The organism is Ralstonia sp. UBA689 (genome assembly GCF_002298975.1).
Classification (GTDB): domain Bacteria; phylum Pseudomonadota; class Gammaproteobacteria; order Burkholderiales; family Burkholderiaceae; genus Ralstonia.
The window spans coordinates 54,627-108,104 of the sequence record NZ_DBMV01000047.1; the positions used below are offsets into that span (position 1 = coordinate 54,627).

A 53,478-nucleotide genomic window follows, 5' to 3' on the forward strand; every position below is an offset into this window, starting at 1 on the left:
CATGTGAGTTTCGATTTCCCCGGGCTGCGCAAACTGCTGACCGAGCAGTTTGCCTCCAGCCCGGAAGATGTGATGTCCAAGACGCTGAACACCCTGCGTGTGTCGGGTTCGGCGGCAATCCAGGTGCTGGGGATCGCCTTCCTGGTGCCGATCGTGATGTTCTACCTGCTGATGGACTGGAACATGCTCATGCGCCGCCTGGAGAGCGCCGTGCCGCGCCGCTGGCTGCCCAAAACGCGCGAGCTGGCGCAAGAGACCGACGGGCTGCTCTCCCAGTACCTGCGCGGGCAGATCATCGTGATGCTGGTGCTGGCGATGTACTACTCCACAGGCTTGGCGCTGGCGGGCTTTGACGTCGCGCTGCCGATCGGCATCTTCACGGGCCTGGCGGTGTTCATTCCGTACATCGGCTTCGGCATCGGGCTGACGCTGGCGATCCTGTCGGCGCTGCTGCAGTTCGGCAACCTGTACGGCCTGCTGGCAGTGGCGGTGGTGTATGGCATCGGCCAGGTGATGGAAGGGTTCTATCTGACGCCGCGGCTGGTGGGTGAACGCATCGGCCTGCATCCGCTGGCCGTGATCCTCGCCTTGCTGGCTTTTGGCCAATTGTTCGGATTTTTCGGTATCCTGCTGGCCCTGCCGATCAGCGCAGTGCTGCTGGTCGGCCTGCGGCAGCTCCGGCAGCTCTACCTGAGCAGCAAGCTGTACCGCGACTGATCCACTTGCCGTCTTACGTTTCATGGCCCACCCAGAACAGCTACCGCTCGAACTCGGCGCAACACCTGCCCCGACCTTCGACAACTTCGTCGCCACCGGCAACGAAGAGGCGGTGCTGCGCCTGCGCGGCCTGATTCCGCAGGTGGTGGACGGCACCGCCACCGACCGCCTCGTCTACCTGTGGGGCGAATCCGGCAGCGGCCGCAGCCATCTGTTGCAGGCCATCTGCGCCCAGACCGAGGCCGGCGGCTACGAAGTCCGCACGCTGGAGCCCGACGCGCCGCCCGAAGCCCTCGAATTCGACCCGGCCGTGACCGTCTGGACCATCGACGACGCCGAGCGCCTGGACGAATGGGCGCAGATCGCCGTGTTCAACCTCGTCAACGAAGTGCGCGCGCATCCGCATGCCGCCATCATCATCGCCGGGGCGGCCGCGCCCATGTCGATGCCGCTGCGCGAAGACCTGCGCACCCGCCTGGGCTGGGGCCTGGTCTACTGGCTGCGCCCGTTGTCCGACGCCGACAAGGTCGAGGCCCTACGCCAGGCCGCCCGCGAACGCGGCATGCAGCTCTCGGCCGACGTTCCGCAGTGGCTTGTCACGCACTCCTACCGCGACATGCCGAGCCTGATGGCCCTGCTGGACGCGCTGGACACCTACTCGCTCGCCCGCAAGCGCGCCGTCACCCTGCCGCTCGTGCGCGACATGCTCGCGCTGATGAAGTGAGCGCCGGGGCCCGCCGCCCGGGCGGCCGCGATTGAATGCCACGCCTTCGGGTAAAATCGCCGCCCATGAATCTGGCCCTCTTTGACCTCGATCACACCCTGATCCCCACCGACAGCGACCACGAGTGGGGACGTTTCCTCATCCGTCGCGGCGTGGTGGATGAAACCGAATACCAGCGCAAGAACGATCAGTTCTATGCCGATTACAAGGCCGGCACGCTGGACATCCGCGCGTTCCTGCGCTTTGCCCTGGCGCCGCTGGCCGCGCACCCGCGCGACACGCTGGCCCGGTGGCACGCAGAATTCATGCACGACGTGATCGCACCCAACATCACGCCGCAAGCCCGCGCTCTGGTCGACAAACACCTGGACGCTGGTGATCTGTGCTGCGTGGTCACGGCCACCAACAGCTTCGTCACCCGCCCGATCGCGCAGGCCTTCGGCATCGAACACCTGATCGCCACCGAACCGGCCACCGCCGACGGCACAGCCGATGGCGCCTTCACCGGCGACGTGGCCGGCACGCCGAGCTTCCGTGAGGGCAAGGTCGCGCGCGTGCACGAGTGGCTCGCCAACATGGGCCGCTGCTGGAGCGACTTCGAGCACAGCACCTTCTACAGCGATTCGGCCAACGACGTGCCGCTGCTGGAAGAAGTGACCGACCCGGTTGCCACCAACCCGGACGACACGCTGCGCAATCTCGCGGCCAAGCGCAATTGGCGCATCATGGACCTTTTCTGAGCAGGGCGCGGCGTGATCAAGAAACTCATCAATCGCCTGCTGGGCAAAACCACCGCCGAGCCGGCATCGGCCACTTTGGCCGCTGAACCGGGAACACCCGCAGCCAAGAAGACCAGGACGCCCAGGACGCCGAAGCCGCGCACCAAGTCCAGCGGTGGCCTGCCACGCCAGGCGCGCGTCTGGACGGTCGAAGAGCATGGCATCGACCCGAAGCTGCTCTCGCGCAATGCGGTCAAAGTCACCTCTACGCTGCAGGAAGCCGGCTACGCCGCCTTCATCGTCGGCGGCGCGGTACGCGACCTGCTGCTGGGCATCAAGCCGAAAGACTTTGACGTTGCGACCAACGCCACGCCCGAGCAGGTGCAGGCGCTGTTCCGCCGCTCGCGCATCATCGGCCGACGCTTCCAGATCGTGCACGTGACCTTCTACGGCGGACGCGATCAGGAAATCATCGAAGTCTCGACTTTCCGCGCGCTGGTCGATGCGGTGGATGCCGAACAGGTCCCCGCCGGCAAGCGCGTCAAACGCACCGAGCTGGACCACCACACGCACGCGGTCGATGCCAGCGGCCGCGTGCTGCGTGACAACGTCTGGGGCACCCAGGCCGAAGACGCCACCCGCCGCGACTTCACCGTCAACGCGATGTACTACAACCCCGCCGACCAGACCGTGCATGACTACCATCACGGCATGGAAGACATGCGCGCACGCACGCTGCGCATGATCGGCGACCCGCTCACCCGCTACCGCGAAGACCCGGTGCGCATGCTGCGCGTGGTGCGCTTTGCAGCCAAGACCGGCTTCGACATCGACCCCGCCACGCGCGCGCCGATCGCCGACCTGGGCCCGCTGATCCACAACGTGCCGGCCGCCCGCCTGTTCGACGAGATGTTGAAGCTGCTGATGTCGGGCCACGCCTGGGCATCGCTGCAGGAACTGCGCAAGGCCGGGCTGCACAGCGGCCTGCTGCCGCTGCTGGACGTGGCGCTGGAGCAGCCGATGGGCCAGCGCTTCGTGCAGCTTGCGCTCGATAGCACGGACGATCGTGTGAAGGCCGGCAAACCGGTCTCGCCGGGCTTTCTGTTCGCTTCGCTGCTGTGGCACCACGTGGTGGAGCACTGGAACCGCCGCCGCTCTGCCGGCGAGCCGCTCATCCCCGCGCTGCACACCGCCATGGACGAAGTGCTCGACCGCCAGACCGAGCAACTCGCCATCCAGCGCCGCTTCACGGCCGACATGAAAGAAATCTGGAGCATGCAGCCGCGCTTTGAAAAGCGCTCCGGCCGCATGCCGTATCGCCTGCTGGAATCGCCGCGCTTCCGCGCCGGCTATGACTTCCTCGCCCTGCGCTGCGCCTCGGGCGAATTGCCGCAGGAACTGGCCGACTGGTGGACCGACTTCCAGAGCGGTGACGGCGAGACACGCGAAGCCCTGCTCGCCCAGGCCAAGCAGGCCCCGGCCACCGGCGGGGGGTCCACGGGGCCCGCCAAGCGCCGGCGCCGCCGACGCGGTCCCGCAAAATCGGATACAGTCGATCACGTTGGTCCGGAAGGCTCGGAGGGAACGTGAAGACAGTGGCGTACATCGGCATCGGCGCCAACCTGGGCGACGCACGCCAGGCTGTGAAGGATGCCGTCGTCTGCCTCGCGCAACAGGTCGGCATCACCATCACCGGCAAATCGAGCCTGTACCGCAGCGCGCCCGTGGAGGCCACCGGCGACGACTACATCAACGCCGTGGTACGCATCGAGACGCCGTTCACGGCCGGTCAACTGCTCCGCATTTGTCATCACATCGAAGACCAGTTCGGTCGCGAACGCCCGTTTCGCAACGCGCCGCGCACGCTGGACCTGGACCTGCTGCTCTACGGTGACCACGTCCTCACCTCGCCCGAACTGACCGTACCGCATCCGCGCGTGGGCCAGCGCGCCTTCACGCTGCTGCCGCTACATGAGCTGGCGCCGGATCTCGTGATTCCGGGCATCGGCACCGTGGCGGACCTGCTGCCCGGCGTGGCCGACCAGCGCATCGAGAAGACCACGATGTGCCAGTGCATGCGCGCCAAGCAGCCCGCCGCCTGAGAACCTATTCACGTATTACCGCCTGCCGATGGCACTTGATCACCTGCGCCGCATCGTTGTTGAAGGGCCCATTGGCGCGGGCAAGACTGCGCTGGCCCAGCGCCTGGCCGACCACCTGCGAGCGGCCACGCTGTTCGAGACGCCCGCCGAGAACCCTTTCCTCGCCCGTTTTTACGAAGAGCCCGCGCGCTATGCCCTGCCGGTGCAGCTGCGCTTCCTGCTGCAGCGTGCCGAGCGTCTGAAGGCTTGGCACAAGGCGACGCTCGCCGGCGAGCGCATCGTCGCCGACAGCTTCCTGCCGCGCGATCGCCTGTTCGCCCAGCTCACGCTGCCCGCCGACGAACTCGCGCTGTATGACGCCATGGCGAATGCACTGGCGCTCCCCCAGCAACGCATCGATCTCGTGATCTGCCTGCAGGCGCGCGCCGAAGACCTGCTGCCGCGCATTGCCAAGCGTGCCGTTCCTTACGAAACGGGCATCGACGCCGAGTATCTCGAACGCATCTGTGCCGCATACGGCGAGCTGTTTCTGTATTACGATGCCGCACCGACGCTGATCGTCGACACCGCTGCCTTCGACCCCGCAGGCAACGACGACGATTTCCGCACCTTGCTCGCCCGCATCGACGCGATGCGCGGGCCCAAGGAATTCATCAAGCTGGCAACGCGATAGCTGGTCCGCCACACGGGTAGTGTGGGCCGAGCCATTGCGGCGCCCAACTCCAGTCCAGTCCATGAGCTATCTCCAGGATTCGAACCGCAAGGCCGTCACGGTGACTGCGCTGCAGGCCATGCGCGTCGCCGGCGAGCGCATCGCCATGCTGACGGCCTACGACACCAGCTTTGCCGCCCTGATGGACCGCAACGGCGCCGACGTGCTGCTCGTCGGCGATTCGCTCGGCAACGTGGTGCAGGGCCAGAAGACCACCCTGCCGGTCACGCTCAACCACATCGTCTACCACACCGAGTGCGTATCGCGCGGCATCGATAAAGCGCTGCTGATCTCTGACCTCCCGTTCGGCACGTACGGCACGCCCGAGCAGGCATTCCACAGCGCCGTGCGCGTGATGCAGGCCGGCGCGCAGATGGTCAAGCTCGAAGGCGGTGTGTGGCTGGCGCCCACGATCAAGTTCCTGGTCGAGCGCAGCATTCCGGTATGTGCGCACATTGGCCTGACGCCGCAATCGGTGCATGCCTTTGGCGGCTTCAAGGTGCAAGGCCGTGGCGACGAAGCGGCCAAGCTGCTGAAGACCGACGCCCTGGCCGTGCAGGACGCGGGCGCGCAACTGGTTGTCATGGAAGCGATTCCCGCTGCGCTGGCCGGCGAGGTGACACGCCTGCTGGCGATCCCCACCATCGGCATCGGCGCGGGGCTGGAGTGCTCGGGCCAGGTGCTGGTCATGCACGACATGCTGGGCGTGTTCCCCGGCCACCGGCCCAAGTTCGTGCGCAACTTCATGGATGGCCAGACCACCATCGACGGCGCCGTTGCCGCGTACGTGGCTGCGGTCAAGGACGGCACCTTCCCAGGGCCGGAACACACTTTCGCTTAACGCGCGCGTGGAAATCTGGTCGGCCACCGTCGGCGCCTTCACCCTGCTTGCCAGTGGCGATGCGGCGCTCTGGCTGATCGTTTGGACTTCACTCAAGGTCGCCATCGCCGGGTTGCTGCTGGCCGCACCGCCCGGGCTGCTGACCGCCTACGCCATCGCCATGCACCGCTTTGCCGGACGCCGTGCACTGGTGGTGCTGGCGCAGGCCTCTCTGTCGTTTCCGACCGTGCTGATCGGGCTGGTGCTGTACCTGCTGCTCTCGCGCCAGGGGCCGCTAGGCGGGTTCGGGCTGCTGTTTACGCAAGGCGGGATGATCCTCGGGCAGGCGGCGCTCGGCTTGCCCGTCATCGTTGCCTTTGCGCTCACCACGCTTGAGCGCGCCGACCCACGCTTGGCCGAGACGGCGCGCGTGCTGGGCGCCGGACGTGTGCGGCTGCTGCTGACGATCTTCCGCGAATTACGCTTCGGTTTGATGGCGGCGGTGGTGGCGGGCTTCGGCCGCGTCATCGCCGAGGTTGGCTCCGCGCTGATGGTCGGCGGCAACATCGAAGGGCTCACGCGCACCATGACCACGGCGATTGCGCTGGAAACAAGCAAGGGCGAGTTTGCGCAGGGCATTGCGCTGGGCATCGTGCTGATCGTGCTGGCACTGCTCGTGAATCTGGTGCTGGCGTGGTTGCAAGGGGGCGGCAATTACCGGCGGGGGACGGTATGAGCAGTAAGCAAGGGCCCCGCGCAGCGGGGATGCGCACGACCGCGAATACCGCCAGCCATCGACACCACCCAGGCCGGATGATCGTCATATGTGTGGAAGTGGTCGCATGAGCACACCCTCGCAACCGATGATGGTGTTTGAAGGCCTGCGCTGCCGGCACGGCGCGCGCGTGCTGTTCGAGATTCCACGCCTGGTGTTGTCGGCGGGCAATGCAATCGTCATCACGGGCGCCAATGGCGTCGGCAAGACGACGCTGCTGCGCATGCTGGCCGGCCTCGCACCGGCCAACGGTGCGACTGTCGATCTTGGGCATGGGCCGCAACCGCTGTCGCCATATCCAGCCGAGCTGCGTGCCCGGCTCACGTACGTGCACCAGCATCCGTATCTGTTCCGCACGTCGGTGCGCGCCAATCTCGCCTACGGGCTGACGACCGGCGCACACCGCGTGCCGCGCGCCGAACTCGCCGACCGCATCGACAAGGCAATCCGCTGGGCCGGCCTGCAACAGGTGGTGGATGTGCCGCCAGAGCGCCTGTCCGGCGGCGAGACGCAACGCCTGGCGCTAGCGCGCGCCCGAGCGCTGCAGACCGACGTGCTGCTGCTCGATGAACCAACATCCAGCCTGGACGGCGCCGCGCGCGAGCAGGTCATCGCACTGGTGGGTGAACTGGCGGCGGAAGGCCGCGCCCTCCTGATGGTGTGCCACGACCGCGAGCTCATCAACCTGCCCGGCGTGGCGCGCTGGAAACTAGAGCAAGTGGGCGGCCAAGGGCGGCTCGAAATGCGCGGGCAGCACACCACGTAGGGCGTTGCATACTGCAACAGCCTCGGCGCGGGCGACATCGGCGCGCGTCAGCACGCGTTCATGCAATGGCGCGCCAAGCCAAGGCGTTGCGTCTTCCAGCAGCACCTCGCGCATCACGCCCGGCAGCACCCCCGCTGACAACGGCGGCGTCCACCATGCACCGTCGAGCTTGACCAGCACCGTGCTGCGGCCACCCTCTGCCAACGTGCCGTCCGCGTTGAAGAACACCGCATCGAAGGCACCTGCGCGCTCGGCGGCCTGCCAGGCAGCGTCGTAGCCCGCGCGCAGGGTCGTCTTATGGGTCGGCAGGCTGTGTGCGGTCTCGCGCGATTGCGGTGCAGTCAGCAGGCGTACCGGCGCATCCCACGTCGCATGCAAGGGTGGCAGCAGCGCCGCCGACACGCTGGCCTCGCCGCCGGGCGTGAGCGACAGGCGCATACGGTACACGCCATGCCCCTCCAGCAACGCGCAGGCACGCGTCACCTCACCCGCCACCGCACTCCGCTCGAACGGAAAGCCGAACGCGGTTGCGGATCGCTCCAACCGCGTCAGATGGCGATCCAGCAGCGGCACGCCATCGCGCGTAGCGCGCATCGTCTCGAACAGCGACAACCCCGGATCAAGTGCCGTGACGAAGCGCGCCTTCAACTGGCATTCGGCATATTCGTCATCGGCCACGCTGTCGTGCACGATGCCCGAGCCGATGCCGAGTTCACCGGTGCGCAGGCCATCGGCGCCGGGCACGCTTAGGACCAGCGTGCGGATCGCCACGGAGAGGCACGCGTCGCCCAGCGCGCGGCCACCGGAGGGTGCATCCATCCAGCCGATGGCACCGGTGTAGAGGCCGCGAGGCTCAGGCTCCAGCGCCTCGATGATCTCCATGGTCCGCCGCTTAGGCGCACCGGTAATGGAGCCGCACGGGAACAGCGCGCGCAGACAATCGGCGAAGCCGGTGGCGGGCGGAATCTCCGCCTCCACGGTGGACGTCATCTGCAGCACGCTACCGAACGGCGCTACCTCGAACAGCGCCGGCACGCGCACCGAGCCCGGGCGCGCCAGGCGGCCGAGGTCGTTGCGCAGCAGGTCGACGATCATCAGGTTCTCGGCGCGGTTCTTATCGTCGGCAGCCAGCGCGATGGCGCGGGTTTCGTCGACTTCCACGTCGCCGGTGGCGGGCGCGGTGCCCTTCATCGGCCGCGCGACAAGGCGCCCGGCGTGGTGCGAGAAGAACAGCTCCGGCGAGCACGACAGAATCGCTCCACCCTCCGGCAAGCCGATGAACGCGCCGTACGGCACCGGCTGGCGCGCACGCAGGCGCCGATACAGCGCTGCCGGCGTGCCGAATGCGGTCATGCGCAGGCGGTAGGTGTAGTTGACTTCGTAAGTGTCGCCCGCCGCGATCCAGTCGTGGATGCGCGCGATGGCGTCCGTATAGGTGGCGTGATCAACGCTGGCAGCACAGTCGAACAGGCCCGCTGCGCCCATTGCTTCGGGCCACGCGTCGAACAACGTATCGACTTCTGCCGGCGACAGCACCTGCATTGCGCGAAACAGCAGCACGCGCAGGCGGCCATCGTGACCAGGCAATGAGGAAGAGATTTCGGTGGAAGCCGGCAGGCCGACCAGCGGCCCACCAAACTCATACGGCGCAACGATCAGGGCATGCAAACCCTGGCGCCAGGCGGCACGAAGATCGTCGTCCAGCCCATCCAGGACGCCGGCCGGCCGGAAGAACTCGCCGGCGTAACCGGTGTACCAGCGCGAGCACGGCGCGCCGCCCGAGGTGGCATCGTCCAGCAGCGCAAACGGCGCGCCGACCTCCGGCAACTGCATAACGATGTCCCTGATTGAAAAGGTGGTGTTTAAGAAGCCTCGAAAAGCGTAGCGAGCGACCCGAGGTTGGCGCGAGAAGCGCAGCCGTCGTACATGGGTACGGCGAGCATCACAGTGCCAAGATCGGGCCGCGCAGTAGCTTTGCGAGGTTTCTTACGAGGAGAAGAAGTTCTTCACCTTGTCTAGCCACGACTGCTCCTGCGGGCTGTGCCGCGAGCCGCCTTCGTGCACGGACTTGTCGAACTGCTTGAGCAGGTCCTTCTGATGCTCGGTCAGCTTGACCGGCGTCTCGATGTTGACGTGCACATAGAGATCACCCGCGTAGCCCGAGCGCACGCCCTTGATGCCCTTGCCGCGCAGGCGGAACGTCTTGCCCGCCTGCGTGCCCTCGGGCACCGTGAACGAAGCACGGCCGCCCAGCGTCGGCACCTCGATGTCGCCACCGATGGCCGCCGTGGCAAACGAGATCGGCATCTGGCAGTGCAGATCGTCGCCGTCGCGCTCGAACACAGCGTGTTGCTTGATGTGGATTTCCACATACAGGTCACCCGGAGGCCCGCCGTTGATGCCCGGCTCGCCATTGCCCGATGAGCGGATGCGCATGCCTTCGTCGATGCCGGCCGGAATCTTCACTTCCAGCGTCTTCTGGCTCTTCAGCTTGCCCTGCCCGTGGCACTTGGTACACGGCTTGGGGATGTACTTGCCGCTGCCGTGGCACTTCGGGCACGTCTGCTGCATCGTGAAGAAGCCCTGCGACACGCGCACCTGACCCGCGCCGTGACAGGTCGGGCAGGTCTCGACGCTGGAGCCGGGCTCGGCACCTTTGCCGTGACAGTGGTCGCACTCGTCCCAGTGCGGCACGCGGATCTGCGTGTCGTAGCCGTGCGCGGCCTGCTCCAGCGTGACTTCCATGCTGTAGCGCAGGTCGGCGCCGCGATACATCTGCGGGCCCGAGCCGCGACGGCCGCCCTGGCCCTGCGCCTGACCGAAGATGTCGCCGAAGATATCGCCGAACGCCTCGGCAAAACCGCCGAAGCCCTGTGCGCCCGCACCGAAACCGCCGGCCATGTTGGGGTCAACACCCGCGTGGCCGTATTGGTCGTACGCGGCCTTCTTCTCGGCGTCGGAGAGCATCTCGTAGGCCTCTTTGACCTCCTTGAACTTCTCTTCCGCTTCCTTGCTGTCCGGATTGCGGTCCGGGTGGTACTTCATCGCGAGCTTGCGATAAGCCTTCTTGATCTCTTCATCGCTCGCGTTCTTGCCCACCCCGAGCACTTCGTAGTAATCACGTTTTGCCATGGTGGCTTGAATAGTCGCCTGTTTTTACTGCTTGGTCGAATAGCAAAAAAGCCGAGCGTGGCATCGGGTGCGTCCTGCACAACCCAATAGCCACCGCCCGGCGTACCCTCACGTCCGCTGGGCGGACGATCCGGCTTACTTCTTGTCGTTCACTTCCTTGAACTCGGCGTCGACGACGTTATCGTCGTGCGGTGCGCCTTGGCCTTGTCCAGCGGCCTGAGCACCTGCTGCGGCTTGTTCAGCACCACCGGCTTCGCCCTTGGCCTGCATGTCGGCGTACACCTTTTCGCCCAGCTTCTGCGAGGCCGTTGCCAGCGCTTCGACCTTGGCGTCGATCGCGGCCTTGTCGCTGCCCTTGAGGGCTTCTTCAAGTTCCTTGATCGCAGCTTCGATCTTGTCCTTCTCGCCGGCATCCAGCTTGTCGCCGTACTCACCCAGCGCCTTCCTGGTCGAGTGCACCAGCGCATCGCCCTGGTTGCGCGACTCAGCCAGCTCGCGCAGCTTGTGGTCTTCGGCAGCGTTGGCCTCGGCGTCCTTCACCATGCGCTGGATCTCGTCTTCCGACAGGCCCGAGTTCGCCTTGATGGTGATCTTGTTTTCCTTGCCGGTCGCCTTGTCCTTGGCGCCCACGTGCAGAATGCCGTTGGCATCGATGTCGAACGAGACTTCGATCTGCGGCGTGCCGCGCGGTGCCGGGGCAATGCCTTCGAGGTTGAACTCGCCCAGCATCTTGTTGCCGGAGGCCATCTCGCGCTCACCCTGGTAGACCTTGATCGTCACGGCCGGCTGGTTGTCGTCGGCCGTCGAGAAGGTCTGCGAGAACTTGGTCGGGATGGTCGTGTTCTTGCCGATCATCTTGGTCATCACGCCGCCCAGCGTCTCGATGCCCAGCGACAGCGGGGTCACGTCCAGCAGCAGCACGTCCGTGCGGTCGCCGCCCAGCACCTGACCCTGGATCGCGGCACCCACGGCAACGGCCTCGTCCGGGTTCACGTCCTTGCGCGCTTCCTTGCCGAAGAACTCCTTGACCTTCTCCTGCACCTTCGGCATGCGGGTCATACCGCCGACCAGGATCACATCATGGATGTCAGACACCTTCACGCCGGCGTCCTTGATGGCGGTGCGGCACGGCTCGATGGTGCGGGAAATCAGGTCTTCCACCAGCGCTTCGAGCTTGGCGCGCGTAATCTTCAGGTTCAAGTGCTTCGGACCGGAGGCATCGGCCGTAATGTACGGCAGGTTGATCTCGGTCTGCTGCGTGCTCGACAGCTCGATCTTGGCCTTCTCGGCCGCGTCCTTCAGGCGTTGCAGCGCGAGCACGTCCTTCGACAGGTCGACGCCCGACTCCTTCTTGAACTCGCCGATGATGTAATCGATGATGCGTTGGTCGAAGTCTTCGCCGCCCAGGAACGTATCGCCGTTGGTCGACAGCACCTCGAACTGCTTCTCGCCGTCCACGTCGGCAATCTCGATGATCGAGATGTCGAACGTGCCGCCGCCCAGGTCATACACGGCGATCTTGCGGTCGCCCTTCTCGTTCTTGTCCAGACCGAAAGCCAGCGCGGCTGCGGTCGGCTCGTTGATGATGCGCTTGACGTCCAGACCGGCGATGCGGCCGGCATCCTTGGTAGCTTGGCGCTGCGAATCGTTGAAGTACGCCGGCACCGTGATCACGGCTTCGGTCACTTCCTCGCCCAGGTAATCCTCGGCGGTCTTCTTCATCTTGCGCAGGACTTCGGCCGAGATCTGCGGCGGGGCAAGCTTCTGGCCGCGCACTTCCACCCAGGCGTCGCCGTTGTCAGCCTTGCTGATGGCGTACGGCATCAGGCCGATGTCCTTCTGGACTTCCTTCTCTTCAAACTTGCGGCCGATCAGGCGCTTGACGGCATACAGGGTGTTCTTCGGGTTGGTGACGGCCTGGCGCTTGGCCGGGGCGCCGACCAGAATCTCGCCGTCTTCCATGTAGGCGATGATCGACGGGGTGGTGCGTGCGCCTTCTGCGTTCTCGATCACCTTGGGGGTGTTGCCCTCCATGATGGAAACGCAGCTATTGGTGGTACCGAGGTCGATACCGATGATTTTGCCCATGTTCTTGCTCCTCGAATCTGGTGTCAGGACAGCGCTGAATACAAACTTGGATCGGATGTGGGAGTGCCGCCCGGCTTTTCAAGGCTGATTTTTGAAAAGTTGAGCATTTTGGCCGGTTTTTCTCGGGAAAGCACCCGAAAACAGGCCCTCCTGGGTCAAAACCAAGCGTTTGCGACGTGCCAAGCGCGGTAAACGGGGCACAAAAGGTCACGATGGTACTCTTGGGCGCATCGCCACTCGCCGGAGAGAACACTCTGGTTGCTCGTGCCCTATGCCTCTGTCCGCACCCCGATCCATGCTTGGCGCCGCCCTGCTTGCCGTGTGCACCATGGCCAGCGCCGATGCCGCCGTCTCCCTGCTCCAACCCGCACGCCGGGTCGACGCCACCCAGCCGTTCACGCTAACCCTCGTCATCTCGGGCGATGCCGCCCAGCGCAGCTACACCGTCCCCAATCAACTTCGAGTGACGGCCACTGCCGACCTGCAGGGATCGGTTGAAGTGACCCTGAATCGACATGACACGGGCGCCGAAACCCTGCACCTGCGCCCAGGCCAAGTCCGGACCGTCGCCTATAGCGGCGTGCTGCCGGAGGTATTGCGCGGCGCGGTCCGCATCGACGTGCCGGACCTGGATGCCGCCCCCGTATTGGTAACGCTGGTGCGTGGTGCCGACGCTACGCAGATCGCCGCCGAAGGCGCCCCCAGTGGCGCCGCGCGCAACGCCGCAGCGGATGGCACCCGCCCAGGCGGCGCACTGGGCACGAACCCGAACGCGCCGGCCAGCAGCACAACCGTTACCTCACCTGCTGCCGTAACGGTGGCCGGTACCAGCACAGCACCGCACCCACCCGAGGAAACCTCGCGCCTGACCTTCCATGAGCCGATGTTTGCGGCGGTGGGCCTGCACGAAGGCCTGAACGTCAAATTCCAGTTGAGCTTCAAATTCCGCATCTTCCAGCCCGAGAACCCGGCGTCGACGGCGCTGCTCGACAACCTGTATTTCGGCTACACGCAGTTCTCGCTGTGGGACCTGGGGAAGGAATCGGCGCCGTTTCGCGATACGAACTACCGGCCGAGCCTGTTCTACTACCGGCCCGACACTGGCATCCACGGTGGCGCGCTCACACGGCTGTCGTTCGCGGGCGGGATCGAGCACGAATCCAACGGCCGCGACGGCGACGCCTCGCGCGCCATCAACACCGTCTTCGTGCGTCCGACCTTCCACTTTGGCGATCTGACCGACTACCACTGGAAGTTCGAACCCAAGCTGTACGCCTACCTCACGCGCACCGGCAACACCGACATCGCACACTATCGCGGCTTTGGGGATTTCCGCGTGGCGTACGGTGCGCCCAACGGCTGGGAACTGGCGGCCACGCTGCGCAAGGGCACGCGCAAGGGATATGGCAGCATCGACGCGCAGCTCAGCTATCCGATGCGCGGCATCTTTGGCGGCACGGCCGGCTACCTGTTCATCCAGTACTTCACCGGCTACGGCGAGAGCCTGCTCGACTACAACCACAAGCTTGGCTCGCAGTTGCGCGTCGGATACAGCCTCTCGCGCTAGGAACCTGCTCACGATCTGTTGGACGGCCCGATCTTGGCCCTGTGAACTCCCTACGGATCGTGAACAGGGTCCAAGAGGCAGCCCTTTTACAGCGTGTGCTGGCCGCTGGCCTCTGGCTGGAAGGCGACGCGCTCAATGCGCAGCGCGTGCTTGGCGCCGTTGGGTGCCGTGTACTTGACTGACTTGCCCGCGCGCTGGCCCAGCAGTGCCGCACCCATTGGCGAGAGCACCGACAGCTTGGCCGAGGCGACGTTGGCCTCCTCCGGGTAGACCAGCGTCCACTCTTGCATCGCGCCGGCATCGTCGACCACGCGCACCACCGAATTCATCGTCACCACATCGGCGGGAATCTTGTTACCCGGCACGACGTTGGCACGGGCGATGAGGTCGTCAACGAGGTCCGCCAGCGGCGAGCTGCTGCCGGCACGTGCGGCGGCATTTTCCAGGCGGGTGAGGTCGAGTTCGGTCAGGTAGATGACGGGTGCGGACATGGCGATCTCCTACGGAATTGTCTTGAACACTAGATGAAGCCTCCGCCGATGGCTTTCCGGGCCAGGAGGACGGCAAGAAGACCAGCGAGCGCGAACGCTGGCCGGCGGTGATACCGAACTGCAGGTGTGGGGTGGGCCCGGCGGCAACGTGCCGCTAGGGCACTAGGGCAACCGCCGGGCGGCGGCAAGGGCCGCGGTCATCGCCTGGGCGGCGTGCGGCAGCATGCGTGCCGCACGATTCGAGCGCACGGCACGGGAAGACGAAACGAAGAGGAAGGCCGCAGCCATCGGCATTGACGTCATGATGAACGGCGCCTCAGACGAGCGGCCTGCCGGCCAGCTTGTTGCGAGCATTGGCAACCGCGGCGGCAAACTGCGCGTGGCCGTGCCAGCCGGTCGCCCGACCAAGCTTCTTGCCACGGTGGAAAAACAGAAACACCGGAATGCCGTGCAGGCCGAAACGCTGACCCAACTCGGGATGTTCATAGACGTTGGCATGCAGCCAATGCAGCCTGAGCGAGCGCACAGGTTCCGGCTGCGCGAGCATGGCCTTCTTGGCCATCTCGCAGTTAAAGCAATTCTCACCCCAGAAGAACACGCAGGCGAGCGCATCGCCCGCGGCCGCAATGGCCGCGTCGATGGTCTCGCCGTTCACCTCGCGCATGCCGAATACCGCGAACGCGGTCGTATCGACCGGGATCGCGGTAGGCGCATGCGAGGTGGAGGTGTGCGGGGTTATGGGCAAAGCAGCTTACTTGGGCGCAGCCACCGTCACCAAGGCCGGGCGCAGCACGCGGTCGGCCAGGATGTAGCCGCGCTGAAGCACGTTCACCACGGTGTTGGCTTCCTGATCGGCCGGCACCATCGAGATGGCTTGATGGCGATGCGGATCGAACTTTTCGCCCACCGGGTTCAACTCGGTCACGCGGCCCTTCTCGAAGGCGGCGTTGAGCTGTTTGAGCGTGAGCTCGACGCCCTCGCGCTGCTTGGCGACGTCGCCGGACGTGTCGGCCAATGCAGCCTGCAGGCTGTCCATCACGGGCAGCAGGTACTCCGCAAAGCTCTCGATGGCGAACTTGTGGGCCTTGGCCACATCTTCCTGCGCACGGCGGCGAATGTTCTCGCCCTCGGCCGTGGCACGCGCCCAGTTTTCGTAGTTCTGGCGAGCCTTCTCTTCGGCGGCTTCCAGCTGGCGGCGCAGTTCGGCGACGTCCACGTCGGCCACGGCGGCTTCATCACCGGCGACGGCCTGGGCATCTGCGCTGGCGCGCTGGGCCTGGTTCGAATAGGCGTTGGCGGCCTGACCGGCAGCAGACGACGGGGTCGGCTGGGCGGCTTGCGTGTCCGGGTTCGAGGGAGTTTCCGAAGTGTGTTTCATAGCGCTGGATAAGGGGATCGATGCACGACATGTGCCGGCCGTCGATTCCATTGGATTTCACAAACGATTTCTCCCCAATATGGGGCATTTGGCGCGCCTTTCAAGGGCGCCGGATGAACACCGCATGCACGGAAACTGTGCACCGTGCATCACGAAATATCGCGTTACAACTTTCATCTGACTGCAACGGCACAGCAATTGCGACGCCTCAGTCGGCCGCCTATGATGCAAGAAAAATCTGGGGGGCGCGAGCTTCTTCGAGGGTTCGTACCATGCACAAGCTGCCAGTTCTGACCGTGCTTCTGCTGTTGACCCTGACGGCAGCCACAACGTTCATTTGCCTGTCCGGCGCCGTCACGCCACATTACACGGAGTACGGTAGCGGCAAGGCCGTGTTCAAGCACTACCTCAGCAAACCGCTGCAAATGCAGCAGATGCCGCGCGGCCTGAACCTGCCAAGTTAGCACACACTCGCCGCTAATCGCCCAATTTGTCGATGCGCCGCCGGTCCCGCTTGGTAGGTCGACCGGCAATCTGCGTGGCAGGTTCCCGGTACAGCTTGCGCCTGTCGATCTCTTCCTCCCGTTTCAAGCGGCTCGCCTCGGTTTCGGCGTAGAGCGTTTGCGCAACCGTGGCCGGGCCACGCACTTCGGCCAGCGCCAGCACTTCCAGCTCCCACTGCTGCTCGTGTGCGTAGACCCGTACGCGGTCACCAATCTTCACATCCTTGGCTGGGCGGACCGGCTGATCATTGATCTGCACGCGGCCGCGCTCAACGGCGTCGGTCGCCTGCGAGCGCGTTTTGAAGAAGCGCGCCGCCCACAACCATTTGTCGATGCGTACGCGGTCTGAGCTGGCGGTGCTCACCTTCATGCGGCGGCTCCCTTGCTCTGGGCGCGTGTACGGCTGGCTTCCAGCACGTGCGGGTGCGTAAGCGTGAGCGGCCAGCCCTGCAGATGCGCCAGCGCAATATCCGCAATACCGGCGACCCATGCTTCGCTGTCGTTCAGGCACGGAATGTAGTGAAAATCCTTGCCGCCCGCGACGCGGAAGGTGGACTGCCCTTCCATGGCGATCTCTTCCAGTGTCTCCAGGCAATCGGCCGGGAAACCCGGGCAAAACACGTCGACGCGCTGAGTGCCGACGCGGCCGAGTTCTTCCAGCGTGGGCGCGGTATAGGGCTGCAGCCATTCTGCGCGGCCAAAGCGTGATTGGAACGTGACCAGGTACTGCCCGGGCTGCAGGCCGAGCGCCTCGCCCAGCAGGCGACCCGTCTTCAGACATTCGCAGTGGTAAGGGTCACCCAGTTCGAGCGTGCGGCGCGGCACGCCATGGAACGACAGCAGCAGCTTGTCGCCGCGCGCAAAGTCCGGTGCGCCGTGCTGTGCCCAGTACGCCCCCACCTGCTGATGCAGTGCGTTGATGTAAGCGGGATCGTCATGGAAATGCTTCACCAGCCGCAGTTCCGGCTGATTGCGCATCTCGCCCAGCACGCGAAAGACCTCATCAAACGCGGTGGCCGTGGTGGTGCAGGAATACTGCGGATACATCGGCAGCACGAGGATGCGCTCCACGCCCTGCTTGCGCAGTGCCTGCATGACGGAAGGGATCGACGGATTGCCGTAGCGCATCGCGCAGGCAACCACCACGTCGTGGCCCTGCGCATTCAGCAACTGCTGCAGTGCGTGCGCCTGGCGCTCGCTGTAGACGAGCAGCGGCGAGCCCGTCTTATTGGCCTCGCGCAGCCAGATGCTTTCGTACTTGTGCGCCGACGCGCGCGAGCGCAGCGGCAGGATCAGCACATTGAGAATGAACCACCACGCGGCGCGCGGAATCTCCACCACGCGAGGGTCGGACAGGAACTGGCGCAGGTAGCGGCCGACCTCGCGCGGCGAGGTGCCGTCCGGCGTGCCGAGATTGACCAGCAGGATCGCCGTGCGATCAGGCTGGCCGTGCTGGAACAGGGGTTCGGGCAAGAAGGGCATGGGACGCGGCTTCGCGAATGTCGCGGATAACCCGGCCGATTATACGAGCCGTGTCATCGCGCCATCCTTACACCGCCACCGCACCGTCCTTGACCACGCTCACGCAGGGGTTGAGGCCCATCGCATATGCCAGGTCCGCCGGCCGGTCGATGCGCCACAGGGCGAAATCCGCTGCACAACCCGGGGCAAGCACGCCACACCTGCCTGACAAACCGAGCGCTGCGGCTGCGTGGCGCGTCGCGCCGGTCAGCGCTTCCAGCGGCGTCAGCCGGAACAACGTGCAGGCCATGTTCATCGCCAGCAGCAGCGACGACAGCGGCGACGTGCCCGGATTGCAGTCGGTCGACACCGCCATCGGCACGCCGGCTGCGCGCAGGGCGGCCATCGGCGGCAGACGCGTTTCGCGCAGGCAGTAGAACGCGCCAGGCAGCAGCACAGCCACCGTGCCGGCTTGCGCCATGGCGGCAACGCCTGCATCGGTCAGGCATTCGAGGTGGTCGGCAGAGAGGCCGCCGTAGCGGGCGACCAGCGCCGCGCCGCCCTGGTCGGAGAGCTGTTCGGCGTGCAGCTTGACGGGCAGGCCGAGGCGCTGCGCGGCATCGAACATGCGTGCCGTCTGCACGGGCGTGAAACCGATCGTCTCGCAGAATGCATCGACGGCATCGACGAGCCCCTCCGCCGCCAGCGCGGGCAGCACTTCGGCGCAAAGATGGTCGATGTAATCATCGGCACGACCGGCGAATTCGGGTGGCACGGCGTGCGCACCGAGGAAGGTCGTGCGTACGCGCACCGGCAGCGCCTGGCCGAAGCGACGCGCGACGCGCAGCATGCGGCGCTCGGTCTCCAGATCCAGGCCGTAGCCGGACTTGATCTCGACGGTGGTGACGCCCTCCGCGCGCAGCGCGTTCAGGCGCGGCAGGCTGGCTTCAGCGAGCGCATCTTCGCTCGCCGCGCGTGTGGCGCGCACGGTGGAGAGGATGCCGCCACCCGCGCGCGCAATCTCTTCGTACGGCACGCCATTCAGACGCGCCTCGAACTCGTTGCTGCGGTTGCCAGCGTAGACGAGGTGCGTATGGCAATCGATCAGGCCGGGCGTAAGCCATGCACCGCCGCCATCGTGCTCACGCGTTGCGCTGGCGCCAGCGGGCAGATTCGCACGCGCACCGAGCCACGCAATGCGACCGTCCTTGACGGCGATGGCGCCGTCGCGAATCTCGCCGTAGCCGTCGGCATCGGCCGTCAGCGTGGCAAGGTGGACGTTCGTCCAGAGCACATCCCATTGCGTGTCAGCCATGAGCCGCTCCTTGCTGGGCGATGCCGTCAGCCACGCGCGCGACCAGACGGGCGGCGACGCGTGCCGTATGGTTGTCGATATCGAGCGACGGGTTCAGTTCTGCCACATCAGCCAGGCGCAGCTTGCCGGAAGCGGCCACGCAATCGACGATGGACTCGATCACTTCCATCGCCACGCCGCGTGCGGACGGTGCGCTGACGCCGGGCGCAATGCTGGCGGGCAGTACGTCCAGGCACATGGTCAGGTAGACGTGATCGACGTCGTTCAGGAACGCTTCGACGGTCTGCAGCACATGCGCGAGACGCAGGATGTCCATCTCGTCATCGTGCAGCCAACACACACCGAGCTGGCGTGCTCGCGCAAACAGCGCCTCGGTGTTGGCGTAAGTGCTCACGCCCAGGCAGGCGTAGTTAAACGACCAGCCGCGCCGTTCGCAGTCTTCGGCGATCTGGCGGAACGGCGTGCCGGAACTGCCGCGCTCGCCCGCACGCAGATCGAAGTGCGCATCGAGGTTGAGGATGCCGATGCGTGGTGCCGATGCGTTTGACTTCGACTGGCCCGCCAGATGCCGCGCCAGTCCGCCGAACGACGCCCATGCAATCTCGTGCCCGCCGCCCAACGCGATCGGAAATGCACCACGGTCAAGCAGATCATGCAGCACACCGGACAACTCGCTCTGCGCGTCTTCAAGCGCATCGCCCTGGCACGTCACGTCGCCTGCGTCGACGACCACACGGCCGGCACGTGCGGGCAAGTTCGCGAGCATCTTGCGGATGGCTGCCGGGCCCGCCTGTGCTCCGGTTCGCCCGTGGTTGCGCGCGACTCCCGCATCGCAGGCGAAGCCCGCCAAGGCGACGGTGTTCGCCAGCGGCGTCGATGCATCGATGCGGCGCACGGTCTGGTGCCAGCGTAAGCCCAGCGGGCCCTCCTCCGCGTCGACGCGGCCTTGCCAGACGTTCGGTTCAGCTTGGGCGAGCATGGTCAGACGAGTGCGAGTTCGCCCACGTGCGCGCAGCACGAGTCGCCAAGGTCGCCGTCGAGCACAAGGCGGCGGGCGGCTTCGATGTCGGGGGCAAACAGGCGATCTTCACCGTAGTACGCCACGCGTGCGCGGATGCAGGCATGCGCCTTCTGCAGCGTGTCGGACGTCGCCAGCGGCTTGTGAAAGTCGATGCCCTGCGCTGCCGCCAGCGCTTCGATGCCGACGATGGTGGCGGTGTTCTCTGCCATGTCCTGCAGACGTCGGCCAGCAAAGGTGGCCATGCTGACGTGGTCTTCCTGGTTGGCCGAGGTCGGCAGACTGTCGACGCTGGCCGGGTGGGCGAACGTCTTGTTTTCCGATGCCAGCGCAGCGGCTGTAACGTGCGCGATCATGAAGCCCGAGTTCAGCCCCGGCTGCTCGACAAGGAACGGCGGCAGGCCCGACAGCGTGGAGTCGATCAGCAGCGCGATGCGGCGCTCGGACAACGCACCGATCTCGGCAATGGCCAGCGCCAGCATGTCGGCGGCAAACGCCACCGGCTCGGCGTGGAAGTTACCGCCCGAGATCACCTCGCCGGCCTCGGCGTAGACCAGCGGGTTGTCGGTGACGGCGTTGGCTTCGGTGAGCAGCGTGGCGCCCGCCTGACGGATCAGGTCGAAACACGCGCCCATGACTTGCGGCTGGCAGCGCAGGCTGTACGGATCTTGCACGCGCTTGTCGCCCACGAGGTGCGACTGGCGGATGGCGCTGCCGGCCAGCAGGTTGCGGTACACCGCAGCGGTGGCAATCTGCCCGGGCTGGCCACGCACGGCGTGCACGCGCGAGTCGAACGGCGCATCGCTGCCCTTGGCGGCATCCACCGACAATGCACCCGACACGGTGGCGGCTTGCAGCAGACGCTCGGCCAGGAACAGGCCGTTGAGCGCCAGCGCGGTCGACACCTGCGTGCCATTGATGAGCGCCAGCCCTTCCTTGGCGGCCAGCGCAATCGGCTCGACGCCGGCAGCGGCCAGCGCTTCGCGTGCAGGCTTGCGCACGCCGTTGACACGCACATCACCTTCGCCCAGCAGGGCCAGCGTCATATGCGCCAGCGGCGCCAGATCGCCCGAGGCGCCCACCGAACCCTTGGACGGAATGCACGGGACAATGCCTGCGTTCAGCAGCGCTAGCAGTGTGTCGATCACCACACGGCGCACGCCCGAATAACCGCGCGCCAGGCTCGCTGCCTTCATCAGCAGCACCAGTCGCGCCACGTTGTCGCTCAGGTCTTCACCCGTGCCAACGGCGTGCGACAGGATCAGGTTGCGTTGCAGGCGCTCCAACTCGTGCGTAGCGATCTGCGTTTTGGCCAGCAGGCCGAACCCGGTGTTGATGCCGTAGGCCGGCGCGCCCTTGGCGACGATGGCCTGCACCGTGGCCGCAGAGGCTTCGATCGCGGCAGCGCAGTCGCCCGACAGCGCGACGGGCGTCGGGGCAAGCCACACGCGGCGCAGGTCGGCAAAGTTCATCTCGCCGGGTTGCAGCGTGAGGATGGGGGGCGTGGTCATGGTGTTCATAAGAATCTGTACGTCTGTCTCTTTAACTTAGCCGATCATCGGCAGGTTCAAACCATTGCGCTTGGCGCAGGCGATGGCCGTCTCGTAACCGGCATCGGCATGGCGCATGACGCCCGAGCCGGAATCGTTGACGAGCACGCGGCCGAGGCGCTTCGCGGCAGCCTCGGTGCCATCGGCAACGATCACCACGCCCGAGTGCTGCGAGTAGCCCATGCCGACGCCGCCGCCGTGGTGCAGCGACACCCACGTCGCGCCGCCGGCCGTGTTGAGCAGCGCGTTGAGCAGCGGCCAGTCCGACACGGCGTCGGTACCGTCGCGCATGGCTTCGGTTTCGCGGTTGGGGCTGGCGACCGAGCCGGTGTCGAGGTGATCGCGGCCGATCACGATCGGGGCTTTCAGTTCGCCGTTCTTGACCATCTCGTTGAAGGCCAGGCCGGCAAGGTGGCGCTCGCCCAGACCCAGCCAGCAGATGCGCGCGGGCAGGCCCTGGAAGGCAATGCGATCACGCGCCATGTCAAGCCAGCGATGCACGTGCGTGTTGTGCGGGAAGAGTTCCTTGATCTTGGCGTCGGTCTTGTAGATGTCTTCCGGATCGCCAGACAGCGCCACCCAGCGGAACGGACCCTTGCCCTCGCAGAACAGCGGGCGGATGTAGGCCGGCACGAAGCCCGGGAAGTCGAAGGCGTTCTTCACGCCTTGGTCGAACGCGACCTGGCGGATGTTGTTGCCGTAGTCGACGGTCGGGATGCCCATGGCCTGGAAGGCGAGCATGGCCTGCACGTGCACGGCGCACGACTTCGCGGCCTCGTCGGTCAGGCGGGCGTGCTGCGACGGATCGCGTTGCGCAGCACGCCATTGCTCGACCGTCCAGCCGACCGGCAGATAGCCGTTGACCAGATCATGCGCCGAGGTCTGGTCGGTCACCAGATCCGGCTTCAGGCCGCCGGCGCGGGCACGCTTGACCAGCTCCGGCAAGATTTCCGCCGCATTGCCGAGCAGGCCGATGGACACGGCCTCGCCGCGCTCGCAATGGTGGCGAATCAGGTTGAATGCATCGTCGATGTCCTTGGCCTGCTTGTCGAGGTACCGCGTACGCAGGCGGAAGTCGATGCTCGACTGCTGGCACTCGATGTTCATCGACACAGCGCCAGCCAGTGTTGCGGCCAGCGGCTGTGCGCCGCCCATGCCGCCCAGGCCCGCCGTGAGAATCCAGCGGCCGGCAAGGTTGCCGCTCGTCCCCTCGGGGGACCGCCCTTGCGCCAACAAGGGCGAGGGGCTGTTCGAATAGTGCTGGCGGCCGGCTTCGGCAAAGGTCTCGTACGTGCCTTGCACGATGCCCTGGCTGCCGATGTAGATCCAGCTACCGGCAGTCATCTGACCGTACATGAACAGGCCCTTGCGGTCCAGCTCATTGAAGTGCTCCCAGTTCGCCCATTTCGGCACCAGGTTCGAGTTGGCGATCAGCACGCGCGGCGCATCCGGGTGCGTCTTGAACACGCCAACCGGCTTGCCGGATTGCACCAGCAGCGATTCGTCATCGTTCAGCTCGCGCAGCGTTTCCAGAATCTTGTCGAAGCAGGCCCAATCGCGCGCGGCACGGCCGATGCCGCCATATACGACGAGGTGCTTCGGGTTCTCGGCCACGTCCGGATCGAGGTTGTTTTGCAGCATGCGGTAGGCGGCTTCGGTCAGCCAGCTCTTGCAGTGCAGCTCGGTTCCGCGCGGGGCGCGGATCTCGCGCGAGGCGTCGTAACGCGGGTCGTTGGTGAGGTGGGCAGCGTTGGTCGGGGCATTCATGTGAGGTCTCCTGCAAACTCCGATGGCATGCAGCGCATCCTATGTTGTATATACAAATAACGCAAGAGAACTTTACAACCTGCGGGCAAACCCCGATCATGGACACCGATCATTCGTCACTTCTGCCCAGCCAAGTCGCCTGTATGCCACCCGAGCCGTCTGCCGCCACGCCCGCCTTCCAGCGCATCAAGGAAGACATCCTGTCCCGCATTCGCAACGGAGAATGGAAAGAAGGCGAGATGATTCCAGCCGAGGTCGCGCTCGCGCAGACCTTTAGCGTGTCGCGCATGACAGTCAACCGTGCGCTGCGTGAGTTGACCGCCGAGCAGATCCTCACGCGCGTGCAGGGGCTGGGAACGTTCGTCGCGCAGCAGAAGTACCAGGCGACGCTGGTGGCGATCCGCAACATCGCCGAAGAAATTGCCGCACGTGGTCACAAGCACCGCGCGGAACTGCACAAGCTCGAACGTGCGCGCGCCAATGAAGCGCTGGCTGGCTTGTTCGGCGTGCAGGCCGGACACGTGCTGTTCCACTCGCTGATCGTGCATTTCGAGAACGACCTGCCGATCCAGGTGGAAGACCGTTGGGTGAATGCCGCGCTGGCGCCCGACTACATGGAACAGGATTTCACGCAGACCACGCCGAACGCCTATCTGATGCGCGCCGCCCCGCTGCATGGCGTGGAGTACGGCATCGAGGCGCGCCTGCCCCCGCGTGAGATTGCCGAGATGCTGCACATGGACGTGCGCGAGCCGTGCCTGATGCTGCGGCGGAAAACGCTCTCCCAAGGCCAGGTCGCGTCGGTGGCGACCATGTGGCACCCGGGTGGGCGGTATCAGTTCACGGGCAGCTTCTGAGTCCCAGCGGCACTAACTGCGGCCCTTCCAGGGCACCACGCGCGCTTCGATGGCGCGCATTGCGAGGTCGAACGCCCACGCAATCGCGCCGATCAGCACGATGCCCATCACCACGAGGTCGGTGCGCAGAAAGCTCGACGCATTGAGCACCATCTGCCCCAGGCCCACGGTAGCCGCCACCATTTCCGCCGCCACCAGCGTGGTCCAACCGAAGCCGATGGCGATACGCAAGCCGGTCAGGATTTCCGGCAGCGCCGCCGGCAAGATCACATGCCGCACCACCTGCGTGAAGCTTGCGCCAAGCGCATAGGCGGCGTTGATCTGCTCAAGCGTGGCGCTGCGCACGCCTGCACGCGCAGCCATCGCAATCGGCGCGAAGCACGCGAGATAGATGACGACAATCTTGGCGCGCTCGTCAATGCCCAACCAGATGACCACGAGCGGCAGATACGCCAGCGGCGGCAGTGGACGATAGAACTCGATGGGCGGATCCAGCAAGCCGCGCGCGGTGCGGGATACACCCATCGCGAGCCCGATCGGTACCGCAGTCACTGCCGCCAACGCAAAGGCACCGAACACTCGCACCGCGCTCCAGCCCAGATGCGACGCCAGCGGCTGGCCGCCTTGAATATCGCCATGCCAGGCATTGATGAACGCGCGCCCCACCGCTTGTGGCGAAGGCAGGAACAACGGCGGCACCCAACGGAACGTGGTGGCCGCCCACCAGAGCACGAGCAGCACACTCACCGACAACACGCTCAGCCCCAGCGCGCTGCCCTCGCCCGGCAAACGATAGCCGCGCAGCTTGCGCGCCGGCGTGTTGGAAGGCGACGCGGTGTCGACGGAAGTGCTCTCGAGCACGGCAGTTTCCAGCGCGCTCATGCGAGCAGCTCCTCGGGTGCATGATGGATCAGCGCCAGCACGCGCTCGCGCCAGGCAATGAATTCCGGCGACGATTTCACCGCACGGGCGTCACCGCCTGCCAGCGCCTGCCGCGAGAACGGCAAATCGAATGTCTGCACGATGCGCCCCGGCGACGGCGACATCACGACCAACCGCGTCGCCAGGAACAGCGCCTCCTCCACGTCGTGCGTGATGAAGAAGACGGTCGTGCCGGTGCGTTGCCAGACATCGAGCACCAGCGTCTGCATGGTCTCGCGCGTAAAGGCGTCGAGCGCGCCCATCGGCTCATCCATCAACAGAACGCGCGGCTCAGTCGCCAGCGCTCGGGTAATGCCCACGCGCTGCTGCATGCCGCCTGACAGCGCATAGACGGGCGATGCGGCATGCGCTTCAAGCCTGACCAACCGAAGCAACTCAAGCGCACGCGCATGCCGCGTCTTGCGGTCGACACCGCGCAGCTTGAGACCAAGCGCCACGTTGTCACGCACGTCCAGCCAGGGCATGAGCCCATAGCGCTGGAACACCACGCCGCGATCCGCGCCCGGGCCATCGATTTCGTGGCCGTCGAGGAGGATCTGTCCCGACGTTGGCGCAACAAAGCCCGCGAGGCAGTTCAGCAGCGTGGTCTTGCCACACCCAGACGCTCCCAGGGCAACAACGAATTCGCCGGCGTTGATCGATAAATCCACACCGTCCAGAGCGCGGGTGGTGCGGCTTAGCGCGTCGGTGTAGTCGACGCGCAAGCCACGCACATCGATACGGCTCATCGCGCTGCGGTGGCGACTGTCTTGTTGACAGCACCGGCCGCGCGCTGGACAAAGCGCGAGTCGATGGTCGCACCGTAATCTGGCAGCACCGTCTGGATCGTGCCCTGCGTCTTCAGGAACTGTGCGGTGGCGAGCAGCGATTGCGCGGCGCCCGACTGCGCCCCGCCGCCCAGCCAGCGCTTGGAGGCCTGCTCCGCCGCATCCGGGAAAGCATATAACGCAAGACTTGCCGGCACATCTGCCGCCGTCGCGCCCGAGGTCTTGGCCACCGCTGCCACCTGCGGCGACGTCGCCGTCCATGCGGCCTTGTTGTCGCGATAAGCGGCATCGGCCTTGGCCAGCACTTCGACAAACTTGGCGATGAACTCCGCATGGTCACGCGCGAACTTGCGATCTGCCACGAAGCCATCGAAGGTCGACTTGCCGGTGGCGGCGGCGATCTTGCCGGAGGTGGTTAGCACCGTGCCGTTCTTCTTCACCTTGGCGAGCACCGGATCCCAGATAAAGGCGGCATCGACATCGCCGCGGTCCCACGCGGCCGACAACTCCGGCGGCCGCAGGTTGATGACCTTCACGTCGCGCGGCTCCAGGCCCGCTTGTTGCAGCGCCACCAGCGCATGGAAATGCGAGGTCGACACATAGGGCACGCCCAATGTCTTGCCCTTCAGGTCGGCCACGCGCGTGACGCCGCTACCGTTGCGTGCGACCAGCGCTTCGGCATCGTTGATGTTGTCGAGAATCCAGAACAGCGACAGGTCCACACCCTGAGACACACCCGCCGCAATCGGGCTCGATCCAGCTTCGCCGATCTGCACTGAACCCGACGCGATGGCACGCACCACGTCGGCGCCGCTGGCGAGCTGGCGGTAGGTCATCTTGTAGCCGGTGGCGCGCTCGACCTCGCCGGTGGCTTGGGCGTAGCGCCAGGGCAGCACCATGTCTTGATAAGCGACAACAACCTCGCGCTCTGCCGCGCGTGCAGGAGCAGCCCCAAGCAGGGCGAACGAAATGGCCGCAGACATCGCCGCGGCCAGAAAACGGGAAAGGGAAGAACCAGCCATGAAAGACTCCGGCAGAAGAGAATCGCGCACATGCGCCGGAGTCGATTGTGAAAGACGGCAGCGTGGGCTGTCGTCGAAGAAAATCGGCTGAGCTTATGCAGCCCGCATGCAGACCAACCGGTACATCAATATTGGCTGAGCGCGCTGGACAGCAGCTTGGCGGTGATGTCCACGATGGGGATCACGCGCTCATAGGCCATCCGCATCGGGCCGATCACGCCCAGCGTGCCGACGATCTTGCCGTCCACCTCGTACGGTGCGGTGATGACGGCCATGTCTTCGTGCGGCACCAGGCTGCTCTCGCCGCCGATGAAGATCTGCACGCCCTCGGCGCGGCTCGATACATCCAGCAGTTGCAGCAGGCCCGTCTTCTGCTCGAACACGGCAAACAGGCGCCGCAGCTTGTCCATGGAAGACGACAGATCCTCCACGTCCAGCAGCTTGCGCTCGCCGGAGATGACCACCGGGTCTTCGTCCGACACGGCGCTGCTGCCCGCCTCCACCGCCGCCTGCATCAGCGAGGTCATGTCGGCCTGCAATGCAGACAGCTCGCCGCGCAGGCGTTCGCGCACGGCGTCGAAGGTCATGCCGCCGTAGTGCGCGTTGATGTAATTGGCCGCCTCCACCAGTTGCGACGGGGTGTAAGGCGTATCGGTATGGATGATGCGGTTCTGCACGTCGCCCTCGGGCGTGACGACGATCAGCAGGATGCGCGACTCCGACAGCCGCATGAATTCAATCTGCCGGAAGGCGTGCGAGCGGCGTGGCGTCATCACGACGCCGGCAAACTGCGACAGGTTCGACAGCGTCTGCGCCGCCGCCGCAATCACCCGCTGCGACGACTCCGACCCATGCGAAGCCAACTGCGTGCGCACCTGTTCGGCAATCACACCGGCCATCTGCTGCGCCATGCGGTCGTGCGCGCCCAGCATGCCCAACGCGTCCAGCGGGCTGGCAGTCAGCATGGTGTCAACGAAGAGGCGGTAGCCACGCGGCGTCGGCACGCGGCCGGCCGAAGTGTGCGGGCTGGCGATGAAGCCCATCTCCTCCAGGTCGGACATCACATTGCGGATGGTGGCCGGCGACAGATCGAGGCCCGAATACTTCGACAAGGTGCGCGAGCCCACAGGCTGGCCCTCGGCGATATACCGCTCGATCAGGGTCTTGAGGAGGATGGTGGCGCGTTTGTCCATAATTTCTCAATTTTACGCAAAATCGGGGCCCGCCCAGGAGTGACGCAGGCGTTTCTTCGCCAAACGCGTGCCAAACGTGGCGACGGTCATATCGATATGGTGTAATGCGCGCATGTCGATTCCCCCGTCTGCCGTGGCCCCGCAAGCTCCCGCCGCCTCGCCTGTTTCGCCTTTCAAGACCGTCGCGCTGGTCGGCCGGTATTCGGCCGCCAACATTGCCGGCCCGCTCATGGAACTGGCCTCGTGCATCGCCGCAGGCGGGCACGACATCGTGTTCGAGCGCGAGACGGCGCTCAACATCGGCGTGCAGGATTACGCTGCCCTGCCACCCGAAGAGATGGCCCGCCAGGCCGACGTGGCCGTCGTGCTCGGCGGTGATGGCACGCTGCTCGGCATCGGCCGCCACCTGGCCGGCGCCGCCGTGCCCGTGATCGGCGTCAACCACGGGCGGCTCGGCTTCATGACCGACATCCCGTTCGAAGACGTGCACAGCGTGCTGCCCGACATGCTGGCCGGCCGCTACGAGGCCGAGACACGCACGCTGCTGCAAGCGCAGGTCGTGCGCGACGACGAGAGCATTTTCTCCGCCCTGGCCTTCAACGACGTGGTGGTCAACCGTTCGGGCTTCTCGGGCATGGTCGAGCTGGCCGTGTCGGTGGACGGCTTCTTTATGTACAACCAGCGTTCGGACGGCCTGATCGTCTCCACGCCCACCGGGTCGACGGCCTATGCGCTGTCCGCCGGCGGGCCGATCCTGCATCCGGCGCTCTCGGGACTGGTATTGGTGCCGATCGCGCCGCATTCGCTGTCCAACCGGCCGATCGTCATCCCGCACGATGCGGAGGTGGTGATCCAGGTCACCAGCGGGCGCGATGCCAGCGTCAACTTCGACATGCAGTCGCTCACGTCGCTCCTGCCGGGCGACCGCATCGTGGTGCGCCGTTCCGAGCGCACCGTGCAACTGCTGCACCCGGTCGGCTACAACTACTACGCCACGCTGCGCAAGAAGCTGCACTGGCACGAGTACCCGACCGAAGACAACCGGCTCTAAGAACCTGCTCATGATCCTAATGCGCGCCCCGATCTTGGCCTTGCGATCCTCACCGTACCCATGTACTGCTGGGCTTCTCACGCCAACCTCGGGCCGCTCGCTACGGATCATGAGCAGGTTCTGACCCAACCATTGCTTCCGCCATGCTGCGCAGCCTCACCATTCGCGATTTCGTCATCGTCCACGCGCTGGACCTCGACCTGGCCGACGGCTTTACCGTGTTCACGGGCGAGACCGGCGCGGGCAAGTCCATCCTGATCGACGCGCTGGCGTTGACGCTCGGCGAGCGCGCCGATGCCGCCGTGGTGCGCGAGGGTGCGCCGCGCGCCGACATCACCGCGGAATTCGACGTGCATCCGCACGTGACCGCGTGGCTGGAGGCACACGAGCTGCACGATGACGAGGGCGTCATCCTCCTGCGCCGTACCGTCGACGCGGCCGGCCGCAGCAAGGCGTTCATCAACGGTGCGGCCGTCACACTGGCGCAACTGCGCGAAGTGGGCGAACAACTGGTCGACATCCACGGCCAGCACGCGCATCAACTGCTGCTCAAGACGGACGCCCAGCGCAGCCTGCTCGACGCCCATGCCGGCCTTGAAGCTTCCGTGCGCGTGGTCGGCGGGCACTATCGCGAGTGGCAAACCGTGGTGCGCCTGCGTGAAGCAGCCGAACAGCAATCGCGCGAGGCGCAGCTCGAACGCGAGCGCGTCGAATGGCAGGTCAACGAATTGCAGAAGCTTGGCCCCCAGCCCGGCGAGTGGGAAGACGTGCAGGCCGAGCATCACCGCCTGTCGCACGCCGCCAGCCTGATCGAAGGCACGCGCGCGGCGCTCGATGGCCTTTCCGAAGCGGAAGGCGCAGTGCTCACGCAACTGGGCGCCTCGCTCCACACGCTGCGGGAGCTGGCCGAAATCGATCCGGCGCTGGCCGACGTGCTGGCCGCGCTGGAGCCGGCTGAAGTGCAGATCCAGGAAGCCGTGCATTCGCTTGCCCGCTACGCCGATCGCACGGAGCTGGACCCGGACCGCCTGGCCGAAGTCGATGCGCGCATGCAGGCGCTGCACACCATGGCGCGCAAATACCGCGTCGCCCCCGAAACGCTGCCGGCCGAACTGGCCGAGCGCCAGGCACAACTGGCCGCGCTGCAGGCCGCGTCCGACCTCGATGCACTGCAGGTGCAGGAAGCCCAAACCCACGCCGCCTACATGGTGGTCGGGCAGGCACTGTCGCGCGCCCGTGCCAAGGCCGCGCGCGAGCTGGCCGATGCCGTGACCGACGCCATGCAGGGCCTGTCGATGGCGGGTGGACGTTTCGACATCGCGCTGCACCCGCTGGAGCATGGCGGCGCGGCCGGACTGGAACAGGTGGAATTCCTCGTTGCCGGGCATGCCGGCGTATCGCCGCGCCCCTTGGCGAAAGTCGCGTCGGGCGGCGAGTTGGCGCGCATCAGCCTGGCCATCTCGGTGATCGCCAGCGAAGCCAGCCCGACCCCGACGCTGATCTTCGACGAAGTCGATTCCGGCATCGGCGGTGCAGTGGCCGAAGTCGTCGGCCGGCGCCTGCGCGAACTGGGCACGCGCCGCCAAGTGCTGTGCGTGACCCACCTGCCGCAGGTGGCGGCGCTGGCCAATCACCATATCCAGGTCGCCAAGCAGACGGTGGCTGGCAGCACCCGTTCGGATCTGGTGGTGCTGGACGCCACCGGCCGCGTGGATGAAATCGCCCGCATGCTGGGCGGCGCGTCGCTCACCGACACCACGCGCCGCCATGCCGACGAAATGCTGGCCGCCGGCCGTGCGCACGCTGTCCCCGCGCCGGCCGCGCGAAAGTCCCGACGCGTGGCGCAGTGATTGCATACCCGGCACTGCCCCGCGCAAATGCCCTCACCCGAATCCAAGGAGAACCTCATGGCCCGTCCGGCTGCCCGAACCCGTCCTCTGCTGTCGTCTGCCAAGCCCGCGTTGGCGGCGGCGCTCGGCCTGTTCCTGCTGGCCGCGTGCAAGTCCGTGCCGGCCATTGACCCCGGCAAACCGCCCGCCATGGACCCCGCCTCGGTCAACACCCAACCGCCGGCGTCCGTGTCGGCCGCGCAAACCCTGGGCGACATCATCATCGGCTTGCGCACACCGACGGATTCGTCCGCCGCGGTGCAGAATGTGGTGGATGCGGTCGGCGCCCGTGCCACGCCGCGCCTGGCTTTTGCCATTGTGCGGCCGATGTCGGGCGGCTTCTGGGTCGTGCGCGCCAGTTCGGGCGATGCTTCAGCCACGCTGGACGGCGCCGTCGCGGCCTTGCGTGCAGCGCCTGGCATCGCCTCGGCCGATCCGGATCGGATCATGAAGATCCAGCGCTGAACGCCATCGGCAACGCCCAATGGCTTCTGCGGCCCGGCGCCGCCTGGCGGACGTGGCGATCTTCACACAGTGAATGTGCGGGCGCCCTCTGGCGCCCTGTTCCGGACTCAAGCCCATCGGCGCCGCTTCGCGCTTGGGATCCGTCTGCCCTCAATCAGCAATTTCCCGAATGTGCAGTCGGATTCATGCCACAACAAATGGGCAGGTCGCGTGCTACCTTTGATTTTGTGTAACGTACCGTCAACCGGCCGATCTTGACGACGTTTCTCAGACAACAAGATGCCACGGAGCGCGCACGATGACCCCTTCCCTTTTTCGGTTGAAGTCCTGGCTCCATGCAGGTGCCAGCGTGGCCTTCGCCGCGTGGCTGATGGGTGGCTACCCGGCCAATGCCGCCCCCGCCTCCACCGTGCAGCCGCAATACACCGGCGACCTGATCATCAAATGGCGCAACGACACCAGCGGCACGCGCAAGACGCTGTCAGCCGCCGAGGTGAACAACCGGCTGCTGTCCGTCGCGCAGGCCGCGGGCAGCACGCTGCAGGTCAAGCGCACACTGGCCAGCCAGGCGCAGCTCATGGGCACCGGCCTGACCGACGCCGCCAGCATCGAGGCGGCGGCTGCCAAGATCGCGCAGGACGCGCGCGTGGCCTATGCGGTGCCTGACCGCATTCTCCGCCCAGCGATCGTCCCTAACGACGCACTCTTTGCCACCCAGACCAACCTGGCTTCGCCGACGGTCGTGGCGGGCGGCATCAACGTCGCTGCGGCCTGGGACATTACGAAAGGCTCGCCCAGCATGGTGGTGGCCGTGGTCGACACGGGCTATACCGACCATCCGGACCTGTCCGCCAAGATCCTGCCCGGCTACAACTTCATCTCCGACCCCGTCCGCGCAGGCAATCTCTTCGGGCGTGGAACCGATGCGTACGACATGGGCGACGGCGTAACGTCCACCTCCCAGTACCCGAGCCTCTCGTGCACGACGTCCGACGTGCACACCAGCAGTTGGCACGGCACCGAGGTGGCCAGCGTACTGGCCGCCAGCACGAACAATCTGATCGACATCGCCGGGGTAGGCTGGAATACGCAGGTCGTGCCGGTGCGTGTATCAGGCAGGTGCGGCGCTCTGCTGTCCGATACCGTTGACGGCATGCTGTGGGCCGGTGGCATCGCCGTTTCGGGCGCGCCCACCAATGCCAACCCGGCTCGCGTGGTCAATGTGAGCTTGGGCAGCGTGGGCCAGTGCTCGGCTGCTGAGCAGGATGCAGTGAACCAGCTTGCGGCGCGCGGCGCCATCGTGGTGGCCGCCTCGGGCAACGAAGCAGCCCAGAGCGTCGATGCGCCGGCCAACTGCTCGGGCGCCATCGCCGTGACCGCACACGTCGACAGCGGAGAAAACGCCAGCTACGCCAATGTCGGACCGCAGGTGGCCATCAGCGCGCCCGGCGGCGGTTGCCCCAATTCGCAGCCGTCATGCGCGTTGCCGTCCACCATCGTGGTCGATTCCAACGACGGCTCGTATTCGCCGGGCAACCCTGTCGTCAAACCGAACACACCGGGTGGAGTCGTTGCCGGCACCAGCTTCTCGACGCCGGAAGTGGCCGGCACCATCGCGCTGATGCTGAGTGTGCAGCCGCAACTGTCGAACGCGCAGGTGCTGGCCGGCCTGCAGCAGACGGCGCGCGCGCATCCGAGCGGCACGTTCTGCACCACCAATGCCGGCGTTTGCGGCGCGGGGCTGCTGGATGCGGCGGGCGCGGTGGGCTATGCACAGCGGACGGCGCCCGCTGGGGCCGGCAACGGCTCATCCGGTTCGGGCAGTTCCGGCGGCTCGGGCGGCTCGGGCGGTGGTGGTACCGTCCCGTTGATGGAGGCGACCCTGCTGCTGGCCCTCGGGCTTGCATGTCGGCGCCGGCGCCTGCTGCCGCATTGACCCTGCCATCGGCCAGACAAGACTGCCTCCCATGTGGAGGCGGTTTTCGTTTGCCCCTCCTACGGCACCTCCTTTCCTCACCTAGCGTCGCCCGCATATCTGCCTAGGCTGTTAACAATAGGGTTTTTATTTAGCCCAGTCTTGACCACACCTTCACGATCCTTTTGGACAATGCCGTCACCAAATTTCAATTGCTGACAAGAACAGGACTGCTTGAATGAAAACAATGGCTCCCGGGGGTATGGTCCGTGCGCTGGTGGCGCTCGGATTGGTGTCGTATCACGCTCTGCCGGCACTGGCGGTTGAAAAATCGACAACGTTCAACTCGCAGTTGCAGTGGGTCACACAGTTGATCGTCAAGGAAAAGACCGACACCAGTGGCGCGTTGAAGACGCAATCGATTTCGTCGGACGGCACAGCGATGCGTGCCGACGTAGCAACGGTGCAACGGTGGTCGGCCGCGGCGCAGTTGCCGGTGACATACAAGCGGCCGATGTCGGGCGGTGCGCACGTGGTGACGCTGCCCAAGGTCATGACGATCGAAGACGCGCAGGCCGTCGCGCAGCGCATGGAGTCGAGCGGCCAGTTCGAATACGTCTCGCCAGACCGGATCATGCGGCCGATGGCGCTGGCCACCGATCCGCTATTCAACCAACAGTGGAATCTGCTGCCCGGCACCAGCGTGGCCGGCGGTGCCAACGTGACAACCGCCTGGAACACGACCATGGGCGTAAGCACCATCGGCATTGGGATCGTCGACACTGGCATTCGCGCCGACCACGCGAATTTCAGCGGGGCGAAGTTCGGCACCGGCTACAACTTCGTCAGCAGCAGTGCGATGGTGGGCTCGACCGATCCCAAGACCGGCAATGCCATCACCAGCGGATTCGTCAACAACGGCGCCAACGATAACGCGAACAACAACGACCCGTCAGACCCTGGTGACTGGGTCAGCAGCAGCGACGCCACTTCCTTCCCGACGCTGTGCGGCAGCCAAACCGACAGCAGTTGGCACGGCACTTTCGTGGCGGGCCAGATCGCGGCGCAGATCAATAACGGCATCGGCATCGCCGGCGTCGCACCTGGCGCGCGCGTGCAGATGGCGCGAGCGCTGGGCAAGTGCGGCGGCTCGACATCCGACATCATGGATGCGATGACTTGGCTGGCCGGAGGCTCTGTGCCGGGCATCACGAACAATCCGACTCCCGTCAAGGTCATCAACATGAGCCTGGGCAGTCACGGCGCCTGTTCTCCGAGCGAGCAGAGCGCCATCACGATGGCGCGGGCATCGGGCGTGACCATCGTGGTCGCCACCGGCAATGAATCGGGGCCAGTCGATGCACCTGCCAACTGCACTGGCACCCTTGCTGTCACGGCACACACGTTCGAAGGCGATAACGCCTGGTACGCCAATGTGGGCGCGCAGACCACGATCAGCGCGCCGGGCGGCGGCACGGGCACGGTCATCAAGGGCAGCGGCAACACCATCGTGTCGTTGTCCAATACCGGCAAGACATCGCCGGTTGCCTCGCCCACGGGTGACAAATATGCCAACGACATGGGCACGTCGATGGCCACGCCGCACGTTGCCGCTGTGGCCGCGCTGATGCTGTCGATCCAGCCTGCGCTCACGCCGGACAACGTTGCAACGATCCTCAAGCAGTCGGCCCGCCCATTCCCGCCCGGCACGTACTGCGCTACGCATGCAGGCAATTGCGGCGCCGGCATGCTGGACGCCGGCTCGGCCCTGGTCCAGACCCAGGGCACGCCCACCGTGCACGCTTCCACATCGGCTTCGAGCGTGAGCGCCAACACGGCGGTCACGCTGACCGCCGTGGGCGGCGCGGGCTACGGCAAGACGGCAGGCACTCCGGTCTGGACGCAAACCGGCGGAAGTTCCGTGACCCTGACGACCTCCACCGATGCCAACGGCAATAGCACGGCCACCTTCACGCCGACCACTGCCGGTGTCTACACCTTCAGCGTCGCCCTGACCAACAGCGCGGGCGCCACAGCCACCGACACCACCAGCGTGACCGCCACGACCTCGGCACCGGGCACCGGCTCCAACGCCGTGACCGACAGCAACAACGGCGGTGGTGGTCACCTCCCGCTGTGGCTGGCCGGCCTGCTGCTGGCCGCCGGCGCCTTCGGTTTGCAGCGTCGCAAGACCGCGTAACCGACCCGCGTTCACGCGAAACGGGCACGCCGGCAGTGAGCTGGCGTGCCCGTTTTTCGTATCCGATGTGTCATTCGCGCTCGCCGCGCACCCGCTTTCCTTGAGCGCGCCACTCCCCCAGCACCCAGATCAGCAAGCCGCTTGCCGCCCCGAAGGCATGCGCGATGCGCACCACACCGAAGCCCCAGTGCGGGTCGAAGACGATGGGCGAGAGCCACGATTGCTCCAGCCACACCTTTGCCAGCACGCCCACGCATAGCAGGACGCCGATCCAGCGCGAGAGGCGATCATCCGCTTCGCCTGTCGGAGCGCGCAGCAGCCGCAGCCCGCCCCACGCCGCCAGCCCGTGCAGCGCGCCGGAAAGTCCGCCATACCACTGCACGGCCGGCTGATTCAGTAGCGCCAGTTGCACCAGCACCCCGCACGCCACCAGCGCACCGACGATCGCTTGCGGCCGCAGCACGCGCGCCAGCAGCTGGATCAGCCCCGCTGCCGCCATGGCGTCGGCCAGCCAATGCCACACGTCCAGATGCACCCACATGGCCGTGACGATGCGCCACCACTGGCCCGCACGCACAGCATCGCGCTGATACAGCCCGACGGCATGCAGCCACGGCACGAACGAAAACGCCGCCGACACCCCTGCGACGCCGACGCACGCCGCCCAGGCACGCGCCGTTTGCAGACGCGCGCTCATGCGGCGTGCAGAGGTTCGCCTGCCGGTGCCGTGCCGAACACGTCTTCCCACAGCGAGCGCACCTGGGCGGCCTCATGCGCGCAAGTGCCGGCCGCCACGCGTGCGGCGGACTGCCCGTCCAGCCGCAGCTTGTGCTGGCGCGCGCGGAAGTCGCGGTACGCGTCGGCCACCTGGGCAGCGCGTGCGGGGTCGATCAGCCCCAGCTCGCCGGCCATGCGCAGCAGCGCGATGTTGCCGGCATTGCGCGTAAGCTCCGCATGCGCCGCGCTGTGCAACAGCACCAGGAACTGCACGGTGAATTCGATATCGACCATGCCGCCGCGGTCGTGCTTGAGATCGAAGAACTGCGTGGGGTTGGCATGGCCCTCCAGCACGCGTTCACGCATCGCCACGATCTCATCGCGCAACGGGCCCGCCTCGCGTTCCTGTCGCAGCACGGCGGTGCGCAGTGCCTCGAAACGCGCGCCGATCTCCGCATCGCCCGCGCAAAAACGCGCACGCGTAAGCGCCTGGTGCTCCCACACCCACGCGGCGTTGTCGCCCTCGCGCATCTGATAGCGACGGAAGGCTTCGAAATGCGTGACCATCAGGCCAGCCGCGCCGTTCGGCCGCAGGCGCGTATCTACGTCGAACAGCGTGCCGGCGGCGGTATGGCTGGTCAGCCAGGTGATGAGCTTGCGCGCAAAGGCCGCGTATACATCGGGGGCGCGCTCGTCGTCATCGTCGTAGAGGAAGATGATGTCGAGGTCCGACGCGTAGCCCAGTTCCTTGCCGCCCAGCCGCCCGTAGGCCACCACGGCAAAGCGCGGCACCTCGCGGTGGCGCGTCGCCACCTGCTGCCAGACGGTTTCCAGCGTGAGGTCCAGCACGGCATCCGCCAGGTCGGAGAGCCGATCGCTGATGTGCTCGACGCTGAGCATGCCCTGCAGATCCTGCAGCAGGATGCGGAAGGTTTCCGCATGGTGTTCCTGGCGCAGGATGTCCATCTGCATCTCGACGTGATCGGCGGCAGCGCGCAAGCGGTCACGCACGCGCTCGCGGAACGCCGGCCAATCCGGATCGGCAGACAACGCCTCCACGTCCAGCAGTTCATCCAGCAGTTGCGGATGGCGCGTCAGATAGTCCGCCGCCCAGCGCGACGCGTGCAGCGTATGCGCCACACGCTCCAGGGCCTGCGGGTATTCACACAGCAGCGACAGGTACGACGCGCGCCGGCTGATGGCACCGAAAAAATCCAGGAAGCGCGCGATGGTGACATCGGCATCGGTCTGCCGCGAGGCATGGTCGAGCGCGCGGTTGATAAGCAGGTCGAACCGCTGGCGGCTCACCTCCGACAGCGCCCGGTAACGCGGCGAGTAGCGCGACGCGCGCAGGCGCTCGAGCACGCCGTCCGGGTCGGCATAGCCGAGTTCGGCGAGCTGGGCGCGGGCGGTCTCGGTGTGCTCATCCTCAAGCAGATCGGCATGCCACACGGAAGCGCACGGCGGCTGGCTGTCCTGCTTGTCGGAGAACGTCTGCTCGAACTGCTGGGCGACTTCGTCCTGATACGCCTCAAGCTGCGCGACCAGCGCGGCGTAATCGTCGAAACCCATCATGCGCGCCACGCGCAACTGGTCTTCCGGCGAGCCGGGCAGGTTGTGCGTCTGCGCATCTTCGATGTACTGCAGGCGGTGTTCGAGCTGGCGCAGGAAGCGGTACGCCTCGGTCAGGCGCGCGACCACCTCGGCATCAATCAGGCCGCGCTCGGACGCCGCACGCAGCACATCCAGCGTGGGCCGCACGCGCAGCGCAAAATCCTGCCCGCCGCGGATGAGCTGGAACACCTGCGCGATGAATTCGATCTCGCGAATGCCGCCGCGCCCGAGCTTGATGTTGGGCGAGCGCGCATGCAAGTGGCCGCCGTGTCCGCTACCGTGCTGGCGGTTTGCGCCATTGCTGCGCTTGGCCGCCTCGGCGCGGATCTGCGCGTGCAGCGCACGGATGGCGGCGATCACGCCGTAGTCCAGGTAGCGGCGGAAGACGAACGGCCCGGTCACGCGATCAAGCTGCTGGATCACGCGCACCGCGTGCGGGCTGGTCGGGTCGGTAATGACGCGGCCCTTGATCCAGGCGTAGCGCTCCCACTCGCGGCCCTGCACGACAAAATATTCCTCCAGCATGCCCAGGCTGCACGCGAGCGGCCCAGCGTCGCCGTTCGGACGCAGGCGCATGTCGACGCGGAAGACGTAGCCGTCTTCGGTCACGTCGGCCAGCGCGTTGATCAGGCGCCGGCCCAGCTTAGTGAAGTACTCATGGTTGGACAGCGGACGCGGACCACCTTGCGTATCGCCCTCCTCGTCGTAGAGGAAGATCAGGTCGATGTCGGACGAGACGTTGAGTTCGCGCCCGCCCAACTTGCCCATGCCGACCACCACCAGTTCCTGCTCCTCACCCGAGGATTGCCCGATCGGCTGGCCGTGCAGCGCGCCCAGCTCCTGGCCGATGACGGAGATGGCGGCCCGCACGGCAAACTCGGCCAGGTCGGTCATGGTGCCCGTCACCTCGTCGAGCGTGGCGACGCCGGACAAGTCGCGCTCGACCACGGCCGCAAACACCTCGTTGCGCAGCTGGCGCAATGCGCGCTTGAGCGCGGCTTCCGGCTCGATGGCGGCGGTGTCGAACAGCTCGGCAAAGCGCGCCGACAGCCATGCCTCATCGATGGGGCGGGCAACGGCGGCCTGCGTGCGTTCGGCCCAGCCCTCACGCGCCTGCGCCTGGCGCTGGACGTATCGGGAATACGCCAGCGCAAACGGCAGCGCGGTGTTGGGAGCGGCAGCGGCGTGGGCTTCCGGCACACAGGCCGGAGCTTGCAGGAACGGCTGGGCAGACAGGGCGGAATCGGTCATGCGAACCATCAGGGCAGGGCGGGAAATATCCATTCTCGCTGAAATGCGTGCGGGCCGGTCGGTGGTCACGTACTTTCGCGGGCAACGGGCATGCTCCGCGCTCGGCTGAGACGACGCCGGCCATCAAATGTGGCGCCGCCGCGCGAATATCGGATAATCCGGATCATGCCTCGCCCGCCCCAGCCCCCAGATTCGCCGAAGTCCGAAGGCAGAAACGCCAGCACCCTGCCCCCCCACCGGACGGGCATGCGTGCGGCTGCGCCGACGGCCTGGGCGTGGATTCTGCGGCTGGCGGGCAAGACAGGCGGGGGCATCAAGGCTGTCCTGCGCGCGCCGATCTGGCGCAAGCTGTGGCGCATCCTCTGGAAAACGGCGGCTGCACTCGTCATCCTGGCGCTCGTCGGGATGCTGCTCGTGCGCTTTGTCCTGTGGCCGCGCGTGAGCGTGGCGCGCGAGTGGATGGAGCACGAGGCGTCCAGCGCACTGCACGCCACGGTCGGCATCGGCTCGCTGGACACCTACTGGGAAGGCTGGCACCCCGCCTTCCGTGCCCAACGCATCGAGGCACGCGACATCGCCGGCCGCCAGACCTTTGCCGTGCAGGACGTGCAGGCCCGATTGTCGTGGCGCTCGTTGCTGCGCATGCAGATCACCTTTGCCGTGCTGCACGCCAATCGCGCCGACGTGCTGGTCCGCCGCAACGCAGCCGGCGCTCTGTTCGTGGCGGGCATGCCGCTGTCGCCCGACACGAGCGGAGACGGCAGCTTCTTCGACCAGTTGCTCTCCCAGGGCGACATCGATTTCCGTGAAGGCGCCGTGCGCTGGCTCGACGAGCAGCAGAAGCTGCCCGAGGTGGCCCTTGGCAACGTACATGTGCAACTGCACAGCGGCCCCACGCGCCACCAATTGAACGCCAGCGGCACCTCGCCCACGCTCTTCACCGGCCCGATCAAGCTACAAGCGGATTTCCGCCACGACCTCCTGGCCCGCCCGGGCGACTGGCACCACTGGCGCGGCCAGGCCACCTGGCAGGTCAACACGCTGCAACTGGCCGCCGTGCAGCGCTACGTGCCCGTGCTGACCGCCGCCAACAGCGGCACGCTCACCTCCGATGGCTCGGTGGAATTTGCGGGGGGCGTCTTCACGCGCAGCCAGGCGCGGCTGACCGGCCAGCAACTCGACCTCCAGGTCCGCAAAGATCTGGACCCGCTGCAGTTGCGCAGCCTGCAGGTGCTGGCCACACACCAGCGCACCTCGGGCGGCGAACACACACTGCGTGTCGATACGCTGCTCTGGCAACCGCTGAACCCGCCCGCACAGCCTGCGCCAGCGCCAGAGCTGGCCGGCCCCGGTATCGAAGCCCCCGCCAACCCCGCAGGCACGCCGCGCGGCCTGCGCAACGTCACCGTGGGCTGGGCGCTCGACACGCGCGACGCCCTGCGCCGCCTGCAGGTCAAGGCCACCACGTTGGACCTGGCCGACCTGCGCAGCATCGCCACCGCCTTGCCGCTGCCAGCCGGCGTGCTGGAACCGCTGCGCACCAAACAACCGGCCGGCCGCATCGACGATCTCGACATCAACTGGCAGCGCGATGTCTCCCGCTGGCGGCCGGACACGCCGGTCCCTGTGCACTTTACCGGCCGCGCCACGCTGCGCCAGGTCTCGTTCGGACCCGGCGCGCTGCCCGCCCTGCCACCGGGCCATCACCCGGAATCGGCCGTGCCCGGCATCGAGAACCTCTCCGGCAACGCTGTCTTCTCCGACGACAAGGGCACGCTGCGCATCGACTCCGCCGACGCCGCCCTGCTCCTGCCCGGCACCTTTGAAGATCCGCGTGTGCCGCTGGACCGTCTGCAGGGCACCTTCAACTGGACGTACCGCAAGCAGGAACTGGTGGTCACGAGCGACAACCTGACGTTCTCCAACGGCGACCTGTCGGCACGCATCTCCGGCAACTACCGTCATGCGCCAGACACCAGCCACGTCGGCACCGTCGATCTGAAAGGCACGCTCGAACGCGCCAACGTGCCGCGCGTGCCGCGCTACCTGCCGCTGTCCATCGGGCAGCAGTTGCGCGAGTACCTGGCCGGCGCGCTGCAGGCCGGCACCGCCAGCAACGTTGGCTTCGTGCTGTCGGGCGACCTGTTCGACTTCCCGTTCCGCCCGCCGCACAAGGGCGCGTTCCGCGTCGAGGTGCCGATCCAGGGCGTGAGCTATCAGACGTCTCCGCACGAGACCGCACACAATCCGCCGGGCCAGGCACCGGCGCGCGTCAGCGAATGGCCTCTCTTCACCGATATCGACGGCACGGTCATCTTCGACAGGGCATCGCTGGCATTCAAGGTCGCGCGCGCCAGGGTGATGGGCGTAAACCTGCAGGACGTGAACGGCAGCCTGCCCGACATGGACGACCACAGCCCGCTGCTCACCATCGAAGGGCGCGGCGACGGCCCCACGCAGAACTTCCTGCAATACATCGAGGCCAGCCCTGTCGGCCAGTGGATCGGCCACTTCACCCAGGATGCGCGTGCCCGGGGCAACGCCACGCTAGCGCTCAAGCTGGACCTGCCGCTGCACGAGATGCACAACTCACGCGCCCAGGGCAGCGTCACCTTCCTGCGCAACGACATCACCCTCATTCCGCAGGCGCCGCCGCTAACGGACGTGACGGGCGCGCTCACCTTCACGCACAAGGGCATCGGCTTCGACAACCTGCGCGCGCGCTTTGCCGGCGGCGAAATCCGCCCGACCGGCGGCACCGCGCCCGATGGCACGATCCGCATTCAGGTGGCGGGCACCGCAACGGCGCAGGGCCTGCGCGAGACGGCTCCGGAAGGCGGCCCCATCGCCGCGATTGCCCGTACGCTGGAGGGCAGCGCGCCGTACAGCGCGACCATCAGCGTCAGGCAGCATCGGCCGATCGTGCAGGTGCAATCCGACCTCACGCCAATGACGGTGCGCCTGCCTGCGCCGCTCAACAAGGCCGCCGGCCAGCCGCTGCCGGTGCGCTTCGACATGCAGCCGCTGGCCACCAACGGCGCCCTGGACGAGGTCTCGCTGCAGATCGGCGATATCGCCGCCGCACGCTATGAACTGCGCAGCAACGGCAATGACACCGAAGTCCTGCGTGGCGGTATCGGCGTGCGACAGCCGGTGCCGCAGCCGTCCGAGGGCGTGCAGGCAAATCTGGCGCTGGACCACCTGGACATCGACGCCTGGCGTCAAGTCTTTGCCACGCCCGCCTCCGACAAGAGTGCCAGCCAGATTACCGCCGAACACGCCACGGCCAGCGCCGCTGGCAACCCCAACGCCTATCTGCCCAGCCGCCTCAACGGTCGCGCACAGACCCTGCGCATCCTCGGTCGCGACTTCAACGCCGTCAGCATCAGCGCGACGCGCGACGGCGCCAACTGGCAATCGACCATCGAGTCGCGCGAGATCGCGGGCAGCGCGCGCTGGCACGCCGAGAGCGACGCCGTGCCCTTTGGCGAACTGACCATGCGCCTGTCGCGCATGAGTATTCCCGATGCACAGGAAGAGACCGCGCTGACCGAATCGCTGGCACGCAGTTCGCAGGAGATCCCATCGCTAGACCTGGTGGCCGACAAGTTCGATTTGCGCGGCAAGGCGCTGGGCAAGCTAGAGATCAAGGCGCGCAGCCAGATCAACGACGGCGCGCCGGTGTGGACGCTGGAGACGCTCAAGATCGAGCAACCCGCCGCCACGCTCACCGCGCAAGGCACGTGGCGCATTCCACGCCGCCTGCGCAATACCAGCCTTGGCGATGACCCCGACCGCCGTACCCAGCTCGACTTCCGCCTCGACCTGCGCGACTCCGGCGATCTGCTGCAGAAGATGGGCTTCGCCAAGGTGCTCGACGGCGCCAAGGGCAAGCTTGAAGGCCGCGTGGTGTGGCGCGGTTCGCCGATGTCGATCGACTATCCGACGCTCAACGGCCGCATGGCGCTGAACCTGGAGCGCGGCCAGTTCCTGCCGGTCGATCCGGGCCTGGCCAAGCTGGCTGGCGTGCTGAGCCTGCAGGGGCTGCTGCACTTCGCCACCGATCTGCGCAGCGCCACCGGACGTGGCACGCCGTTCGAGAGTGTGGCGGCCACCGGCACCATCGCCAACGGCGTTGCCAGCACGGACGATTTCATCGTCAAGGGCCCGCAGTTCCAGGTCGCGATGAAGGGCTCGGCCAATATCCTCGACGAAACGCAGGACCTCTATGTCAACGTCACGCCCAAGGTCGATGCAACGTCCGCCTCGCTGGCCGCGGCATTCATCAATCCGGCCCTCGGGCTGGGGACGCTGGCGGCCCAGTTGATCCTGGGCGAGCAGATGTCGAAGGCGTTCGCCACGGAATACCGTGTCACCGGAAGCTGGGCCAACCCGAAGATCGACAAGGTCGCGTCACACTCCGGCGCAGGCAGCCATTCCGAAACCTCGGCAAAATAGGCCCCATGACTTCCACGACCGTCACCTCAACCTCCGCCGCATCCAGCACGGATGTGCGCTCGGATATGCCGTTTCCGGCACCTTTCCGCGTCGCGGCCATCCAGACCGTGTCAGGCATTGGCGTGGACACCAACCTGGCGCGCGCCGACGCGCTGTTGGCCGAAGCCGCCGCCCAGGGCGCGCAACTGGCGCTGCTGCCCGAGTACTTCTGCATGATGGGCCGGAAGGACAGCGACAAGGTCGCCATCCGCGAGGATGATCAGAACGGCCCGATCCAGTCCTTCCTGGCCGATGCCGCGCGCCGCCACAAGCTGTGGCTCGTAGGCGGCACGCTGCCGCTGTGGTGCGAAGACGAGCAGCGCGTGCGCAACACGTCGCTCGCGTACAACCCGGCCGGTCGGCGTGTCGCGCGCTATGACAAGATCCACCTGTTCAACTTCGTGCGCGGCGAAGAACGCTATGACGAAGCCCGCACCATCGAGGCGGGCGACACGCCGGTCGCATTCGATGCGCCGTGCGGGCGTGTTGGCATGTCGGTGTGCTACGACCTGCGCTTTCCGGAGCTGTACCGGGCGCTGTCATCGCAGGGCAACCTGAACTTGATTCTGATGCCGGCGGCCTTCACCTACGTGACCGGCGCCGCGCACTGGGAGATCCTGCTGCGCGCCCGCGCCATCGAGAACCAATGCTACGTGCTCGCCGCCGCACAAGGCGGGCGCCATGAGAACGGCCGCCGCACCTGGGGCCATTCCATGCTGGTTGATCCGTGGGGCGAGATCATCGCTTCCGTGCCCGAAGGCGAAGGCATTGCCATCGGCGACATGGACCCGGCGCGTCTGGCCCAGGTGCGCCGCGACCTGCCGGCCCTGAAACATCGTGTGATGTAAGCCCAACCGAATTCTTTTGCTGCTTTTGCGATAAGCGAGAACCCACCATGAACGCAGGCGACATCGCCATCCAGAATCTGTCCATCGCGCGCCGCGTGCTGCTCGATCCGTACGGCCTTGACGAAGCGCACCTGCAGCGCGCGCTGGCCGACATCTTCACGCACCGCGTCGACTACGCCGACCTGTATTTCCAATACACGCGCAACGAAGCGTGGAGCCTCGAAGAAGGCATCGTCAAGTCGGGCAGCTTCAGCATCGACCAGGGCGTGGGCGTGCGCGCCGTCTCGGGCGACCGCACCGCGTTTGCATACTCCGACGACATCAGCCTGCCCGCGCTGATGCAGGCCGCCGGCGCCACGCGCACCATCGGCCGCGCCGGCGCCGGGCGCGTCAAGGTGGCGAGCAGCCTGCAGAGCCAGAACGGCGGCCGCGCGCTGTACGCGCCAAGCGACCCGCTCGACTCCATGACGGCGACGGATAAAGTCGCCCTGCTTGAGCGCATCGAAAAACTCGCTCGCGCCAAAGACCCGCGCGTGGTGCAGGTCATGGCCGGCCTGGCCGGCGAATACGACGTGATGCTGGTCGCGCGCAGCGATGGCGTGATCGCCGCCGATGTGCGACCGCTGGTGCGCATTTCCGTCACCGTCATCGCCGAGCAAGGCGGGCGCCGCGAGATGGGCAGCTCCGGCGGTGGCGGCCGCTATGCCTACGGCTACTTCTCCGACGACCTGCTGCAGCAATACGTGGACGAAGCGGTGTCTTCCGCACTCGTCAATCTGGAAGCCAAGCCCGCACCAGCCGGCACCATGACCGTCGTGCTCGGCCCGGGTTGGCCCGGCGTGCTGCTGCACGAGGCCATCGGCCACGGCCTGGAGGGCGACTTCAACCGCAAGGGCTCATCGGCATTCTCGGGCCGCATGGGCGAACGCGTGGCGGCCAAGGGCGTCACCGTGGTGGATGACGGGACGCTGGCCAACCGCCGCGGCTCGCTCAACCTCGACGACGAAGGCAACCCCACGCAGTGCAACACCCTCATCGAAGACGGCATCCTCACCGGCTACATGCAGGACACGCTCAACGCGCGCTTGATGAAGATGCCCGTGACGGGCAACGCCCGCCGCGAGAGCTACGCCGCCCTGCCCATGCCGCGCATGACCAACACCTACATGCTCGGCGGCGACAAGGACCCGAAGGAGATCATCGCCAGCGTCAAGAAGGGGCTGTATGCGGTCAACTTCGGCGGCGGGCAGGTCGACATTACGAACGGCAAGTTCGTGTTCTCGGCCAGCGAGGCCTACCTGATCGAAGACGGCAAGATCACCACGCCGGTCAAGGGCGCGACCCTGGTCGGCAGCGGCCCGGAATCCCTCAAGCACGTGACCATGATCGGCAACGACATGCGCCTGGATTCGGGCATCGGCGTATGCGGCAAGGAAGGCCAAAGCGTGCCGGTGGGCGTGGGCCAGCCGACCCTGCGCATCGAGAACATGACGGTGGGCGGCACGATTTGATTGGCCGCGAAGCCGTCGTTTGGGTGCCGCATGCCCGGAAAATTCGTGCTTGCGGCCCCCAGAAAAAGGGGTTATAAAGACGGTTCGATTGGTGCAGCGCGATAGCGCAGTTCCCGAGTTTTTGTTGCATTGCCTAGCTTTCTCTCCATGTCCTTCGCCAAGTTTTTTTACTTTTACTTTTGGCATCTCGCACCGCTGGCGGAAGGAGAGGGGCGCTTGCAGCAAAAATAAAAGCACCCGATAGATACCGAAAACCGCCAGCGACCCTGGCGGTTTTTTTTCGCCCAGTCTCCGCCCCACCCCGGCACCGACGCGAAACATAATCCGAACACAGTAGACGTTTCCAATAGAACTCAAGACACATCCCCGGAGCTTTCCATGCCGAAGAACACCGACGACTTGCGTATTCGCGAACTCAAAGAGCTGACACCACCGTCGCACCTGATCCGCGAATTCCCGTGCAGCGACACCGTGTCCGATCTGATCTACCAGAGCCGCAACGCGATGCATCGCATCCTGCATGGCATGGACGACCGCCTGATCGTCATCATCGGTCCCTGCTCTATCCACGACACCAAGGCAGCAATGGATTACGCCCGCCGCCTGGTCGAGCAGCGCGAGCGCTTCAAGAACGAGTTGGAAATCGTCATGCGCGTGTACTTCGAGAAGCCGCGCACCACGGTCGGCTGGAAGGGCCTGATCAATGACCCGTACATGGACGGCAGCTTCAAGATCAACGATGGCCTGCGCACCGCACGTGAGCTGTTGATGAACATCAACGAGCTGGGCCTGCCCGCCGGCACCGAATACCTCGATGTGATCAGCCCGCAGTACATCGCCGATCTGGTGAGCTGGGGCGCGATCGGCGCGCGCACGACCGAAAGCCAGGTGCACCGCGAGCTGGCTTCCGGACTGTCGTGCCCGGTCGGCTTCAAGAACGGCACCGACGGCAACGTGAAGATCGCCGTAGACGCTATCAAGGCCGCATCGCAGCCGCACCACTTCCTGTCGGTCACCAAGGGCGGCCACTCGGCCATCGTGTCGACGGCGGGCAACGAGGATTGCCACATCATCCTGCGCGGCGGCAAGACGCCCAACTACGACGCCACTAGCGTGCAGGAAGCCTGTGAGGCAATCGCCAAGTCGGGCTTGGCCGCACGTCTAATGATCGACGCGTCGCACGCCAACAGCAGCAAGAAGCACGAGAACCAGATCCCGGTGTGCGAAGACATCGCCCGCCAGATGGCCAGCGGCGACAACCGCATCGTCGGCGTGATGGTGGAGTCGCATATCAACGCCGGCCGCCAGGATCATGTGCAGGGCACACCTGTTTCCGACCTGAACTACGGCCAGAGCGTAACCGACGCGTGCATCGGCTGGGATGACTCGGTCAAAGTGCTGGAAACACTGGCTGATGCCGTGCGCAAGCGCCGTCTGGTGCCGAGCAGCGGTAACTGATCAGCGTTGACCGCCCATGAACGAGGACGCCTGCGGGCGTCCTTTTTTTTTTGCCCTGAGGAAGCCCGGATATACAACAAATGTGAGCAATAATTATCAAAATCACACAAGTGCGTTGTCTTTGACATATCGTTGGTGGGTTTCCCCCCCCTGCTCACTCTCTGGAGGCAACTATGGCAGACAACTTGGTGGACACCACCGTCAGCACCGCAAGCAAGTACCAGGCGATCGTGGCGCAGTACGCCGCTGACGTCGGCATGAAGATCCTCGCCGCCATCGTCTTCTGGGTGGTTGGCCGCTGGCTGATCCACGTGGCCGTGCGCATGGTGCAGGGGTCGCTGGAGCGGCAGAAGGTGGACCCAACGGTGTTGCGCTACGTCGGTTCAGTCATCACCGTCACGCTGAACGTGCTGCTGGTGATCGGCATTCTCGGCTACTTCGGCATCCAGACGACGACGTTCGCAGCGCTGATTGCTGCCGCCGGTGTGGCCATCGGCATGGCGTGGTCGGGGCTGCTGTCAAACTTTGCGGCGGGTGCGTTCCTGATCGTGCTGCGGCCGTTCAAGGTGGGGGACTTCGTCACGGCCGGTGGCGTGACGGGCACGGTCAAGGAGATCGGCCTGTTTGCCACGGCCCTCAACACGCCCGACAACGTGGTCACGATGGTCGGCAACAACAAGATCTTCTCCGACACGATCCAGAACTACACGGTCAACCCGTTCCGCCGCGTGGAGTTGAAGGCCCAACTGGCCGGCAATGCCGACCATCGCGCCGCCATCGCGCTGCTCAAGGAGAGGATCGCAACGATCCCGAACGTGCTGGCCGATCCGGCGGTCGATGTGGAGATCCTGGAGTTCAACCTGGTCGGGCCGGTGCTGGCGGTGCGTCCGTACACGCACAACGACAACTACTGGCAGGTCTACTTCGACACCAACCGCACGATCAAGGAAGCGCTGGCCGAGGCCGGCTTCCCGGCGCCCACGCCGTCGCAGGCGCTGACCATCACGACGCCGGGCCAGTTGGCAGGGCTGGCTGCCATGACGCAGAACGCCGCGCCAACGAACTTGAACTGATCCACACCCCGCAAAGCAAACGGCCCGGTGCGAATACCGGGCCGTTTTGTTTTGGGGCGATGACGATGGTCAGGCTGGCTTGTGCACGTCACGTTCCCACAGGACGTCCGCGCCGCCACTGGCGCGGTTCAGCACGCGCGCCAGCACGAACAGCAGGTCCGACAGGCGATTGACGTACTGGCGCGGCGCCTCGCCAATCGACTCCGCGCGGCCGAGCGCGACGATGCTGCGCTCCGCCCGCCGCGCGACCGTGCGGCACACGTGGGCCTGCGCTGCAGCGCGGCTGCCGCCGGGCAGGATGAATTCCGCCAGGCGCGGCAGATCGGCGTTGTAATCGGCCAGCCACTGGTCCAGGCGCAGCACGTGCGCCGGCGTGACCATCGTGTAGCCCGGAATGCACAGCTCGCCACCCAGGTCAAACAGGTCATGCTGGATGGCCGTGAGCGCAGCGCGCACTCCGTCCGGCAACGTTTCCGTCAGCAGCACGCCGATGTGCGAATTCAGTTCGTCGACGTCGCCGATGGCGGCAATGCGCAGGCTATCTTTTGCTGTGCGGCTGCCGTCGCCGAGGCCAGTGGTGCCGTCGTCGCCGGTGCGGGTAGCGATCTTGGATAGGCGATTGCCCACGATGGGTCTCCCTTGGAAAGCGGTGCAATGTTGATGGCGACCATTATCGCAAGCCACGCGCAACCCCGGCGTTAGAATGACAGCCCAGCAGAGCTCCAAACTGCCGGCTCCAGACCGCAGCTACCCGCGAGACGCCATGAACCACCCTGCACCTCCCTCCCAGTTGATGCGCAAGCCGATTCCCTCAACGATGCTCGACGCGCTGCGCGCGCGTTTCGGCGACCGACTCTCGACCAGCGATGCCGTGCGCGCCCACCACGGCCGCGACGAATCCGCCTACGACCCGATGCTGCCCGACGCGGTGGTCTTCGCGCAGACCACGGAAGAGGTCGCGACGGTTGCCAAGCTCTGCCACGAGCACGCGATTCCGCTGATCCCCTACGGCGCCGGTTCGTCGCTCGAAGGGCATCTGCTGGCCGTAGCCGGTGGCGTGAGCCTCGATCTCTCGCAGATGAACCATGTGCTGTCGGTGCATCCGGAAGACCTGACGGTGACGGTCGAGCCGGGTGTCACGCGCAAGCAGCTCAATAACGAGATCCGCGACACGGGCCTCTTCTTCCCCATCGACCCGGGCGCGGATGCGTCCATCGGCGGCATGTGCGCGACACGCGCGTCCGGCACCAACGCCGTGCGCTACGGCACGATGCGCGAGAACGTGCTGAACCTGACGGTGGTCACGGCCGATGGCCGCGTCATCAAGACGGCCAATCGCGCGCGCAAATCGTCGGCGGGCTATGACCTGACGCGCCTCTTCATCGGCAGCGAGGGAACGCTGGGCATCATCACCGAGATCACGCTGAAGCTGTATCCGCAGCCGGAGGCGGTGTCGGCGGCCGTGTGCGCGTTCCCGAGCATGGGCGACGCGGTGTCCGCCGTGATCGACACCATCCAGATGGGCGTGCCGATCGCGCGCGTGGAATTTGTCGATGCGCTGGCCATCCGCGCCATCAATCAATACGACAAGCTGACGCTGCCCGAGCTGCCGACGCTGTTCTTCGAGTTCCACGGCTCCGAGCACGGTGTGCAGGAACAGGCCGAGACCGTCCAGCAGATCGCCGCTGACCACAAAGGCCAGGGCTTCGAATGGGCCACGCGCCCCGAAGACCGCAGCCGCCTCTGGAACGCTCGCCACAACGCCTTCTTCGGCTTCCTGCAGCTCAAGCCGGGCTGCCGCGCCGTCACCACCGACGTGTGCGTGCCGATCTCGCGCCTGGCCGAATGCGTGGTGGAAACGGAGAAAGACCTGCGTGCCAGCCCGCTGCAACTGCCCGCGCCCATCGTCGGTCACGTGGGCGACGGCAACTTCCACGTTGCGCTGCTGATCGATCCGAACAAGCCGGAAGAACTGGAAGAAGCCGAACGCATCAACCAGCGCATCGTCGCGCGCGCCATTGCCATGGACGGCACCTGCACCGGGGAGCACGGCGTGGGCCTGCACAAGATGGAATTCCTCGTCGCCGAGCACGGCAACGACGCCATCGACCTGATGCGCAGCATCAAGCAGGCGCTGGACCCGAAGCACATCCTGAACCCCGGCAAAATCTTCCATCTGTAACTTCATCGGTCGCCCGCATGTCTTCCGTGTTCAAGCGCGTTCCTCCGCTGCACCTGCTGATTGCCTTCGAGGCGGGGGCGCGCCATGCGAGCTTTGCGCGCGCGGCGGAAGAGTTGTCAGTCACGCCCAGCGCGGTGTCCCACCGCATCAAGAACCTCGAAGAGCTGTGGGGCGAAGACCTGTTCGTGCGCACCGGCACGGCGCTGCGGCTCACCGCCGCCGGCACGCGTTATCTGCGCAGCGTGCAGATTGCGCTCGATACGCTGCATGAGCTGGCGCGGCCGGAGTTCAGCAAGCAGCGCGCACGGTTGCGCGTGGCGATTCCGCCCACCTTCGGGCGCCAGCACCTCGTGCCGCGCTTGCCTGAGTTCAACGCGCTGTACCCGCACATCGACCTGGAGTTGCACCTCGCCATTCCGTTTCTCGATGTGAAAGCCGAAGACACCGACGTCGAAATCCGCTACGGCACCGGCCGGTACCCGGAATTGAAGACCACGCTACTGCTCAACGAGCCGGTCTTTCCGGCATGCGGGCGCGCCTATTTCGAACAGATCAGCGGCAACACCATCACCGAAGCCTCGCAACTGCTGAACCTCACGCTGCTGCGCAGCCCGCTGGAGCCGTGGCGCCCGTGGTTCGAGGCGGCAGGGCTGGATGCGCCGGAGCCGTCGACCGGGTCGCTCTTCAACGACATCGGCCTGATGCTGGAGGCGGTGGCGTCCAACCAGGGCGTGGCACTGGTGCGGCAGGCAATGGCGCGCAACTGGCTGGCCTCGGGGCAGATCGTGCGGTTGCTGGACATCGAGTCCACGTCGCCGCATGCTTACTACATCGTCCAGCGCGAGCAGGCGCCGATGAAGCCCGAGGCGCAGCAGTTTGTGGATTGGCTGCTTGGGTTGGATTGGTAGGGCTACCGGGCTGATCCGCATCTTCGATTGCGCAAGAAGCGAATCAGCCAATCAACATAAGTCAGGCCATCTCACTGAAGACTGCAACCAGTTCGGCTCCGTTACTCGGCTCGAGATAGAGCAACCCCAACTCCCCGCCCTTGATTCTCTCGATGAGCACTTTCAGCCTCTCGGGCGTTAGGAAACTCGGCGCATCGACTTTGCTTGACGCCCACCGCAATTTCTCTTCCACAGCGTCTGCGTCAACGCCGCTGCCTCGAATGAACAACAGACGGGAGACGATATTTTGGGCACCAAAATCAACGACTCGATAAAACTGACATTCACGTAATATCAGAGTAGTTTCGTCGCCATTTTCGGCCTTGAAGGAAAGAGCCAAATCGTTATGCACGTCTCCCGTTGCCAAACCAACTAGAGCGGCATCGTGATACTTGGTCAGTACTTCCATCGTGTGTTCTCTCACTAATATTTCACCCATCAATTTTCGGATCATATGGCCTACCCGATCCTCGGACGGGATTTCCGTTGGCGTCGCGATACCAGTCATGGACATGAGGAACACCCTGTCCATGGTCGTGGTCATGGTCGATGTCCTTAGATGGCAAACCATCATCGCCATACCAGCGTTCTTGACCACTTCCGGGATTCGTATGCTTAGACCCCGGTGTTCCGGTGTTTTGGATGGTCTCTGTCCCGTGTCTGGGTTGGCATCATCACCCATGCCGCATACTGACGCGACTGCCTGTACTGCACCTTGTATGGACTCCCATATGCTATGGAGTGCATTGCCTAACTGAGACCGTAACACCTGACTTGGATCTCGCCGCTGTCCGATTGTTGGGTCGAGCACATTGGCTGGGTCCCCTCCTACAACTGTCGCATCGATTCCGCCTCCCGGGCCCGGCAAGGCGCGCACGTCGATCCGCGACATTGCTCCCTGCGCATGCGCATCGCCAATCCACTTACCCAACCAACCCAGGAACCACGACCAGATACGAGTCCAAAGCGGTTGCGTGCCAGCTTCTGCCGTCTTGGCGGTGCCATCATTCAGGGTGAACGGACTCATCACTCCATTTTCGTCGAATGACGTGTCTACCGCAGTTGCAGGACGCAGGATAGCAATCAAGCGATGTGCTGCGTCATATTCGTAGCCCATATAGAAGTCGCCGGGCCCTCTAATAGCCGTCAACAAACCCAATGCGTTGTAGTCGTACCAAGTCTGCCGACCTGCTTTCTCATAGAGAGTACGTTGACCACGACTGTTGTACTGATAGCGAATGCGTTCATTGTTGGCATCGACAGCCTCTAAGAGACGACCTGCGCCATCGTATGCAATTGCTTGGCCTGTCTTCCCCGCACCATTGGTAACAGTTCTAAGATTCCCCTCTGCGTCGTAGGTAGTCGGCCCTGAACAACGCCCTCAGTCCTTTCGAGACAAGGCTTTGCGGCCGAAAGTACGTTGCCGCAATTGCAGGAATCAAGCATATTGAGTCGGCCCTGAACAACGCCCTCA

The 53,478-nt window shown here is 65.7% G+C and carries 45 protein-coding genes (1 of these 45 cut by a window edge); 24 read left to right on the forward strand and 21 right to left on the reverse strand.

Annotated elements, in window-relative coordinates:
• The 9 genes from B4F51_RS24100 to B4F51_RS24140 all read left to right on the forward strand — a co-directional run.
• Positions 1-717, forward strand: the 3' portion of a protein-coding gene (locus B4F51_RS24100) for an AI-2E family transporter (protein ID WP_296229357.1). The gene continues 354 nt to the left of window position 1, outside the view; 717 of the gene's 1,071 nt are visible here — the last part of the coding sequence; its start codon lies beyond the left edge, outside the window; the stop codon is at positions 715-717.
• A 22-nt stretch (positions 718-739) separates the two neighbouring features.
• On the forward strand, positions 740-1,441 hold the full coding sequence (hda, locus tag B4F51_RS24105) for a DnaA regulatory inactivator Hda (protein WP_296229358.1): 702 nt from the start codon (positions 740-742) through the stop codon (positions 1,439-1,441).
• A 65-nt stretch (positions 1,442-1,506) separates the two neighbouring features.
• A complete protein-coding gene (locus B4F51_RS24110) occupies positions 1,507-2,181 on the forward strand; it encodes an HAD family hydrolase (protein ID WP_296229359.1) in 675 nt (224 codons plus the stop codon).
• Positions 2,182-2,193: 12 nt separating this feature from the next.
• Positions 2,194-3,750, forward strand: a complete 1,557-nt coding sequence (gene pcnB / locus B4F51_RS24115; RefSeq protein WP_296229360.1) for a polynucleotide adenylyltransferase PcnB — start codon at positions 2,194-2,196, stop codon at positions 3,748-3,750.
• Positions 3,747-4,262, forward strand: coding sequence for a 2-amino-4-hydroxy-6-hydroxymethyldihydropteridine diphosphokinase (gene folK, locus B4F51_RS24120; RefSeq protein WP_296229361.1), 516 nt, complete (start codon positions 3,747-3,749; stop codon positions 4,260-4,262). Before pcnB ends, folK begins: the two co-directional genes overlap by 4 nt.
• 28 nt (positions 4,263-4,290) lie before the next feature.
• A complete protein-coding gene (locus tag B4F51_RS24125; protein ID WP_296229362.1) occupies positions 4,291-4,935 on the forward strand; it encodes a deoxynucleoside kinase in 645 nt (214 codons plus the stop codon).
• Positions 4,936-4,996: 61 nt separating this feature from the next.
• Positions 4,997-5,815, forward strand: a complete 819-nt coding sequence (panB, locus tag B4F51_RS24130; RefSeq protein WP_296229363.1) for a 3-methyl-2-oxobutanoate hydroxymethyltransferase — start codon at positions 4,997-4,999, stop codon at positions 5,813-5,815.
• A 7-nt stretch (positions 5,816-5,822) separates the two neighbouring features.
• Positions 5,823-6,530 (forward strand): ABC transporter permease, encoded by a 708-nt coding sequence (locus B4F51_RS24135; RefSeq protein WP_296229364.1) that lies wholly within the window; start codon positions 5,823-5,825, stop codon positions 6,528-6,530.
• 106 nt (positions 6,531-6,636) lie between these two features.
• Complete coding sequence (locus B4F51_RS24140) at positions 6,637-7,335, forward strand: ABC transporter ATP-binding protein (protein WP_296229365.1); 699 nt, start codon at positions 6,637-6,639, stop codon at positions 7,333-7,335.
• Here the strand turns inward: B4F51_RS24140 and B4F51_RS24145 are convergent.
• The 3 genes from B4F51_RS24145 to dnaK form a co-directional block, all read right to left on the reverse strand.
• Positions 7,279-9,168, reverse strand: coding sequence for a bifunctional chorismate-binding protein/class IV aminotransferase (locus B4F51_RS24145; RefSeq protein WP_296229366.1), 1,890 nt, complete (start codon positions 9,166-9,168; stop codon positions 7,279-7,281). The genes B4F51_RS24140 and B4F51_RS24145 overlap by 57 nt on opposite strands.
• Positions 9,169-9,321: 153 nt before the next feature.
• On the reverse strand, positions 9,322-10,467 hold the full coding sequence (gene dnaJ / locus B4F51_RS24150; protein WP_296229367.1) for a molecular chaperone DnaJ: 1,146 nt from the start codon (positions 10,465-10,467) through the stop codon (positions 9,322-9,324).
• Positions 10,468-10,602: 135 nt separating this feature from the next.
• Positions 10,603-12,555: a molecular chaperone DnaK gene (gene dnaK, locus B4F51_RS24155; RefSeq protein ID WP_296229368.1), complete on the reverse strand. Its 1,953-nt coding sequence runs from the start codon at positions 12,553-12,555 to the stop codon at positions 10,603-10,605.
• Between the two features lie 271 nt (positions 12,556-12,826).
• Between dnaK and B4F51_RS24160 the strand changes: the two genes are divergently transcribed.
• Positions 12,827-14,122, forward strand: coding sequence for a phospholipase A (locus B4F51_RS24160; RefSeq protein ID WP_414706821.1), 1,296 nt, complete (start codon positions 12,827-12,829; stop codon positions 14,120-14,122).
• An 86-nt stretch (positions 14,123-14,208) separates the two neighbouring features.
• Here B4F51_RS24160 and rnk read toward each other — a convergent pair whose 3' ends face one another.
• The 4 genes from rnk to grpE all read right to left on the reverse strand — a co-directional run bounded on the left by rnk (position 14,209) and on the right by grpE (position 15,991).
• Positions 14,209-14,613: a nucleoside diphosphate kinase regulator gene (rnk, locus tag B4F51_RS24165; protein WP_296229370.1), complete on the reverse strand. Its 405-nt coding sequence runs from the start codon at positions 14,611-14,613 to the stop codon at positions 14,209-14,211.
• A gap of 162 nt (positions 14,614-14,775) precedes the next feature.
• The gene (locus B4F51_RS24170) at positions 14,776-14,916 is read right to left on the reverse strand and encodes a hypothetical protein (protein ID WP_296229371.1); all 141 of its coding nucleotides are present in this window, start codon (positions 14,914-14,916) and stop codon (positions 14,776-14,778) included.
• A gap of 13 nt (positions 14,917-14,929) precedes the next feature.
• On the reverse strand, positions 14,930-15,352 hold the full coding sequence (locus tag B4F51_RS24175) for a thioredoxin family protein (protein ID WP_296229406.1): 423 nt from the start codon (positions 15,350-15,352) through the stop codon (positions 14,930-14,932).
• 12 nt (positions 15,353-15,364) lie between these two features.
• Entirely contained in the window at positions 15,365-15,991 is a 627-nt protein-coding gene (grpE, locus tag B4F51_RS24180) for a nucleotide exchange factor GrpE (RefSeq protein WP_296229372.1), read from the reverse strand.
• Positions 15,992-16,263: 272 nt separating this feature from the next.
• Between grpE and B4F51_RS24185 the strand changes: the two genes are divergently transcribed.
• Positions 16,264-16,455 (forward strand): hypothetical protein, encoded by a 192-nt coding sequence (locus B4F51_RS24185; RefSeq protein WP_296229373.1) that lies wholly within the window; start codon positions 16,264-16,266, stop codon positions 16,453-16,455.
• A 13-nt stretch (positions 16,456-16,468) separates the two neighbouring features.
• Here B4F51_RS24185 and B4F51_RS24190 read toward each other — a convergent pair whose 3' ends face one another.
• From B4F51_RS24190 to hutU, 6 genes are all read right to left on the reverse strand, one after another.
• Positions 16,469-16,864 carry an RNA-binding S4 domain-containing protein gene (locus B4F51_RS24190; RefSeq protein ID WP_296229375.1) on the reverse strand — a complete coding sequence of 132 codons (396 nt, stop codon included), beginning with the start codon at positions 16,862-16,864 and terminating at the stop codon, positions 16,469-16,471.
• Positions 16,861-17,976: a ferrochelatase gene (gene hemH, locus B4F51_RS24195; protein ID WP_296229376.1), complete on the reverse strand. Its 1,116-nt coding sequence runs from the start codon at positions 17,974-17,976 to the stop codon at positions 16,861-16,863. Before hemH ends, B4F51_RS24190 begins: the two co-directional genes overlap by 4 nt.
• 67 nt (positions 17,977-18,043) lie before the next feature.
• Positions 18,044-19,270 (reverse strand): imidazolonepropionase, encoded by a 1,227-nt coding sequence (hutI, locus tag B4F51_RS24200; protein WP_296229378.1) that lies wholly within the window; start codon positions 19,268-19,270, stop codon positions 18,044-18,046.
• Entirely contained in the window at positions 19,263-20,249 is a 987-nt protein-coding gene (hutG, locus tag B4F51_RS24205) for a formimidoylglutamase (RefSeq protein WP_296229380.1), read from the reverse strand. The genes hutI and hutG overlap by 8 nt, the downstream gene beginning before the upstream one ends.
• 2 nt (positions 20,250-20,251) lie before the next feature.
• Positions 20,252-21,808: a histidine ammonia-lyase gene (gene hutH / locus B4F51_RS24210; protein WP_296229381.1), complete on the reverse strand. Its 1,557-nt coding sequence runs from the start codon at positions 21,806-21,808 to the stop codon at positions 20,252-20,254.
• 27 nt (positions 21,809-21,835) lie between these two features.
• The gene (hutU, locus tag B4F51_RS24215; protein WP_296229382.1) at positions 21,836-23,605 is read right to left on the reverse strand and encodes a urocanate hydratase; all 1,770 of its coding nucleotides are present in this window, start codon (positions 23,603-23,605) and stop codon (positions 21,836-21,838) included.
• A gap of 143 nt (positions 23,606-23,748) precedes the next feature.
• On the opposite strand from hutU, the gene hutC reads away from it, so the two are divergent.
• A complete protein-coding gene (gene hutC, locus B4F51_RS24220) occupies positions 23,749-24,462 on the forward strand; it encodes a histidine utilization repressor (protein WP_296229407.1) in 714 nt (237 codons plus the stop codon).
• A 12-nt stretch (positions 24,463-24,474) separates the two neighbouring features.
• On the opposite strand, the gene B4F51_RS24225 is transcribed toward hutC, so the two are convergent.
• The 4 genes from B4F51_RS24225 to hrcA form a co-directional block, all read right to left on the reverse strand.
• Positions 24,475-25,344 (reverse strand): ABC transporter permease subunit, encoded by an 870-nt coding sequence (locus tag B4F51_RS24225; protein WP_296229383.1) that lies wholly within the window; start codon positions 25,342-25,344, stop codon positions 24,475-24,477.
• Positions 25,341-26,132, reverse strand: a complete 792-nt coding sequence (locus B4F51_RS24230; RefSeq protein WP_296229384.1) for a taurine ABC transporter ATP-binding protein — start codon at positions 26,130-26,132, stop codon at positions 25,341-25,343. Before B4F51_RS24230 ends, B4F51_RS24225 begins: the two co-directional genes overlap by 4 nt.
• Positions 26,129-27,193 carry a taurine ABC transporter substrate-binding protein gene (gene tauA, locus B4F51_RS24235; RefSeq protein ID WP_296229385.1) on the reverse strand — a complete coding sequence of 355 codons (1,065 nt, stop codon included), beginning with the start codon at positions 27,191-27,193 and terminating at the stop codon, positions 26,129-26,131. Before tauA ends, B4F51_RS24230 begins: the two co-directional genes overlap by 4 nt.
• A 125-nt stretch (positions 27,194-27,318) precedes the next feature.
• Positions 27,319-28,386, reverse strand: a complete 1,068-nt coding sequence (gene hrcA, locus B4F51_RS24240; protein ID WP_296229387.1) for a heat-inducible transcriptional repressor HrcA — start codon at positions 28,384-28,386, stop codon at positions 27,319-27,321.
• Between the two features lie 112 nt (positions 28,387-28,498).
• Between hrcA and B4F51_RS24245 the strand changes: the two genes are divergently transcribed.
• The 5 genes from B4F51_RS24245 to mprA (B4F51_RS24265) all read left to right on the forward strand — a co-directional run bounded on the left by B4F51_RS24245 (position 28,499) and on the right by mprA (B4F51_RS24265) (position 35,906).
• Positions 28,499-29,437 (forward strand): NAD kinase, encoded by a 939-nt coding sequence (locus B4F51_RS24245; RefSeq protein WP_296229388.1) that lies wholly within the window; start codon positions 28,499-28,501, stop codon positions 29,435-29,437.
• A gap of 143 nt (positions 29,438-29,580) precedes the next feature.
• Positions 29,581-31,287, forward strand: a complete 1,707-nt coding sequence (gene recN / locus B4F51_RS24250) for a DNA repair protein RecN (RefSeq protein WP_296229389.1) — start codon at positions 29,581-29,583, stop codon at positions 31,285-31,287.
• Positions 31,288-31,344: 57 nt separating this feature from the next.
• Positions 31,345-31,791: a hypothetical protein gene (locus B4F51_RS24255; RefSeq protein WP_296229390.1), complete on the forward strand. Its 447-nt coding sequence runs from the start codon at positions 31,345-31,347 to the stop codon at positions 31,789-31,791.
• A 298-nt stretch (positions 31,792-32,089) separates the two neighbouring features.
• A complete protein-coding gene (mprA, locus tag B4F51_RS24260) occupies positions 32,090-33,727 on the forward strand; it encodes an MprA protease, GlyGly-CTERM protein-sorting domain-containing form (RefSeq protein ID WP_296229391.1) in 1,638 nt (545 codons plus the stop codon).
• A gap of 217 nt (positions 33,728-33,944) precedes the next feature.
• Positions 33,945-35,906: an MprA protease, GlyGly-CTERM protein-sorting domain-containing form gene (mprA, locus tag B4F51_RS24265; protein WP_296229392.1), complete on the forward strand. Its 1,962-nt coding sequence runs from the start codon at positions 33,945-33,947 to the stop codon at positions 35,904-35,906.
• 70 nt (positions 35,907-35,976) lie between these two features.
• Here mprA (B4F51_RS24265) and rrtA read toward each other — a convergent pair whose 3' ends face one another.
• Together rrtA and glnE are read right to left on the reverse strand one after the other, a co-directional pair.
• The gene (gene rrtA / locus B4F51_RS24270) at positions 35,977-36,603 is read right to left on the reverse strand and encodes a rhombosortase (RefSeq protein WP_296229393.1); all 627 of its coding nucleotides are present in this window, start codon (positions 36,601-36,603) and stop codon (positions 35,977-35,979) included.
• Complete coding sequence (glnE, locus tag B4F51_RS24275) at positions 36,600-39,488, reverse strand: bifunctional [glutamate--ammonia ligase]-adenylyl-L-tyrosine phosphorylase/[glutamate--ammonia-ligase] adenylyltransferase (RefSeq protein ID WP_296229394.1); 2,889 nt, start codon at positions 39,486-39,488, stop codon at positions 36,600-36,602. The genes rrtA and glnE overlap by 4 nt, the downstream gene beginning before the upstream one ends.
• 165 nt (positions 39,489-39,653) lie before the next feature.
• On the opposite strand from glnE, the gene B4F51_RS24280 reads away from it, so the two are divergent.
• The 5 genes from B4F51_RS24280 to B4F51_RS24300 all read left to right on the forward strand — a co-directional run bounded on the left by B4F51_RS24280 (position 39,654) and on the right by B4F51_RS24300 (position 48,875).
• Entirely contained in the window at positions 39,654-43,946 is a 4,293-nt protein-coding gene (locus B4F51_RS24280) for a YhdP family protein (RefSeq protein WP_296229395.1), read from the forward strand.
• Between the two features lie 5 nt (positions 43,947-43,951).
• Entirely contained in the window at positions 43,952-44,833 is an 882-nt protein-coding gene (locus B4F51_RS24285; protein ID WP_296229396.1) for a carbon-nitrogen hydrolase family protein, read from the forward strand.
• 47 nt (positions 44,834-44,880) lie between these two features.
• The gene (gene tldD / locus B4F51_RS24290) at positions 44,881-46,344 is read left to right on the forward strand and encodes a metalloprotease TldD (RefSeq protein ID WP_296229397.1); all 1,464 of its coding nucleotides are present in this window, start codon (positions 44,881-44,883) and stop codon (positions 46,342-46,344) included.
• Positions 46,345-46,722: 378 nt separating this feature from the next.
• On the forward strand, positions 46,723-47,802 hold the full coding sequence (gene aroG / locus B4F51_RS24295; RefSeq protein ID WP_296229398.1) for a 3-deoxy-7-phosphoheptulonate synthase AroG: 1,080 nt from the start codon (positions 46,723-46,725) through the stop codon (positions 47,800-47,802).
• Between the two features lie 173 nt (positions 47,803-47,975).
• Positions 47,976-48,875 carry a mechanosensitive ion channel family protein gene (locus B4F51_RS24300; RefSeq protein ID WP_296229399.1) on the forward strand — a complete coding sequence of 300 codons (900 nt, stop codon included), beginning with the start codon at positions 47,976-47,978 and terminating at the stop codon, positions 48,873-48,875.
• A gap of 69 nt (positions 48,876-48,944) precedes the next feature.
• Here B4F51_RS24300 and B4F51_RS24305 read toward each other — a convergent pair whose 3' ends face one another.
• Positions 48,945-49,502, reverse strand: a complete 558-nt coding sequence (locus B4F51_RS24305) for a cob(I)yrinic acid a,c-diamide adenosyltransferase (RefSeq protein ID WP_296229400.1) — start codon at positions 49,500-49,502, stop codon at positions 48,945-48,947.
• A gap of 136 nt (positions 49,503-49,638) precedes the next feature.
• Here B4F51_RS24305 and B4F51_RS24310 point away from each other — a divergent pair, with 136 nt between their 5' ends.
• Together B4F51_RS24310 and B4F51_RS24315 are read left to right on the forward strand one after the other, a co-directional pair.
• A complete protein-coding gene (locus B4F51_RS24310) occupies positions 49,639-51,057 on the forward strand; it encodes an FAD-binding oxidoreductase (protein WP_296229401.1) in 1,419 nt (472 codons plus the stop codon).
• A gap of 17 nt (positions 51,058-51,074) precedes the next feature.
• Entirely contained in the window at positions 51,075-51,965 is an 891-nt protein-coding gene (locus B4F51_RS24315; RefSeq protein WP_296229402.1) for a LysR substrate-binding domain-containing protein, read from the forward strand.
• A gap of 61 nt (positions 51,966-52,026) precedes the next feature.
• Here B4F51_RS24315 and B4F51_RS24320 read toward each other — a convergent pair whose 3' ends face one another.
• Positions 52,027-53,121, reverse strand: a complete 1,095-nt coding sequence (locus B4F51_RS24320; protein WP_296229403.1) for a hypothetical protein — start codon at positions 53,119-53,121, stop codon at positions 52,027-52,029.
• Positions 53,122-53,478: the final 357 nt, after the last annotated feature.

Coding starts and splice junctions, on each gene's coding strand:
- hda (WP_296229358.1), top strand. CDS start 740: ATGGCCCACCCAGAACAGCTACCGCTCGAACTCGGCGCAACACCTGCC.
- B4F51_RS24110 (WP_296229359.1), top strand. CDS start 1,507: ATGAATCTGGCCCTCTTTGACCTCGATCACACCCTGATCCCCACCGAC.
- B4F51_RS24125 (WP_296229362.1), top strand. CDS start 4,291: ATGGCACTTGATCACCTGCGCCGCATCGTTGTTGAAGGGCCCATTGGC.
- panB (WP_296229363.1), top strand. CDS start 4,997: ATGAGCTATCTCCAGGATTCGAACCGCAAGGCCGTCACGGTGACTGCG.
- B4F51_RS24140 (WP_296229365.1), top strand. CDS start 6,637: ATGAGCACACCCTCGCAACCGATGATGGTGTTTGAAGGCCTGCGCTGC.
- B4F51_RS24145 (WP_296229366.1), bottom strand. CDS start 9,168: ATGCAGTTGCCGGAGGTCGGCGCGCCGTTTGCGCTGCTGGACGATGCC.
- dnaJ (WP_296229367.1), bottom strand. CDS start 10,467: ATGGCAAAACGTGATTACTACGAAGTGCTCGGGGTGGGCAAGAACGCG.
- dnaK (WP_296229368.1), bottom strand. CDS start 12,555: ATGGGCAAAATCATCGGTATCGACCTCGGTACCACCAATAGCTGCGTT.
- B4F51_RS24160 (WP_414706821.1), top strand. CDS start 12,827: ATGCCTCTGTCCGCACCCCGATCCATGCTTGGCGCCGCCCTGCTTGCC.
- rnk (WP_296229370.1), bottom strand. CDS start 14,613: ATGTCCGCACCCGTCATCTACCTGACCGAACTCGACCTCACCCGCCTG.
- B4F51_RS24170 (WP_296229371.1), bottom strand. CDS start 14,916: ATGACGTCAATGCCGATGGCTGCGGCCTTCCTCTTCGTTTCGTCTTCC.
- grpE (WP_296229372.1), bottom strand. CDS start 15,991: ATGAAACACACTTCGGAAACTCCCTCGAACCCGGACACGCAAGCCGCC.
- B4F51_RS24185 (WP_296229373.1), top strand. CDS start 16,264: ATGCACAAGCTGCCAGTTCTGACCGTGCTTCTGCTGTTGACCCTGACG.
- B4F51_RS24190 (WP_296229375.1), bottom strand. CDS start 16,864: ATGAAGGTGAGCACCGCCAGCTCAGACCGCGTACGCATCGACAAATGG.
- hemH (WP_296229376.1), bottom strand. CDS start 17,976: ATGCCCTTCTTGCCCGAACCCCTGTTCCAGCACGGCCAGCCTGATCGC.
- hutI (WP_296229378.1), bottom strand. CDS start 19,270: ATGGCTGACACGCAATGGGATGTGCTCTGGACGAACGTCCACCTTGCC.
- hutG (WP_296229380.1), bottom strand. CDS start 20,249: ATGCTCGCCCAAGCTGAACCGAACGTCTGGCAAGGCCGCGTCGACGCG.
- hutH (WP_296229381.1), bottom strand. CDS start 21,808: ATGAACACCATGACCACGCCCCCCATCCTCACGCTGCAACCCGGCGAG.
- hutU (WP_296229382.1), bottom strand. CDS start 23,605: ATGAATGCCCCGACCAACGCTGCCCACCTCACCAACGACCCGCGTTAC.
- hutC (WP_296229407.1), top strand. CDS start 23,749: ATGCCACCCGAGCCGTCTGCCGCCACGCCCGCCTTCCAGCGCATCAAG.
- B4F51_RS24225 (WP_296229383.1), bottom strand. CDS start 25,344: ATGAGCGCGCTGGAAACTGCCGTGCTCGAGAGCACTTCCGTCGACACC.
- B4F51_RS24230 (WP_296229384.1), bottom strand. CDS start 26,132: ATGAGCCGTATCGATGTGCGTGGCTTGCGCGTCGACTACACCGACGCG.
- tauA (WP_296229385.1), bottom strand. CDS start 27,193: ATGGCTGGTTCTTCCCTTTCCCGTTTTCTGGCCGCGGCGATGTCTGCG.
- hrcA (WP_296229387.1), bottom strand. CDS start 28,386: ATGGACAAACGCGCCACCATCCTCCTCAAGACCCTGATCGAGCGGTAT.
- B4F51_RS24245 (WP_296229388.1), top strand. CDS start 28,499: ATGTCGATTCCCCCGTCTGCCGTGGCCCCGCAAGCTCCCGCCGCCTCG.
- recN (WP_296229389.1), top strand. CDS start 29,581: ATGCTGCGCAGCCTCACCATTCGCGATTTCGTCATCGTCCACGCGCTG.
- B4F51_RS24255 (WP_296229390.1), top strand. CDS start 31,345: ATGGCCCGTCCGGCTGCCCGAACCCGTCCTCTGCTGTCGTCTGCCAAG.
- mprA (WP_296229391.1), top strand. CDS start 32,090: ATGACCCCTTCCCTTTTTCGGTTGAAGTCCTGGCTCCATGCAGGTGCC.
- mprA (WP_296229392.1), top strand. CDS start 33,945: ATGAAAACAATGGCTCCCGGGGGTATGGTCCGTGCGCTGGTGGCGCTC.
- rrtA (WP_296229393.1), bottom strand. CDS start 36,603: ATGAGCGCGCGTCTGCAAACGGCGCGTGCCTGGGCGGCGTGCGTCGGC.
- glnE (WP_296229394.1), bottom strand. CDS start 39,488: ATGACCGATTCCGCCCTGTCTGCCCAGCCGTTCCTGCAAGCTCCGGCC.
- B4F51_RS24280 (WP_296229395.1), top strand. CDS start 39,654: ATGCCTCGCCCGCCCCAGCCCCCAGATTCGCCGAAGTCCGAAGGCAGA.
- B4F51_RS24285 (WP_296229396.1), top strand. CDS start 43,952: ATGACTTCCACGACCGTCACCTCAACCTCCGCCGCATCCAGCACGGAT.
- tldD (WP_296229397.1), top strand. CDS start 44,881: ATGAACGCAGGCGACATCGCCATCCAGAATCTGTCCATCGCGCGCCGC.
- aroG (WP_296229398.1), top strand. CDS start 46,723: ATGCCGAAGAACACCGACGACTTGCGTATTCGCGAACTCAAAGAGCTG.
- B4F51_RS24300 (WP_296229399.1), top strand. CDS start 47,976: ATGGCAGACAACTTGGTGGACACCACCGTCAGCACCGCAAGCAAGTAC.
- B4F51_RS24310 (WP_296229401.1), top strand. CDS start 49,639: ATGAACCACCCTGCACCTCCCTCCCAGTTGATGCGCAAGCCGATTCCC.
- B4F51_RS24315 (WP_296229402.1), top strand. CDS start 51,075: ATGTCTTCCGTGTTCAAGCGCGTTCCTCCGCTGCACCTGCTGATTGCC.
- B4F51_RS24320 (WP_296229403.1), bottom strand. CDS start 53,121: ATGGGCTACGAATATGACGCAGCACATCGCTTGATTGCTATCCTGCGT.